This is a genomic window from Dethiothermospora halolimnae (genome assembly GCF_037577855.1).
Lineage (GTDB): Bacteria > Bacillota > Clostridia > Tissierellales > VENL01 > Dethiothermospora > Dethiothermospora halolimnae.
In genome coordinates this window covers 115,343-169,693 of the sequence record NZ_JBAKFX010000002.1, presented here as the reverse complement: position 1 = coordinate 169,693, position 54,351 = coordinate 115,343, and the positions used below count along the sequence as shown (strand labels likewise).

At 29.7% G+C, this 54,351-nt stretch carries 51 protein-coding genes (1 of these 51 running past the window's edge); 43 read left to right on the top strand and 8 right to left on the bottom strand.

What is annotated here, in order from left to right:
* The first annotated feature begins 385 nt into the window (after positions 1-385).
* The 5 genes from V6137_RS01780 to V6137_RS01760 all read left to right on the top strand — a co-directional run bounded on the left by V6137_RS01780 (position 386) and on the right by V6137_RS01760 (position 5,816).
* On the top strand, positions 386-1,144 hold the full coding sequence (locus V6137_RS01780) for a hypothetical protein (protein WP_425446159.1): 759 nt from the start codon (positions 386-388) through the stop codon (positions 1,142-1,144).
* Positions 1,145-1,160: 16 nt separating this feature from the next.
* Positions 1,161-2,804: a MutS-related protein gene (locus V6137_RS01775; RefSeq protein WP_425446158.1), complete on the top strand. Its 1,644-nt coding sequence runs from the start codon at positions 1,161-1,163 to the stop codon at positions 2,802-2,804.
* 500 nt (positions 2,805-3,304) lie between these two features.
* The gene (locus V6137_RS01770; RefSeq protein WP_425446157.1) at positions 3,305-4,672 is read left to right on the top strand and encodes an aldehyde dehydrogenase; all 1,368 of its coding nucleotides are present in this window, start codon (positions 3,305-3,307) and stop codon (positions 4,670-4,672) included.
* A 70-nt stretch (positions 4,673-4,742) separates the two neighbouring features.
* A complete protein-coding gene (locus tag V6137_RS01765) occupies positions 4,743-5,219 on the top strand; it encodes an HD domain-containing protein (RefSeq protein ID WP_425446156.1) in 477 nt (158 codons plus the stop codon).
* A gap of 108 nt (positions 5,220-5,327) precedes the next feature.
* The gene (locus V6137_RS01760) at positions 5,328-5,816 is read left to right on the top strand and encodes a protease complex subunit PrcB family protein (protein WP_425446155.1); all 489 of its coding nucleotides are present in this window, start codon (positions 5,328-5,330) and stop codon (positions 5,814-5,816) included.
* 23 nt (positions 5,817-5,839) lie between these two features.
* Here the strand turns inward: V6137_RS01760 and V6137_RS01755 are convergent, their stop codons facing one another.
* Positions 5,840-6,220 (bottom strand): hypothetical protein, encoded by a 381-nt coding sequence (locus V6137_RS01755; RefSeq protein ID WP_425446154.1) that lies wholly within the window; start codon positions 6,218-6,220, stop codon positions 5,840-5,842.
* A 202-nt stretch (positions 6,221-6,422) separates the two neighbouring features.
* On the opposite strand from V6137_RS01755, the gene V6137_RS01750 reads away from it, so the two are divergent.
* From V6137_RS01750 to V6137_RS01730, 5 genes are all read left to right on the top strand, one after another.
* Positions 6,423-6,998 (top strand): hypothetical protein, encoded by a 576-nt coding sequence (locus V6137_RS01750; protein WP_425446153.1) that lies wholly within the window; start codon positions 6,423-6,425, stop codon positions 6,996-6,998.
* 269 nt (positions 6,999-7,267) lie between these two features.
* Complete coding sequence (locus tag V6137_RS01745; protein WP_425446152.1) at positions 7,268-9,298, top strand: methyl-accepting chemotaxis protein; 2,031 nt, start codon at positions 7,268-7,270, stop codon at positions 9,296-9,298.
* A complete protein-coding gene (locus tag V6137_RS01740) occupies positions 9,276-9,566 on the top strand; it encodes an STAS domain-containing protein (RefSeq protein ID WP_425446151.1) in 291 nt (96 codons plus the stop codon). The genes V6137_RS01745 and V6137_RS01740 overlap by 23 nt, the downstream gene beginning before the upstream one ends.
* A gap of 139 nt (positions 9,567-9,705) precedes the next feature.
* Positions 9,706-10,986, top strand: coding sequence for a hypothetical protein (locus V6137_RS01735; RefSeq protein WP_425446150.1), 1,281 nt, complete (start codon positions 9,706-9,708; stop codon positions 10,984-10,986).
* 106 nt (positions 10,987-11,092) lie between these two features.
* On the top strand, positions 11,093-12,334 hold the full coding sequence (locus V6137_RS01730) for an aminopeptidase P family protein (protein ID WP_425446149.1): 1,242 nt from the start codon (positions 11,093-11,095) through the stop codon (positions 12,332-12,334).
* A gap of 56 nt (positions 12,335-12,390) precedes the next feature.
* On the opposite strand, the gene V6137_RS01725 is transcribed toward V6137_RS01730, so the two are convergent.
* On the bottom strand, positions 12,391-12,864 hold the full coding sequence (locus tag V6137_RS01725; RefSeq protein ID WP_425446148.1) for a phosphatidylglycerophosphatase A family protein: 474 nt from the start codon (positions 12,862-12,864) through the stop codon (positions 12,391-12,393).
* A gap of 126 nt (positions 12,865-12,990) precedes the next feature.
* Here V6137_RS01725 and V6137_RS01720 point away from each other — a divergent pair, with 126 nt between their 5' ends.
* On the top strand, positions 12,991-14,619 hold the full coding sequence (locus V6137_RS01720) for an amidohydrolase (RefSeq protein WP_425446147.1): 1,629 nt from the start codon (positions 12,991-12,993) through the stop codon (positions 14,617-14,619).
* 238 nt (positions 14,620-14,857) lie between these two features.
* Here the strand turns inward: V6137_RS01720 and V6137_RS01715 are convergent, their stop codons facing one another.
* Complete coding sequence (locus V6137_RS01715; protein WP_425446146.1) at positions 14,858-16,060, bottom strand: alanyl-tRNA editing protein; 1,203 nt, start codon at positions 16,058-16,060, stop codon at positions 14,858-14,860.
* A 12-nt stretch (positions 16,061-16,072) separates the two neighbouring features.
* Positions 16,073-16,549, bottom strand: a complete 477-nt coding sequence (locus V6137_RS01710; RefSeq protein WP_425446145.1) for a hypothetical protein — start codon at positions 16,547-16,549, stop codon at positions 16,073-16,075.
* Between the two features lie 343 nt (positions 16,550-16,892).
* Between V6137_RS01710 and eam the strand changes: the two genes are divergently transcribed.
* The 10 genes from eam to argF all read left to right on the top strand — a co-directional run bounded on the left by eam (position 16,893) and on the right by argF (position 27,293).
* Positions 16,893-18,158 (top strand): glutamate 2,3-aminomutase, encoded by a 1,266-nt coding sequence (gene eam, locus V6137_RS01705; protein WP_425446144.1) that lies wholly within the window; start codon positions 16,893-16,895, stop codon positions 18,156-18,158.
* Between the two features lie 65 nt (positions 18,159-18,223).
* Entirely contained in the window at positions 18,224-18,949 is a 726-nt protein-coding gene (locus V6137_RS01700; protein WP_425446143.1) for a Crp/Fnr family transcriptional regulator, read from the top strand.
* A 145-nt stretch (positions 18,950-19,094) separates the two neighbouring features.
* Positions 19,095-19,688 (top strand): hypothetical protein, encoded by a 594-nt coding sequence (locus tag V6137_RS01695; protein ID WP_425446142.1) that lies wholly within the window; start codon positions 19,095-19,097, stop codon positions 19,686-19,688.
* A gap of 152 nt (positions 19,689-19,840) precedes the next feature.
* The gene (locus V6137_RS01690) at positions 19,841-20,023 is read left to right on the top strand and encodes a DUF4177 domain-containing protein (RefSeq protein WP_425446141.1); all 183 of its coding nucleotides are present in this window, start codon (positions 19,841-19,843) and stop codon (positions 20,021-20,023) included.
* A 287-nt stretch (positions 20,024-20,310) separates the two neighbouring features.
* The gene (locus V6137_RS01685; RefSeq protein ID WP_425446140.1) at positions 20,311-21,279 is read left to right on the top strand and encodes an AAA family ATPase; all 969 of its coding nucleotides are present in this window, start codon (positions 20,311-20,313) and stop codon (positions 21,277-21,279) included.
* A gap of 12 nt (positions 21,280-21,291) precedes the next feature.
* Positions 21,292-22,428, top strand: coding sequence for a DUF58 domain-containing protein (locus V6137_RS01680; protein WP_425446139.1), 1,137 nt, complete (start codon positions 21,292-21,294; stop codon positions 22,426-22,428).
* 11 nt (positions 22,429-22,439) lie between these two features.
* Positions 22,440-23,786 carry a hypothetical protein gene (locus V6137_RS01675; protein ID WP_425446138.1) on the top strand — a complete coding sequence of 449 codons (1,347 nt, stop codon included), beginning with the start codon at positions 22,440-22,442 and terminating at the stop codon, positions 23,784-23,786.
* Positions 23,787-23,885: 99 nt separating this feature from the next.
* Positions 23,886-24,614, top strand: a complete 729-nt coding sequence (locus tag V6137_RS01670; RefSeq protein WP_425446137.1) for an MBL fold metallo-hydrolase — start codon at positions 23,886-23,888, stop codon at positions 24,612-24,614.
* Positions 24,615-24,741: 127 nt separating this feature from the next.
* Positions 24,742-25,983 (top strand): arginine deiminase, encoded by a 1,242-nt coding sequence (arcA, locus tag V6137_RS01665; RefSeq protein ID WP_425446136.1) that lies wholly within the window; start codon positions 24,742-24,744, stop codon positions 25,981-25,983.
* Between the two features lie 314 nt (positions 25,984-26,297).
* Entirely contained in the window at positions 26,298-27,293 is a 996-nt protein-coding gene (argF, locus tag V6137_RS01660) for an ornithine carbamoyltransferase (protein ID WP_425446135.1), read from the top strand.
* A 103-nt stretch (positions 27,294-27,396) separates the two neighbouring features.
* On the opposite strand, the gene V6137_RS01655 is transcribed toward argF, so the two are convergent.
* From V6137_RS01655 to V6137_RS01645, 3 genes are all read right to left on the bottom strand, one after another.
* Positions 27,397-27,564, bottom strand: coding sequence for a hypothetical protein (locus V6137_RS01655; RefSeq protein ID WP_425446134.1), 168 nt, complete (start codon positions 27,562-27,564; stop codon positions 27,397-27,399).
* A gap of 145 nt (positions 27,565-27,709) precedes the next feature.
* Complete coding sequence (locus V6137_RS01650) at positions 27,710-28,987, bottom strand: ArsB/NhaD family transporter (protein ID WP_425446133.1); 1,278 nt, start codon at positions 28,985-28,987, stop codon at positions 27,710-27,712.
* 270 nt (positions 28,988-29,257) lie between these two features.
* Positions 29,258-29,737 (bottom strand): hypothetical protein, encoded by a 480-nt coding sequence (locus V6137_RS01645; RefSeq protein ID WP_425446132.1) that lies wholly within the window; start codon positions 29,735-29,737, stop codon positions 29,258-29,260.
* Between the two features lie 178 nt (positions 29,738-29,915).
* On the opposite strand from V6137_RS01645, the gene V6137_RS01640 reads away from it, so the two are divergent.
* Together V6137_RS01640 and holA are read left to right on the top strand one after the other, a co-directional pair.
* Positions 29,916-32,378: a DNA internalization-related competence protein ComEC/Rec2 gene (locus V6137_RS01640; RefSeq protein WP_425446131.1), complete on the top strand. Its 2,463-nt coding sequence runs from the start codon at positions 29,916-29,918 to the stop codon at positions 32,376-32,378.
* Positions 32,379-32,407: 29 nt separating this feature from the next.
* Positions 32,408-33,442, top strand: coding sequence for a DNA polymerase III subunit delta (gene holA / locus V6137_RS01635; protein ID WP_425446130.1), 1,035 nt, complete (start codon positions 32,408-32,410; stop codon positions 33,440-33,442).
* 52 nt (positions 33,443-33,494) lie between these two features.
* Here the strand turns inward: holA and rpsT are convergent, their stop codons facing one another.
* Positions 33,495-33,767, bottom strand: a complete 273-nt coding sequence (gene rpsT, locus V6137_RS01630; RefSeq protein WP_425446162.1) for a 30S ribosomal protein S20 — start codon at positions 33,765-33,767, stop codon at positions 33,495-33,497.
* 189 nt (positions 33,768-33,956) lie between these two features.
* On the opposite strand from rpsT, the gene gpr reads away from it, so the two are divergent.
* The 20 genes from gpr to V6137_RS01530 all read left to right on the top strand — a co-directional run.
* Positions 33,957-34,931: a GPR endopeptidase gene (gpr, locus tag V6137_RS01625; protein ID WP_425446129.1), complete on the top strand. Its 975-nt coding sequence runs from the start codon at positions 33,957-33,959 to the stop codon at positions 34,929-34,931.
* A 303-nt stretch (positions 34,932-35,234) separates the two neighbouring features.
* On the top strand, positions 35,235-36,539 hold the full coding sequence (gene spoIIP, locus V6137_RS01620) for a stage II sporulation protein P (protein ID WP_425446128.1): 1,305 nt from the start codon (positions 35,235-35,237) through the stop codon (positions 36,537-36,539).
* A 68-nt stretch (positions 36,540-36,607) separates the two neighbouring features.
* Positions 36,608-37,138, top strand: coding sequence for a signal peptidase I (lepB, locus tag V6137_RS01615; RefSeq protein WP_425446127.1), 531 nt, complete (start codon positions 36,608-36,610; stop codon positions 37,136-37,138).
* A gap of 42 nt (positions 37,139-37,180) precedes the next feature.
* On the top strand, positions 37,181-37,534 hold the full coding sequence (locus tag V6137_RS01610; RefSeq protein WP_425446126.1) for a hypothetical protein: 354 nt from the start codon (positions 37,181-37,183) through the stop codon (positions 37,532-37,534).
* A gap of 119 nt (positions 37,535-37,653) precedes the next feature.
* Entirely contained in the window at positions 37,654-39,468 is a 1,815-nt protein-coding gene (lepA, locus tag V6137_RS01605; RefSeq protein WP_425446125.1) for a translation elongation factor 4, read from the top strand.
* A gap of 182 nt (positions 39,469-39,650) precedes the next feature.
* Positions 39,651-40,784 (top strand): radical SAM family heme chaperone HemW, encoded by a 1,134-nt coding sequence (gene hemW / locus V6137_RS01600; RefSeq protein ID WP_425446124.1) that lies wholly within the window; start codon positions 39,651-39,653, stop codon positions 40,782-40,784.
* A 168-nt stretch (positions 40,785-40,952) separates the two neighbouring features.
* A complete protein-coding gene (gene hrcA / locus V6137_RS01595) occupies positions 40,953-41,987 on the top strand; it encodes a heat-inducible transcriptional repressor HrcA (RefSeq protein ID WP_425446123.1) in 1,035 nt (344 codons plus the stop codon).
* A 71-nt stretch (positions 41,988-42,058) separates the two neighbouring features.
* Positions 42,059-42,619, top strand: coding sequence for a nucleotide exchange factor GrpE (gene grpE, locus V6137_RS01590; RefSeq protein WP_425446122.1), 561 nt, complete (start codon positions 42,059-42,061; stop codon positions 42,617-42,619).
* A 20-nt stretch (positions 42,620-42,639) separates the two neighbouring features.
* Complete coding sequence (dnaK, locus tag V6137_RS01585; RefSeq protein WP_425446121.1) at positions 42,640-44,484, top strand: molecular chaperone DnaK; 1,845 nt, start codon at positions 42,640-42,642, stop codon at positions 44,482-44,484.
* Positions 44,485-44,589: 105 nt separating this feature from the next.
* Complete coding sequence (gene dnaJ, locus V6137_RS01580) at positions 44,590-45,723, top strand: molecular chaperone DnaJ (protein WP_425446120.1); 1,134 nt, start codon at positions 44,590-44,592, stop codon at positions 45,721-45,723.
* A 319-nt stretch (positions 45,724-46,042) separates the two neighbouring features.
* Positions 46,043-46,996, top strand: a complete 954-nt coding sequence (prmA, locus tag V6137_RS01575) for a 50S ribosomal protein L11 methyltransferase (protein WP_425446119.1) — start codon at positions 46,043-46,045, stop codon at positions 46,994-46,996.
* Positions 46,989-47,735: a 16S rRNA (uracil(1498)-N(3))-methyltransferase gene (locus tag V6137_RS01570; RefSeq protein ID WP_425446118.1), complete on the top strand. Its 747-nt coding sequence runs from the start codon at positions 46,989-46,991 to the stop codon at positions 47,733-47,735. The genes prmA and V6137_RS01570 overlap by 8 nt, the downstream gene beginning before the upstream one ends.
* Positions 47,735-49,042 carry a tRNA (N(6)-L-threonylcarbamoyladenosine(37)-C(2))-methylthiotransferase MtaB gene (mtaB, locus tag V6137_RS01565; protein ID WP_425446117.1) on the top strand — a complete coding sequence of 436 codons (1,308 nt, stop codon included), beginning with the start codon at positions 47,735-47,737 and terminating at the stop codon, positions 49,040-49,042. The genes V6137_RS01570 and mtaB overlap by 1 nt, the downstream gene beginning before the upstream one ends.
* Before the next feature lie 61 nt (positions 49,043-49,103).
* A complete protein-coding gene (locus tag V6137_RS01560) occupies positions 49,104-49,448 on the top strand; it encodes a histidine triad nucleotide-binding protein (RefSeq protein WP_425446116.1) in 345 nt (114 codons plus the stop codon).
* 112 nt (positions 49,449-49,560) lie between these two features.
* A complete protein-coding gene (gene rpsU, locus V6137_RS01555; RefSeq protein ID WP_425446115.1) occupies positions 49,561-49,740 on the top strand; it encodes a 30S ribosomal protein S21 in 180 nt (59 codons plus the stop codon).
* 20 nt (positions 49,741-49,760) lie between these two features.
* A complete protein-coding gene (locus tag V6137_RS01550) occupies positions 49,761-50,204 on the top strand; it encodes a GatB/YqeY domain-containing protein (protein ID WP_425446114.1) in 444 nt (147 codons plus the stop codon).
* 298 nt (positions 50,205-50,502) lie between these two features.
* Entirely contained in the window at positions 50,503-51,603 is a 1,101-nt protein-coding gene (locus tag V6137_RS01545; RefSeq protein WP_425446113.1) for an endonuclease/exonuclease/phosphatase family protein, read from the top strand.
* A gap of 21 nt (positions 51,604-51,624) precedes the next feature.
* Positions 51,625-52,917 (top strand): NfeD family protein, encoded by a 1,293-nt coding sequence (locus V6137_RS01540; protein WP_425446112.1) that lies wholly within the window; start codon positions 51,625-51,627, stop codon positions 52,915-52,917.
* 96 nt (positions 52,918-53,013) lie between these two features.
* Positions 53,014-54,006: a flotillin-like protein FloA gene (floA, locus tag V6137_RS01535; protein ID WP_425446111.1), complete on the top strand. Its 993-nt coding sequence runs from the start codon at positions 53,014-53,016 to the stop codon at positions 54,004-54,006.
* Positions 54,007-54,025: 19 nt separating this feature from the next.
* On the top strand, positions 54,026-54,351 hold the 5' portion of the coding sequence (locus V6137_RS01530) for a hypothetical protein (RefSeq protein ID WP_425446110.1). The gene runs 145 nt beyond the window's last position; the window shows 326 of its 471 coding nt (coding positions 1-326); the start codon lies at positions 54,026-54,028; its stop codon lies beyond the right edge, outside the window.

Here is a 54,351-nt window from a genome sequence, read left to right as displayed (position 1 = left end):
TCATATTATATAACGGAAATGGGAAGGTTATTTTTAACCTTCCTTTTTTTCTTTTTTGCATAAAAAAATAATATAATGGATATCCATTATACTATTTTTTATTAACTGTCTATTTCCCGACAGCCCCTTTCTAATTTAACTTTTAGTAAAAGTATATTTTTATCTTCTCTTATCATTTCTTTTATGGAATCTGGATTCTGATAGTTATAGCCAACTTTTACAGAATCCTTTTTTGTGCAATGGATAATTTTAACTCCTTTTTCTCAGTTTTGCAAATTAAAAAATAACTTCCAGATAGATTTTAATTAAATAAAAGGATTTTGTAGATTAAAGCAGAAGTACATATATATATACTTCTGCTTTAATGTTTGGAGGAGAGGAAGAAATGGAAGCGAGATTCTTGTCAATTATAATGATACCACTGTATTTACTGTTAGGAATGTTTGGTTATAGGACTGATGTAGAAGTTGAACCACATAAACAAAATATAAACGGCAGTAAAATAGATGAGTATTCTGATACAGAAGCTGTAGATAAAAAGAAGTCAGCAGAAATGGATAATAAATCCGAAGAAAATAAGGACATATCTGGATTCATTCCAAAAGGATGGCATTTATTAGATACTTCTGGCGACTCAAAAGTTGAAGGGGATTTGAATGGTGATGAAATAACAGATATAGCTTTTGTTATTGAAGGAGATAAGGAAGAGGAATTGGGGGCACCAAGAACATTAATGATTATAACTGGAAATCCAGATGGTACATATACGTTAGCTGCTAAAGGGGAAAAAGTGATATTAAGGAAATACGGAGGGGGAATTATGGGAGATCCTTTTATGGGGTTAAGTATAAATAGAGGTTCATTGTTAGTTGGTCATTATGGTGGTAGTGCCTGGAGATGGGGAAAGTCATATAGGTTTAGATATGAAGGTGATGGATGGTATTTAATCGGTGCCACTGAGGATTGGTTCCATGCAGTATCAAATAGGGGTAAAAAATATGAGGATATAAATTTGTTAACGGGAGATTATAAAATGATAGAAACAGATGACAATGGTGTAGAAAAACATACAGAAGGGAATAGAGGAAAGAAAAAGCTTGTTAATTTAGTAGATTTTGATACAAATGGAGATCGACAGTTTTAACTAAGGAGGAACATACTTGAAAATAATAACTACAGTCGTAATAATCATTTTAGTATATTTATTAATTCTATTTGAACGAAGAATGAATATTAAAAAGCTACATACCAAAATACGAGAACAATTTGGGAAGAAACCTATAAAAAGAAAGTATAAATGGAAAAACATTGGTTACCACTGGAAAGAATATAAAAACACAATATCGAAGGATGAAAAGATAGATAATATAACATGGAATGACTTGGAGATGGATAAAGTATTCTCTAGAATAAATAACTGTAATTCCTTTGTTGGAGAGCAGATACTGTATTCTATTCTTCATTGTCTTCCTAAAAACAGTAAAAATAGAGACTCATTAGAGAGAAAGGTTTCATTTTTTACAAATAATGATGGAGAAAGAGAAAAAATACAGTTTTTACTGGCTGGTCTTGGAAAGGATAGTAGGGCTTATTATTTGCCTAAGTTTATGAACAACTTAGACTCACATAAAATTTCAGGTATAACTATATACCGAATAATGCAGATACTATTAGTTTTATCAGTTTTGCCAGCAATTATTTTTCAAAATCTAAATTTTCTTTTTATTACCGTAGCCATATTTGCTATAAATATGGCCATATATGCCATAGGTAAATTTAAGTATGAAGTTAACATGGATATGCTTAAAGGTATAATAGGTGTTATAACTATTAGTACTAAAATTGCTAATACAAAGAAATTATCATATGGGGATGAATTTGTTAGTTTAGGAAGAAAAGCTAAAACATTTAAAAAATTATCAAAGAAGATTGGGTTAATACAAATGAAAAAGGAAGCTTCCTATACTGGTGATATTCTAGGCTTGCTATATGATTATCTAATTGGAGCTACTTTATGGGATTTTACAAGTTATCATAGGATTTTAAAGACGTTGAGATTTAGACAAGATGAATTTATGGATTTATATAAAATGATAGGTGAAGTTGATATGGCCATAACCATAGCTTCTTTTAGAAAAAGCTTGCCTTTATATTGTACCCCTAAATTTACTGAAAATAAGGGTCTATATATGAAGAAAATATATCACCCATTGATTGATGAACCTGTCTGTAATACGATAGCCTTAAATAATAGCTGTATTATTACTGGCTCAAATGCATCGGGAAAATCTACCTATATAAAGGCAGTTGCAATAAATGTTATTCTAGCCCAAAACATTAACACCTGTATGGCTGAGGAATTGACATTACCCCATGGGCAAGTTATTACTTCGATGGCTGTTAGGGATGATCTAATGTCAGGGGAAAGTTATTATATCAAAGAAATTAAGTATTTGAAAAGGATTATTGAAAATCTAAGTAAAGATAGACTAGTTATATGTGCAATTGATGAGATATTACGGGGAACCAATACAGAGGAAAGAATTGCAGCATCAGCTGCTATATTAAGGTTTCTACACAAAAAGAACTGTATTGTCATTGTGGCTTCCCATGATATTGAGTTAACACAAATATTAAATAATATATATGATAATTATCACTTTACGGAGCAAATGAAGGAAGAAGATATAACCTTTGATTATAAGATATATCAGGGGGCATCAAATTCAAAAAATGCCATAAAACTTTTAAAGCATATAGGTTTCCCAGAGGAAATAATTACAGAAGCACAAAAACGTGCTTGAGCCCGTTTCTATCTATTGCAAAAGAATTGACAAAGCATATTGAGTATATGAATAGCAGTATCAACACACTGCATAAGTATTTGAAGGATTAATTAAAAAATATATGTTATTAATTGATTTAAATCACAGAAAAATATATGATCTCTTGATATAATCTCTTTTATGAATATTGATAAAAATAAGGAGAGTTATATATGGAAACTTGTAAAAATTGTGGAGTAAAATATAAGCCCTGCTGAGGAGATAATGTTTGCCCAGTTTGTGGTGAAGAGAATTAGTGGGTAATAAAAAGATAGGGATTAAATCTATATCTAGATATAGATTTAATCCCTATCTTTTTATTTATATTTGATATTAGAAAATCAGTTTCACATAGTAGAATCTTATAACTCAAAGCATAGCTAGAGCTTTCTTAATATTGAAAAAAGTAATATAATATAGTTAGAATTGGGTATTTATTAATTATATAAGTCGCAATAATAGAAAAGGGGCGGTATATATTGGTTATTAAAGATATTATTAAAAAACAAAGAGACTATTTTAATAACGGAAGAACTAGGGACGTAGACTTTAGAATAGAGCAACTTAGATTGTTAAAGAAAACTATAAAAGATAATGAGGATAAAATATTAAATGCATTAAATAAGGATTTGAAAAAGTCCTATTTTGAAGGATATGAAACGGAAGTTGGAATTTTACTAGAGGAGATAGACTATACTATAAAAAAAGTTAAGTCTTGGGCTAAAAGTAAACGGGTAAAGACTCCCATAACCCACTTTTTATCTAGAAGTTATATACATCCTGAACCCTATGGAGTAGTTTTAATAATGGCTCCTTGGAATTATCCATTTCAGCTAACTATAGCACCACTTATAGGGGCCATAGCGGCGGGGAACTGTTCCATATTAAAACCTTCAGAATACTCAAATTATACATCGGAGATTATTTATAATATTATAAAGGAAAATTTTGATGAAGGGTTTGTAGCTGTAATAAAAGGGGGGAGAGAAGTCAATGAAAAGCTTCTTAATGAGAATTTTGACTATATATTCTTTACAGGAAGTATCCCCGTGGGGAAAATAGTTATGGAGGCAGCTGCTAAAAACTTAACTCCAGTTACTTTAGAGTTAGGTGGCAAGAGTCCTTGTATAGTGGATAAAGACATTGATACCAAGTTAGCAGCTAGAAGAATAGTGTGGGGTAAGTTCTTAAATGCAGGGCAGACCTGTGTAGCTCCAGACTACTTATTAGTACATGAAGACACTAAAGATAAATTAATTAAAGACATGAAAGAAATTATAAATGAGTTTTATGGGGACAATCCTAAAGAGAGTCCCGATTATCCTAGGATTATAAACAAAAAACATTTAGATAGATTGTCTAATTTATTAAACAGTGGAAACATATTGGTAGGTGGAGAAACTGATAAAGAGAGCTTATATATAGAACCGACTATTATAGATAATGTTTCGTGGGAAGATTCAGTTATGGCAGATGAAATATTTGGTCCCATATTACCTATTATTGAATACAGAAATATTGAAGAAGTTATAGAAATGGTAAATAGTTATTATAAACCTTTAGCTTTGTATTTATTTTCAAATAATAAGTTAAATATTGATAAAATAAAAGGAAATATACCCTTTGGTGGAGGGTGTATAAATGACACTATAGTACATTTAGCTTCTCCTTATATGCCCTTTGGAGGAGTAGGGAGTAGCGGTATGGGGTCATATCATGGTAAGGCTAGCTTTGATACCTTTAGTCATAAAAAGAGCATATTAAAAAAGTCAAATTTATTTGATATTAAACTGAGATATCCGCCATATAAAAATAAGTTAAATATATTAAAAAAGCTTATGAAATAAACTATTATTTTTTAAAATCAATTTTTTGATTATTCAAAATAAACAATTAACAATACAAGGGGGAAATAAAATGGATTCTTTAGAAATAGTACGTCAAGTGGTAGATGAAACATTAAGAAAACAGAAAAATAAAAAGGTAAGACGATGTGGATTCGTTCATCTTTATGGAGTTTCAATGACAAGTAACTTAATAGCTATTAAGAGGGGGTTAGACCCTAAACTAGCATCAACTGCTGCAATGCTACATGATATTTGGAATTATAAAGTAGAAAGTACTGATGACCATGCCATGTTAAGTTCAGTAGAAGCTAAGAATATATTAAAACAATTGGAGATATTTACAAAGGAAGAAATTGATATTATATGTGGAGCTATTTTTAATCATAGTGATAAGGGTAATATACATAAAGAATATGATGAGCTACTAAAGGATGCAGATGTATTACAACATTATTTATATAATGTTTCCTTTGATATTAAAGAACATGAAAAGGATAGGCTAAGGAAAGTGCTGTTGGAATTAGATATAGAGTTAGAAAATCTATAAATATGAAACATATTTACCTTGTTATCGTCTAAATAATATAGGACTTTATAAATAAGATGTTTAAAAAGAAAAATTGTGGTATGTATATAACAAGGAGGTATTTTTCATATGAAGAAACAAATAATAACAGGAGTTTTAGTATTGGGTTTATCGATGTCAATTGTGGGTTGTGACACAGATGGTACAGATGAACCAAATAATAGTGGTAATCAACAAGAAAATATCGAACAAGGAGAGGAACAAGAAGTGAAATATGAGTTTGTAGGAGATATACCTGACAATTTAATTGAGACCATAAATAATATAAAAAACTCAAAGGGGTATAAAGTATTAGAGGAAGATGATGATGGCACCATAGTTTATATAGGTGTGGGGGAGAAGCCTACAGGAGGATATAACATAGAAGTTGAAAAAATAGATAAAAAGAATGATACTATAAATATAGAAGTAAAAGAGATTTCCCCTGGCCAAGAGGATATGGTCACTCAAATTTTAACTTATCCTTCAGTAGTATTAAAGATTAAAGATGAATTTGAGAACATAAAAGTAACAAATAGCAAAGGAGAAAGCTTTGAAAAAATAGAAACTAAAAGTTAAAGACGACCTTAAGGTCGTCTTTACTATTGAAGATATTTCATTTGTTCTTCACGGTGTTTTTGTTTTTCCTTTGTAAATTTAATAGTTGCAGGGTCCATATGACCTTCATGGTGACGAAGGTAATTTTCTGTATAGTGATAGTTTCTTTTAAGGTGCTTTGCTTCATCGCTATTATTATGACCCTGTATAATTAACTCTTTTAAATGTTCAATTTTCTTTTCTCTATCCTTCTGTAAGTCTAGGGTGTGTTTTAATGATTCAAGTTCAGATATATCGGAATGCTGTTCTAGATGTCTATCGGTACGGGTATGCTTTTCCATAAGGTGCAATAGTTCATTTATCCTTCGTTCATTTGTTTCCTTTATATTAGTTTTAGTATCAATATTTTTATCAATATGAGCCATAAAAATCCTCCTTAAATTAAGAAGTAATATTATTATTACCAATAGAGAGTAATAAATACTATATAAAAATTCAATTAATTATAAAATAATCAATCTAGAGTTTATAATTAAATATTAACTAATATATGGATTAATAAGTTTATATTATTAAATTTAAATGTTATAATTACAGTAACAAAATGCTAATAGGGGGATTAAATGAATGACAAAAAATGGACTTATAATTTTAATTGGATTTTTAGGAGCTATATTAATGTATGACGGAATAAAACGCACAAACAGTGAAGGTTTTTATAAAGAATCTAGAAGATTTAAATATTTACGTTGGCTTATACCCTTTGCTATTCCACTGGAAAATGTTTTATCGATAGAATTTTATATTTTTCCCATAATCATTTTTATAATCATAATAGCAGTACTTATATATTCATATTTTAGCAAAAAACAAGTTACTATATATAATGTGTCCCATGAGATGTTGTTGGATTCACTGATAGAAACTTTTGAAGATAATAATATTAAATATAAAAAAATTGATGAGAAATATATAAAAATAGAAAACTCAAAGGCTAATGTGGAAATAGAACCTAAAATATCCCATGATACCTTTGATGTTATATTTAGAAGATTCGAAAAAGCCGATGAGGAACAAATACTTAAAATATTGGATGAAAAAATACTAGAAAAGAGGAAGGAACCTGCTAAAAATAAAGGTTTTATAGAGACTATTTTAGGAGTTGTATTAATAATAACCGAGGTAATAACATTATATTCTTAAAAAATAAAGGTTCAAATTATAAAATGAAAACAATAGAAATATCAATAAAATAGGTATATGGCCTGATGGAAAATAGGACTATATACCTATTTTTTATCGAAAAAAAAGGGAAAATGTAGAACACTGTAGAAAATTAACAAATGTGAGAATTTTAAAAATCTATACACTATAGTGAATAAAGTTGTATAGAAATATAAGTTTATTACACAGGGAGGTGATTTTAAATATATATCTACAAAAAATGATGAAAGAAGGGCGGGAATGTAGTAATGAAAATAAAATTAAAGGGCAAGTTGATGCTTAGTTTTTTTCTATTAATATCTATACCTATTATTGTACTTGGAATAATTTCTTATAATCAAAGTTCTAATTCATTACAAAGTACCATTGAAGAACAGCTTAAAAATGAGACTGGGTTAGTAGCTAAAAATATTGATTTAACTATAGACTCACTAATGAATTATATAGAGATAGCATCATCAAATGAAACTCTGAAAGAGGCTATATTAAATGATGGCTATTTATATAGAGAAAAAGCTCACAATTACTTAAATACAATCCAAAAAGATCATAGTGATATTATTGAAAATATAGCTGTCACTAATGATAATGGAAAGGTTATCACAATAAATAGTGGTGTGACTAGTGATTTAGATCTTTCCGATAGGGACTATATTAAAAATGCATTAGATGGAAATGAAGGAATTAGCAATGTTTTAATATCTAAAGAGACCCAGAATGAGGTTGTGGCTGTATCTCTACCAATGAAAGACAAGGGAAAAATTATTGGAACATTATTTGCCACTATGAAATATGATGTTATTACTAATCATGTTAAAGATATAAAGATAGGAAAAGGTGGATATGGTTTCATGGTAGATAAAGAGGGATTAATAACCTATCACCCAGATAATAATAAGGTGATGAAGGAAAAGCTTACTGATTTAAATAGTCCTTCATTAAATAAGATATTTAAAAAGATGGCATCCGGGGAAACAGGAGATGGATTTTATACATTTGAAGGAATAAAAAAATACTTAAGCTATCATCCAGTGGAGAACTGGATTGTGGCAGTTACTGCCAATTATGATGACTATATGTCCAGTGCTATAAATATAAGGAATACTACAATAATTATAGCAATAATATCAGTGATTATGGCAATGATTATTGCCTATATAACTACAACTAGAAATTTCATTAAACCTATAAAAAATCTACAAGCTTCAATGGAGAAGGCAGGAAAAGGAGACTTGACTGCTAATGTTATAATTAATACGAAAGATGAAATGGAGAGTTTAGGGAACTCCTTTAATGGGATGTTGGAAATGCAGTCTAAAGTTATAGGACAAGTCAAAGAGTTTTCCCAAACATTAACAGCTTCTTCCCAGGAGTTAGCTGCATCATCAGAAGAAATGAGTGCATCATCAGAGGAAATAAGTGCCAGTATAGAGGAAGTATTTAATAACGCAGATAGTCAGAACAACCATACTATAGATATATCTAAAGCTTTAGTTCAATTATCCAGTTTAGTTCAATTAGCTAAAAATAAGGCTATAAGATCAAATGAGAATTCCACTGAAACTTTTAATACTGCTGAAGTGGGAAGGGAGAAGGTTAAAAAAACAGTAGAGTCTATGAACTCTATAAGTTATAGTACCAATGATACGGTGACGACATTAAAAGATTTAGATAGCATTGCAAATGAAACCAATTCTATTGTAGATGTTATTAATTCGATTTCAGAACAAACCAATTTATTAGCTTTAAATGCTTCTATAGAAGCGGCAAGAGCTGGGGAACATGGTAAAGGCTTTGCTGTTGTGGCAGATGAAATACGAAAATTATCAGAGGAAACCAATAATGGAGCCAATAGGATTTCTGAGTTGTTAAAGGAAATGATAACACAGGTTAATAAATCTGTAAGAACAATAAACTCAGTAAAAAAACTTGTTGATGATGGAGTGGTGGTTGCAAATGAAACTGATGAAGCCTTTATAGATATTATAGAGGCTGTTAAAGGAACTGTAGAAGGTATTAAAGAAATAGTTAACATTACAGAAGAAGAAGTAGCTACATCCGATGAAATAGTTAACTTAATTAATGATGTATCAACTATGGCGGAAAGTACTGTAGATACAAGTAAAGAGGTGGCAACTGCATCAGAGGAGCAGGCAGCAGCAACGGAAAACCTAGCAGCAACAGCAGAGGAAAATAGTAGTATAGCTATGAGCTTAGATAGTTTAGCCCAGGACTTTAAAATAAGAGGTGATAACCATGGAGAAAAGGAAAGAGGTTAAAATAGTTTTGCCTGAGGAATTTGTAATTGATGAAATAGAAGACTTTAGACAAAGGACCAACGAATTATTTGAAGATGGCATAAACAAAATAACAGTAGTTTTATCTCAATGTAAATTTATGGATAGTACAGGCTTGGGGGTATTGATGTCGGTACATAAAAAATGTGTATCAAATGGGGGGAGATTAACCCTATCTTCTATTAAAGATCCAAACGTAAGAAAAATATTTAGATTAACAAGATTAGATGAGGTGTTTAATATAGAATAGGTTTTAATGGTTTATTTTATATTTTTACTAATTGGGAGATATATTTCCCAATTAGTATTTTTTTGCAGACTTTTATCCATTTATATCGTATATATATATTAAAGGATATATCATATGGTTAGTTTTAAGGGGGATTTAGATGGAGTCTTTAGCTAAAAATATATTAAAAGAAGATATAAATGAATTTCATTTATCAGATAGATTTATAAATGATATGAAGTTAAGATATGAAAAATTATGGTGGCAAGTAGAAGGTACCTGTTTACCATTTAGTCGTATATATGATAATAGAGAAAAAAAGAAAAATAAAAAAGCTATTAAAAAAGCTATTAATAAATTATCTATGGAAATAAATAGAATTAATCAACAGGAAATGGATAAAGAATTGGTAACTAATAATATAAAAGAAATTATTAAGAATTTTTTTCAAGATATATTAGATTATGATGAGAAAAAAATTGATATAATTTTTAATAGAGGCTATATGGAAACCACAAATGAATTCATAAAAAGAACAAAAGAGTTTGAACCCGATATAAAAATAGAGGACATCTTTCAAGCCATAAGAAATGTTTGGATTGCAAATAGTATTCAAATTTTTCTTGGTGAAGATGTAAGGTTATCAGATTCAATTTTTGGTTATAGTATGTTATATCCATATTCAGATAATTATTTAGATGACCCAGATCTTTCTATAGAGGAAAAAACAAAGTTTAATAAGAAGTTTAGTAAAATGTTAAGGGGTAAAGAAATAGGAATAAATAATAAACATGAAAAAGATGTGTTAAAGTTAGTTAGACTTATGGAAAAGCAATATGATAGATTAATATATAGGGATGTTTATACTAGTATATATGCTATACATGGGGCTCAGAAAAAAAGTGTTTTACAACAATATGGACAAGTAAGCCCATATGAAAGAAATATTATAGACATAACTTTTGAAAAGGGTGGTACATCGGTATTAGCAGATGGATATTTAGTTAGTGGGAGACTTTCAAAGGAAGTTGCAGAGTTCATGTTTGGATATGGAGTTATATTGCAATTGGCTGACGATTTACAAGATGTAAATGAGGATTTTAAAAACAGCCACTGTACAATTTTTTCTCAAGTGGCAAAAAAATGGCCTCTAGATAAGCTAACCAATAAATTGATTAATTATATAAATAAGGTCCTAGATTCAGCTGAATTTATAACCACAAATAATGGTAAAGTAATAAAGGAGATTATAAGGGAAAACTGTTATAACTTGATTTTTATGGCCATATATAAAAATAAGGGGTTGTATACCAGAGAATATATAAAGAGTATAGAAAGATACTCCATGTTATACTTTAGAGACTATAAAAAAATTGAGAAAAGCTTTAAAAAGCTATATAAATCATTTGACAATGAGTCATTATATATAATAAAGGATTAAGGAATTAACGTGATTTTTTACAATCTAGAAATATATAAAGGAAAATTAGTTAGAATATCGAAATAATAATAGTATGAGAGAAAAAACAAAGTAGGATGGTGATTATATGAATAAAGATTTCTTTATAAACAACAGAAAAAAGGTTAAAGATACACTAGAAGATAATTCAATATTAGTTTTATTTTCAGGGGAAGCACCCCAAAGGTCGGCAGATCAACCGTATAAGTATACAATCAATAGACATTTTTACTATCTAACGGGATTGGAAAGACAGAAGTTTATATTAATGATTACTAAAAAGAATGGAAAGCTAGATGAAAACTTATTTATAGAAAAACCAAATCCTCAACTTGAAAAGTGGATTGGTAGAAGAATGAGAAAGGAAGAGGCTAAAGAAATATCAGGTATTGAAAAAATACAGTTCATAGAGAACTTTGAGGCTTTCTTTAATGGCATGTTGTTAAGAACTAGTTATGATAATGTTTATTTAGACCTAGAAAGAAGGGGCTGGAGTGTACCAAATACTGCCGCGATAGATTTTGCAAATAATGTAACTAATAAATATCCATACTTAAAGATAATAAATGCCTACAACATGATTTCTAACTTTAGAATGATAAAGTCAAAAGAAGAAATAGAAAAAATGAAAGAGGCAGTAGCTATAACTACTAAAGGTGTAGAAAGCCTAATGGAAAATTCTAAGCCAGGAATGATGGAATATCAATTGGAAGCATATTTTGACTTTGAGATAAAAACTTTAGGTGCAAAGGAACATGCATTTAAAACAATTGCAGCTGCAGGGAAAAATGCCACTGTGCTTCATTATGAAGAAAATAATTGTGAAATGAAGGATGGAGACTTAATTCTTTTTGATCTAGGAGCTGAATACGAAAATTATTGTGCCGATATCAGTAGAACTTTCCCTGTAAATGGTAAGTTTACTGATAAACAGAAACAATTCTATAATATAGTCCTTAAAGCTATGGATGAAACCATAAAAGCTATAAAGCCAGGGGTTCCATTTAAAGAGTTAAATAATATTACCAAAAAAGTGTTAGCCGATGAATGTAAAAAGATTGGTTTAATAAAAGAAGATTCAGAAATTGCAAAATACTACTATCATGGAGTAAGTCACTTTATAGGATTAGACACCCATGATGTTGGAGATTATGATACTGAGCTGAAGCCTGGTATGGTATTAACTGTAGAACCGGGATTATATGTTGAAGAGGAAGAGATAGGGATAAGAATAGAAGATGACATATTGGTTACTGAAGATGGTTATGAAAACTTATCAAAGGGTATGATAAAGACAATAGAAGAAATAGAAAAGTTTATGAGTAAATAAAATTGAGGGACTTAGGAGTCCCTCAATTTTATTTATATAGGATGGATCTTTCAGTTCTATTTTGATGATTTAGAATGGGCAATTCTTGCACATGCAGCTGCTGCTATGCCACCAACTAAATCATCTAAGAAAGTATGTACTTGATTAGTCATTTTGCCCTTTTTATCTATTTCTCCTACTATACCCATTTTCATTTTATCTATATAGCCATAGTTAGTAAAACCAATTGACCCATAAACATTAGTTATACTTAGGGCCAATATTTCATCTATACCATATAGGGTTTCATCTTTCTTTATTATAGAGAGCAGTGGTTCATTTATTTGCTCCTTTTCTGCTAAAATATCAAGCTCTATACCTGTTAATATGGCATTTTGAACTTCTCTTTTATCTAGAACTTTATTTACGTTATAGATAGCATCATCCATATTCATATTAACATAGTCTTTTTGAAGTTCATAGACTAGCTTTGCAATATCTTCTATTTCCACGTCTCTCTCCTTTAATTTTTTTACCACTATCTCTTTCATAGCATCCTCCTAAACTAAGTGAATATTTTCTATTTAGTCTTTTGAAATTTCTAAAGGTATATATATAGTAATATGTTATAATTAGATTAATAATTCATGAAACTCATTTTAAAGGAGGAGAGTTAATTGGGAAAATTATTTTTTTATAATGGAAATATATTAACTATGAATGAAAAAAAATCCGTCCAGTCAGTAGTAGTAGAAAATAATAATATTACTTTCTGTGGAGATTATGATAAAGGCTTAGAGTATATAGATGACAATACAAGGCATATAGATTTAAAAGGAAAAACTTTGTTGCCAGGATTTAATGATAGCCATATGCACTTACTTAGCTATAGTATGACAAAACATAAGGTGGATTTATCTGATTGTAAGTCCATAAAGGAAGTACAAAGTAAGATAAAGGAATTTGCTAAAAAAGAAAAGGATGGTATATTTGGTGACTGGATTTTAGGTCATGGATGGAATCATGAAAACTTTGAGGAAAAAAGATTATTAACGAAGGAAGATATAGATGAGGTTGTAAATGATAGGCCAGTATTTTTAGCTAGAGCATGTTATCATATATGTGCAGTTAACTCAAAGGCTTTAGCTAGGGTTAAGATAGATAAAAACACTAAAGCACCTGAAGGTGGTAAGATAGATAAATCGAAGGTTACAGGGGAGCCTACAGGAATACTTAGAGAGAATGGTCTATATTTAGCATATACCAATATACCTATTACAGATGATGTGGAAAAAATAAAAGAACTTATTACTTCTGCTATAGAAGATGCAAACAAGGTAGGTATTACATCAATACAAACCGATGACTTTTCCCATATAAAAAATTATAAAAATATTATTAAAGCATATGAAGAGTTAAATAATGAAAATAAATTGAATGCCCGAATGAATCTTCAAATGTTATTTCCTAATTTAGAAGAATTAAAAAGCTTTTTACAAACAGGAGTAACAACAGGGGATGGGGATGAATTTTTAAAGTATGGCCCGTTAAAGGTATTGGGGGATGGTTCCCTAGGTTCTAGAACAGCTGCATTAGAAAAACCTTATAATGATGACGAAACTACCGACGGAGTTTTAATACAGACCGATGATGAGTTAGAAGAAATATTAAAAACAGCTTATAACAGTGGGCTTCAATTGGCTGTTCATGCCATAGGAGATAGATGTATGAATCAAGTTTTGGATACATATATAAAGCTTAATAAAGAAAATCCAAAGGAAGATCCAAGGTTTAGAATAATCCATAGTCAGATATGTTCAGAAGAAATTTATAACAAATATTTAGAAGTGGATGCCATAGCAGATATTCAACCCATATTTATGAAAACTGATATGTATATGGCAGAAGATAGAATAGGTAGTGAAAGGATGAAAACAAGCTATTGCTGGAAGACTATGCTAGATAAGGGGATAAAGCTTAGTGGAAGCTCCGATGCCCCTGTGGAATCATTTAATCCTTTATGGGGCATTTATAGTGCCATTACAAGAAAGGATTTAGAAGGAAATCCAAAGAGCGGATGGTATAAAGAAGAAAGGCTTGATTTATATGAAACCCTAGAGTTATTTACAAAGAATTCAGCCTATAGCACCTATGAAGAAGATATAAAAGGAATGATAAAAGAAGGTATGCTAGCAGATTTAGTGGTTTTATCAGAAGATATAACCCATATAGAGGTTGACAACATAAAAAACATAGATGTGGAAATGACAATAGTAGATGGAGAGATTGTTTATAAGAGAAAATAAGGGGAAGATTATTAATTGGTTTGTATTCTAAGTATATTTAGACAAAGTAAGTAGAAATGGTAGCCATTCCGCAGGATTTGTGAAAATATAGAATAAGGGAGAAAATCGCTTGAATTCCACTGTTTGAGCATAGCGAGTTTGGAATTCTATTTTCGACCGTTTCTATATGTTTTCCAAATCCGAGGACTGGCGGACATTTCTACTTACTTTGTCAATACTCTAAAGAGTAATTTTACCCTTATTTTATTTTTTCTCCTATAAGACTTAAAGCCTTTTTTATACATTGACTTATATTTTCAGGTTTGCTTCCGCCACCTTGGATTATTTTTTCATTGCCTCCTCCATTACCATCGATAATATCAGCAATGGAGTTAAATATTTCTGTCATATCTAAGTCGATATTATCAGACCTTCCCATAATTATTTGACATTTATCATGTTGCTTATTACCAAAAACAACTATAGAACAATCTTGATTTAAGATCTTAGATAATATAATTCTTATATCATTAAAATTTTTATTATCAAAAATATGATAAACTATTTTAATATTATTATGGATAGGAGCATTTGTTAAAAAGTTGTCCACTTTATGATTTTGGATTTTTTCTTTATAATTTTTTATTTGTTTAAGTAGTTGTTTATTTTCATTATATATTCTATTTACAGCATCAAGGCTTTTGTTATCTTTTATAGATAATAAATTGGATATGGCATTAATCTGGTTATTTTTCCAGTAATAGTCGTTTAAAGCCCGATTACCACAAACAAACTCAACTCTAACATTACCCTTGTATTTTTCCCATCTCCTAATTTTAATTAAACCTACTTCACCAGTACCTCTATGATGGGTTCCAGAACAGGGAGAGAAATCAATATCATTTATCTCAACTATTCTAATATTATTATCAACTGAAGGAGGTTTTCTTAAAGGAAATTTATCAATATCAAACTTATTGATTATGTAAGTTTTTATATCAAAATTTGAAAATATAATTTCGTTAGCAAACCGTTCTACCTTCTTAATTTCATTGTTGTTTAAAGTGGGTAATTCAATATCAATATAAACAAAGGAACTTCCTAGATGAAAACCTACAGTGCTAGCTCCATAAAGTTTATTAAAAGCAGAGGATAGTATATGTTGACCGGTATGTTGTTGCATATGGTCAAATCTAGTGTTCCAATCTATAGATAAATTAACTTTTTTGTCTCCAATGTCCTTTGATAGAACATGAACAATATTATCTCCTTCTTCATAAACATCTTTAACCTTAACACCATTTATGGTACCTGTATCCTTTGGTTGACCTCCTGATAAGTGAGGATAGAAGATAGTTCTGTCTAGGATTATATGATAGTTATTATCTATATGTTTTTTGCTGTATACATTGGCTTTTATTTCTTTTAAATATGGATTATCTAAATAAATCTTTTTAGTCATAGCCTCACCTCTTTATAACTCATATTCTAGATTATATTCATCGGCCATTTCAACCATTCTTTTTTTGAACTTTGTGATATGCTTTCTCCCCTCTTTAAATAGTTCATTAGACTTATTAGTCTTTTCTTTGTTTTTTTCTTTGATACCCTCTTTTAATAAAGTAAAGGCCTCTAGCTGCATATTGGCTCCTTTAGTGTACATTTCGTTGAGACTTTCAACTTCTTCAGTTTCAACAGCTATTTTTTCTAAATTCTCTACAAAATCTTTATAATTAGGAATAATAGTTTTAACCAAGGAATTATATAGAGTTTCATATTTATAGTCCTCTTTTGAAATAATACTAGAATATTCCTCAATAGCCTTTTCCTCTAACTCCATAATAGGGGGTAATTGACTATTAAAATAGTTTAATAAATCGTCTTTAACTGGACTAGAACATCCACTTATTAAAAGTATAACACAGAAAATTATAACAATATATTTTTTCATAATGGCCTCCTTATATAAAAGTTCTTAACTTAATTATAGTTTATATTAAGTTTTTTTTCTAGAGTAAATTAGAATAGGAAAGATGAATGAATAGTATATCGATAAAGGAATTTGACATATATTGTATATAATGCTATAATGAAAGATACCGAATTATACTCTAATCTTTTAAAATTCATTTCAAAATTCAACTCTTATTAATCGAGTATATTTTTCAAAAGCTTTTATAAAAATATATTTTTTTCAATGAAATGGGCAATTATATTGCTTTATTTTGTATACACAATACTGTAAACTTAAAATATTTGAATATTCAAAAAAACAATAGTAGGGAGGAATGCTGATGATAGAAAATATGTTAATGGATAAAAGACATGTTTCTTTAGAGCGAGCAAAGGAGTTAAAAAATAAAATTAAAGATTACTTAGATGTGAAGGATCAAATACCAATTGGACTAAAATTAGAAAGGGAATTCCAAAAATCTAAGGAAAAGATATTATCGATTTTGGAAGGAACAGAAGGGGATTGGGAAGATTATAGATGGCAACTATCTAATAGGATAAAGGATATTGAGACTTTAAGTAAAATAATTAATTTAACTGATGATGAAAAACAAAGGATAAAAAGGGTTTCTAAAAAATATAGATGGTCAATATCCCCTTACTATGCCAGTTTGATAGGTGGAAATGATAAATATGATCCCATAAGATTGTTATCAGTTCCAACGGAAGGGGAGATTACAGATAAGTGTACTGATATTGATCCTATGTCTGAAGAATATACTAATCCTGCAGGCAGTATAACAAGAAGATATCCTGATAGGCTTATAATAAATGTTACAAATGAATGTGCAATGTACTGTAGACATTGCCAGCGGAGAAGAAATATAGGAACTAAAGATCAACAAAAGTCAAAAAGTGTTATAAAAGAATCAATTGACTATATAAGAAAAAATAAAGAGATAAGAGATATATTGATAACAGGGGGAGACCCCCTTACATTACCCACTCATAAGTTAGAATGGATATTAAAAGAATTAAAGAAGATAGACCATGTAGACTATATTAGAATAGGTACAAGAACACCAGTAACTATGCCCCAAAGAATTACAAACGAGTTAATAGATATGTTGAAAAAATATCACCCTATTTATATAAACACCCATTTTAACCACCCTAAAGAAATAACTGAAGATTCGAAAAAATCCTGTGAAAAGCTTGCTAATGCAGGGATTCCATTAGGGAATCAAGCTGTTTTATTAAATGGAATAAATAATGATAAATTTGTTATGAGGTATTTAAACCAACAGTTATTAAAAATTAGGGTTAGACCTTATTATATTTTTCATGCTAAGCATGTTGCTGGGACTAGCCATTTTAACACATCAATAGACGATGGCATTGAGATTATGGAATATCTAAGGGGGTATACCTCTGGAATGGCTGTACCAACCTATATAGTTAATGCGCCTAAAGGACAAGGAAAGACTCCTATATTACCCCAGTATTTAATCTCCAGGGGTAAAGATCATATTATGATTAGGACTTGGGAAGGAAAGACTATAAAGTATGAAAATTATCCTACAAGGGATATAAAGGAACTTATATAAAAGAAGAATCCCTAAGGATTCTTCTTTTGTGCAGGAAATCATAAATATGACTTTGCTTTATATATATGATAAAATCTATGTATATACTGATGATAAAAAGGTGGTGGGGAGATATGGTTTTTGATAACTATATTAGAGAGATACCTATATTTAGTGGTATAAGTGATAAGGAGTTAGACAAGATAAAAAAAGTAGCTAAAGAAAGATTATATAAAAAGGGAAATATTCTTTTTAGCGAAGGGGATAGGGGGAACTCTATTTTTATAGTAAAGCATGGAAAGGTTAAAGTATATAAAACATCAAATGATGGTAGAGAGATTATATTAGATATAAAGGACGATGGAGATGTTATAGCAGAAGTGGTATTATTTAGTGATATAGCCTATCCTGCTACTGTTGAAGCAATTGAAGATACCAAGGTTTATGTTCTAAAGAATAAAGATATTGAAGAAATAATCCGTAATAATGCAGAGATAGCCTTAGAAATGATAAAGGTTCTTAATAAAAGATTAAAGGAAGCCCAAAAAAAATTAAAGAATATGGCATTAGATGATACATATGCTAGAATGATAAAGATACTACTTCAATTGTGTGAAAAATATGGGTTGCAAGAAAGTGGGAAATACAAGTTGGATTTAAAATTAACAAGGGAAGAATTGGCTAATTTAATAGGTACTTCAAGGGAGACTGCAAGTAGAATGTTAAATAGATTAGATAATGAAAATCTTATAAAAATAAGAGGTAGAGATATTATTATTTTAAGTAAATCTAAATTAAAAAAATGGGTGTAATGTTTAATACGTAAAGATAAGTTCCTTTCTTAACTGTAAAGATAATATAACATATAATGATAATATAAATATTATATAAAAAACAGGTATAAGATACTAATAATTGGCAATAATTCAAATAGTATTGATTTAGGGAGGAATAAAAATGATCTTTATCAAAAAAATACTTGCAGATTTAATGGAATTTGTAGAATTTTTTAAAATGAAATATAAGTATGATCAAAGGGGAGTATTAAAAAAATATAGATTAAAATATGGATTAAATAAAAAGTTAAGTGAAGATATGTGGTGTGAACTTTTCACTGAAAAATCGGCTTATAATTATTGTGCTAAGTTTTTGCTAATAAAATTTTGGGAAGATAATAATAAAATATCATCTAAAATAAATATAGAAGGGTTAAAAAAATGGAATGAGCTTGTAACTAATATAAACTCTTCTTACAGCAAATTATATGATATATCAGAAAATGATATATTAGAATCAGAAGAAATGAAAGAGGCTTTTAGAAAAAATGACTATGATATCTATACAATAGACGATGAGTTGGCAGTATTTATTATTGATAGACTAAAAAAATATGATTTTAAAGGATACAATTATAGCATATTATATGAAATTTTTAATAAATTATATAAAAAAGAAAAAAGATCGGGTATAAACCTACAATATTTTTATAAACCGGCAAATGCCATAGAATATATATTATCATTAAATAAAAGTGAAGAAAAACTAGGATAAAAAGGATGGTAACACTATCACCTTAGTTTGTACAAGTATATTTGTACAAACTAAGGTGATTAACGTTACTATCTTTTTTTGATATGGGAAAATTAATGCTATATGTTATAATATAAATAAAGATTATGTAGACTTTTAGGAGGTATTGCTTGATGAAAAAATTTGAATACAAAATAGTAAACTTTAGGACAAAGGGTATGGTTAATATGGTATTAAGTAAAGAGCATGAAGAAAAGTTAAATGACCTAGGCGAAGAAGGTTGGGAACTAGTGGCTATAGATCGTGCTAAAAATCCTAGAAATATAATGACAGTTTTAAAGAGAGAGAAGAGATAGTATGTTTCTTTTAAGTGACAAGAATATAGCGGTGACTAATTTAGTAGATAAAATTTCAGGAGTTTTTTTTATTTTTTTGGGAGTAATTATTATTTTAATAACTATAAATAGATTGCTAAAGAAAAAATAGATAAGTTATTAGCTGGGACTGGATATATTCGATTCAGTCCCAATATCAAAATGTATTAACAAATTGTAAGATATATTTAACAGTTGTTTAAATTTTAATATGGAAATATTTGATATAATAATAATAAATATTCTAAAAATTTAGAATATATAAAGGGGTGTTAAATATGGAAATAAAAAACATACAAAATATTTCAGAAGATATTAAAAAAAATATTCAAAGAGTCATAGTGGGAAAGGATAATGTAATTGATTTGATGATTACGTCTATGATTTGTTCTGGACATGTACTTTTAGAAGATGTTCCTGGATTAGGTAAAACAATGTTAGCTAAAGCCTTAGCTAAATCTGTGGATAGTTCATTTAAAAGGATTCAATTTACTCCAGATTTGTTACCGGCGGATTTAACTGGGGTTAATTTTTACAATCAAAAAACAGGAGATTTTCAATTTAGACAGGGTCCTATAATGAGTCAGATAGTATTGGCTGATGAAATAAATAGGGCTACTCCGAGAACTCAATCAAGCTTATTAGAGGCCATGGAAGAACACCAAGTATCAGTGGATGGAAATACATACAAATTGGACGAACCATTTTTTGTAATAGCTACACAAAATCCCGTTGAAACCGGTGGAACATTTCCATTACCAGAGGCCCAATTAGATAGATTTTTTATGCAGTTATCAATGGAATATCCTGACTTTGATGAAGAGTTACTAATATTAAAAAGGTTTAAATCCGATAATCCCATAGGGGAATTAAAATCGGTTGTTAAGGCTAGTGACATCATAGAGGCTAGGGAAAGCTTTACACAGGTATATGTAGATGATGAAATAATTAAATATATACTAAAAATTGTAAGATCTACTAGAAATCATGATGAGATAGAACTAGGTATAAGTCCCAGGGGAAGTATGGCATTGTTTAGAGGAGCTCAAGCCTATGCGGCGATTAATGGTAGGGATTATGTTTTACCAGATGATGTTAAGAAACTTATTAAACCTATATTCATTCATAGAATAGTTTTAGGTGGATATGCATCGGTAAATGGAAGAACAGTGGAAGATATTTTGACTGAGATCGTATCTAAAATCAATACTCCTGTTGAAAATATTAAAGCTATATAAAGGTATGATAATATGGAAAATATTATAGTTATTATACCTATAGTAATCATAATTGGAATATTTAGTTCTAAATGGGACAAGTGGGCTCCTAAAAAACTAGAGTATAAAAGATATTGGGATAAGGATAGGGTATTTGTAGGGGATGAAATTAAGATGACTACGGAGATTACAAATAGAAAGTTCCTTATGTTGCCATGGATAGAAGTAAACACTGTTGTACCAAAGGAATTAAACTTTAAGGATCAAAAGGTTATAGAGTATAATCACAATTCTAATAAAATATATAAAGTAGTAACATCATTATTAAGTTTTCAAAGAGTTAGGGTTCACAACACCATATATTGTGATAAAAGGGGTTATTATGAACTCCACGAGGTTAATACTTCTATTGGAAGTTATTTGGGACAAGTGGCTAAAAAAAGATTTTTATCGCCTATAAAAATTTTAGTATACCCTAAGGTTAAGCCATTAAAGGACATGATAATACCTTACAAAAACTATCAAGGGGATATAAGTGTAAAAAGGTGGATTATTCCAGATCCTACTTTAATAGCTGGGGCTAGGGAATATAATAGTAGTGATAGCTTTAATACAATAGATTGGAAAACCACAGCAAGGATGGATAAACTTTATGTTAAGAAATTTGACTTTACTGGAAATCCTTCAGTTATGGCCTTTTTAAATGTTCAAACATATGAATCGGAGATTTATGGTGTAAAGAAAGAATATATTGAAAAGGGAATAGAAATAGTTGCAGCTATTGCAAATGAGGCAAATAAAGACAAAATACCCATGGGGTATACATCAAATGGTTTGTTTGCTGGTAATAATCAGAATATATTTCTTAAACCTTCATCTTCAAGAAATCAATTTAACTTTATATTAGAGGCACTGGCAAAAACCAATGAATATAAGAGAGTAGGTATTGCAGAGGAGATCAAAAATAAAATAAAATATATCAATGAAGGCAGTGTAATTGTCCTAGTAACTGCCTACTTGTCTGAAAACGTAAAGAAAGAGATTAATTATTTATCTAGAAAGGGATATATAGTAAAATTAATCTTATTAAATGACAATACCAATATAAAAGGAATTCATAAAAATGTAGAAGTATTAGCTAGTAATGATAAATCACTAATGGAAGGATAGGAGGTGGTATATTGTATAGAAAAGTAAATATTATATCAAAAACCTTGATAAAAGGATCCTATGATGTTTTTAAAACCTTTATATTGTTTATAGCAATAGTTGCATTTTTTTTCAGCAATATACCTAGAGATTTTTCACTAAGAATTATTATAACAAATGGTGTTATTAATTATATTTTCAGTTTAGCTTTAATATATGTAGGTTATAAAAAATTAAACATGAAAAAACTTCTTAAAGGAATCTTTCCATTTTTAGCAGTGGTTATTTCATTGTTATTTGCTTTTTATACCAATGATTATAGTATAACATTGAAGTTTTTAACGTTTATATATTATATCTATATGTGGAAAAGGGGAATAGATTTTACAGAGGAAGATAAAACTCCTCAAATGTTTACATCTGAGCTTGTACTTTTGTATATTGAAATATTTTTAATAGGTTTTTTTGTTAATGTTTTCGGTTCAAGGGATTTATATTTAATGTTAATTAAAAAGTATTTATTAGTTTTTATAGTATTATCAATTTTGCAATTAATGAGATTAAATTTAACAACAGTATATGAAGGTGTTAACATAAATACCATTAATAAAAGTAAGAATATTTTAAGGTTTAATATTTTATCTATTGTCATAGTTTCATTAATATTAATATTAGTGTTTACTAACTATTTTGGTTTTGGCAATTTAAACTATGTAATAGACCTATTGAAAAGGATATATCAGATTTTTGGAAAAGTAATAATTACTGTAATGTATCCATTGGCATGGTTGTTGGCGAAAATATCAAAACTTCTAAATCTTTCTTTCCCCGAGAGGGAAGACAACAGCGAAACTGAAGTGGAAGAATCTAAAATGCAAGATATGTATGATCAAGAGGGATCATTGAATATAGAACCAATTTTAATGGTTTTAAAATGGTCAGTTTTTATAATTATAGGATTAGTGATTATCTATATTATGTATAAAAAAATAAGAAATATATATATATCAAATAAAAGTACATCTTCAAAGGATATGGAAAAGGAATTTGTTCTAAGTAAAAAAGATATAAAGAAGGGAATAAAAAAGCGATTTAATCAAATAAACAATATCATTTCAAAATATATGGAGGGAAATAATCTTAAAAACCTACCTGTAATAAGGCGGTTATATGCAGAAAAGGTTATTAAGTTAAATAAACAGGGTTATGAATATAAAAAGCACTATACTCCAAATGAATTTAAAGACTATATTAATAGTAAAAAAGAGGAAAAAAGTTTAGAGTTATTAACTAAGTATTATAATAGTGCAAGATACGGAAATAAAAATATTACTAAAAAAGAAATTGAAGAATATATTAAGCTTAATAGGGATAATTAATATAAAGAATAGATAAGGAACAAAGGTTCCTTATCTATTTTTTATATTGTGTTTATAAACCATATCATTGGGAAAAATAAAATAGAGGAGGTTTTAAATTTGAAATTAACAGTAATAGGTAATAGTGGACCCTATCCTAAAGCTAATGGAGCTTGTTCAGGATATTTAATAGAAGATGGAGATACAAAGGTTTTACTAGATTGTGGCAATGGAGTTTTATCTATATTACAGGACATATGTGATGTAAGAAAACTTGATGCTATTATACTATCCCATTTACATAGTGATCATATAAGTGATATTTTAGTTTTAAAGTATGCATTAGGGATAAATAAAAAAGAAGGATATCTTCCCATATCTTTATATACTCCTCAAGATGATATGGATATGGTAGAGAGATTTAATTATAATGATGCCTTCAATATTATACCCATAGATGATAATAAAAGTATTAAAATTGATAACTTAAATATATCCTTTCAAAAGATGATTCATCCCGTTGATACCTATGCCATAAAGATTGATAATGATATTAGTACTTTTGTATATTCTGGGGATACATCATATAACGAAGAATTAATAGAATTTGCAAAATTGGCTGATATGTTTTTATGTGAATCATCGATTTTAGAAAGGGATATGAAGGAAGATATACCCCATTTATCACCTAAAGAAGCCGGTGAAATTGGTAAAAAAGCATCGGTTAAAAGACTTATTCTAACCCATTTTTGGCCAGAATATAATTTGCAAGACATAATAGATGAGGCAAGATATAACTTTGATGGCATATTAGAAATATCAGAGGTAAGAAAAACTTATGGTATATAAATGGAAAAATTTAATTGACAATATAGTGTATAGTTGAATATAATCAAATCAGAATAAATTGGTTATAATAAAATATAAGGTGGTTATATGAACATTATAATTTAACAATATATGAAGGAGGGTTAAATTGAATCCTAATGATAAGGCATTAGAGGTTACTTCTGAAATAGGAAAATTAAAAACTGTATTACTCCATAAGCCAGGGCAAGAGTTAGAAAACTTGATACCAGATTATATGGAAAGATTACTATTTGATGATATACCCTATTTAAAGATTGCAAGGGAAGAACATGATTCCTTTGCAAATATACTAAGGGATAACGGCGTTGAAGTGTTATATTTAGAGGAGTTGGCGGCTGAATCAATAAAAGATAATAATAAAAGACAAGAAATAATTGAAGAATTTCTAGATGAATCTGGCATAGAAAGTTTATATGCTAGAAGTGCCATTAAAGAGTATTTCAATGATTTAGATAATCAGCAGTTGATTAATAAAATGATGGCGGGTATTAGAAAAACAGAAATAAAAAATATAAAAAGTAGTTCCCTTATTGATATGGTACATTCTAAATATCCTTTTATCACAGACCCTATGCCCAATTTATATTTTACTAGGGATCCCTTTGCCACAATTGGCTCAGGCATTACATTGAACCATATGAGAACAGATACTAGAAATAGAGAAGCTGTATTTGCTAAATATATATTTGAAAATCATCCAAGGTTTAAAGATAAAAAAGTACCAATATGGTTTGATAGGGATGAAACATCCTCCCTTGAAGGTGGAGATGAGCTTGTTTTAAGTGATAAGGTAGTGGCCATAGGTATTTCGGAGAGAACTGATCCAGTATCTATTGAGAAGTTTGCCAAAAAAATCTTTAATAGCGATCAACCCTTTGAAACTGTATTAGCCTTTGATATACCTAAGAAAAGGGCATTTATGCATTTAGATACGGTATTTACAATGGTTGATTATGATAAATTTACAATTCATCCAGAAATAGAAGGACCACTAATAGTATTTTCCATTAGAAAAGGAAAAGAAAAAAATCAGTTAGATATAGTAAAGGAAGAAGCAACTCTTGAAGAGGTCTTGAAAAAATATCTAAAAATTGATAAAGTAACCTTAATAAGGTGTGCCGGTGGAGATTATATAGATGCAGCTAGGGAACAATGGAATGACGGATCAAATACTTTGGCTATTTCGCCGGGAGAAGTTGTTGTTTATGAAAGAAATTATGTAACTAATAAAATCTTAAAGGAACACGGTATAAAGATACATGAAATGCCCAGTGCAGAGTTATCCAGGGGGCGAGGAGGACCAAGGTGTATGAGTATGCCCCTTATAAGGGAGAGTTTAAGGAAATAGGCTATAGTTGATATGAATAGTTGGGGGATTACGAATCCCCCAACAACAGGGTTACGAGACTCAACAACAGGGTTAGGGGACGCAACAACAGGGTTAGGAATCCTCTGATAACAGAATTATTTTTGCTAATGAATTACTAGCCTTTCAATAAAATAATATTATTTCTAATGGATTTAGTAGCAAATCTTATTTAGGTTGGATGATTAATAATTTGTAAACTGAGTTAATAGAATTAAGAAATTAATTAGTATAAAAAACATAATTTATAAATTATGTTTTTAAATAAAAATAATACATATTAGGAGGTAATAAAAATGGGATTCAATATTAAAGGAAGAAGTTTATTAACACTTAAGGACTATTCTGTAAAGGAAATAAACTATTTATTAGATTTAGCTAGAGATTTAAAAAGAGCCAAGTATTCAGGTACAGAGCAAAAAACAATGGAAGGTAAAAACATAGCTTTAATATTTGAAAAGGCATCAACAAGAACGAGATGTGCCTTTGAAGTTGGAGCTTTAGACCAAGGGGCCCATGTTACTTACTTAGGACCAACTGGTTCTCAAATGGGTAAAAAAGAATCAGCAGCCGATACTGCTAGGGTTCTTGGAAGAATGTATGATGGTATAGAGTATAGAGGATTCTCTCAAGAAACAGTTGAAGCCTTAGCTGAATATTCAGGGGTACCAGTATGGAATGGATTAACTGACCAGTTCCATCCAACTCAAATATTAGCAGACTTCTTAACTATTCAAGAACATAAAGGACATTTAAAAGGAATTAAGTTTGCATATGTTGGAGATGGAAGAAATAATATGGGTAATTCTCTAATGATAGGTTCTGCAAAAATGGGCTTAGACTTTAGGATAGTAGCTCCAAAAGAGTTATTCCCAGAGGAAGACTTAGTAAATGAAGCAAGAGAAATAGCTAAGGAAACAGGAGCTAAGATAACACTTACAGAATCAATAGAAGAAGGAATTAAAGGTGTAGATGCAATATATACTGATGTTTGGGTATCAATGGGAGAACCAGACGAAGTATGGGAGAAAAGAATCAATATGTTAAAGCCATATCAAGTTAATATGGATATGATAAATATGGCCGATGATGAAGTAATATTCATGCATTGTCTACCAGCATTCCATGATACAAACACTATAATAGGAAAAGAAATAAAAGAGAAGTTTGGCTTAGATTCAATGGAAGTTACAGATGAAGTATTCGAAAGTAAACATTCAGTAGTATTTGATGAAGCTGAAAACAGAATGCATACTATAAAAGCAGTTATGGTTGCAACTTTGGGAGAATAGTTTAAATAAAGAATAAAGAATAAATAATAAAGAATAAATAATATAGGGACTGGATATATATCCAGTCCCTATCTTATTTATTTTCTGCACTCTCCACTGATTCTTAAAGATTTAATCCCCAGAAATTTTCCTTTTCTATTAATACTTCCTTATGGTAGGATGCTGTATCTTGTGAAGACTTAGGATGTTCTATATATTCAATTGCAACTAAACTTAAAATAAATACTAAAACAATTAATAAATCCGTTATTAAATTAAGATGCTTTTTCACTTTAGTTTGCCTCCTTAAATGTAAAACGTGGTTAAGTAAATTTATTTATATTGTTTAGAGGATTCATAATCCCCCAACTCTTAGATATAAAATACTGTTAAGTAAATTTATTTACGTTGTTGGGGGATTCGTAATCCCTCAACTCTTAGATATAAAATACTGTTAAGTAAATTGTTGATATCATTATTGTTATAATCATTATTGGAAAGCCTACTTTTAAGAAATCTATAAAAGAAATCTTGTATTCAGTTTTTTGTAACATTCCAGCAACTATAACATTAGCTGATGCCCCTACAAGGCTTCCATTGCCCCCTAGACATGCTCCCAATGCTAGGGCCCACCAAAGAGGTGTAATGCTAATAGCAGACATGGCACCGATACTTTTAATCAATGGAATCATTGTAGCAACAAAAGGTATATTATCAATAAATGAGGAAGCTATTGCTGCTACCCAAAGGATTAAAATAGTTGTAAAAAATAAGTTCCCCTTAGTTAAATTGATTACACCCTTTGCCAGAGATTCAATTATACCCACCTCTTCTAAAGCGCCTACTAAAACAAACAGGCCAGCAAAGAAGAATATTGTAGACCATTCTATTTCTAAAAAAATCTCTTCTGGTTCTACTTTACTTATTACCAATAATATAGCTGCTCCAGTTAATGCTACCGTTGCAGACTCTAATCCAATAAATTGGTGTAAAGTGAATCCTAATATTGTTAGAAGTAACACTATTAAGCTTTTCTTTAAAAGAAGCTTATCCTCTATCGATTTATTTTCATCAAAACCCATAATTTTTTCTTTTAATTCCTTTTTCACCTGTAAATCTTTTTTATATATTTTTTTCAATATAAAGATTACTAATGTAAAGATGATTATAACTATAGGAGCTAAATTTAAAACGAAATCCACGAAACCCAAGTTAGTTGCACTACCTATCATTATATTAGGGGGATCACCGATTAAAGTTGCAGTACCACCAATATTCGCAATAAGTATCTCAGGTATTAAAAAAGGTATTGGATTTAATTCTAGAGTTTCTGTAATAACTAAAGTTACCGGTGTTATTAATAAAACAGTGGTAACATTATCTAAAAGGGCCGATGATATGGCAGTAATTATAGAAAAATATAAAATAATCTTCCAAGGATCTCCCTTAGCCGACTTAGCTGCCTTAATAGCTACATATTGAAATACTCCAGTCCTCTTTGTAATAGTTACAATTATCATCATACCAATTAATAGTCCTATTGTATTGAAGTCAATTGACTGAAAGGCAGCTTCTTGATGTATAACCTTTGAAATAAGCATTATGGTTGCACCCAATAGGGCAACGGAGGTTCTATTAATCTTTTCTGAGATTATAAAGACATAGGTTAATATAAATATTATTGCAGCAATATAAACGTGGGTTCCTAGTTCCATAGTAACATCTCCTTAGGGTTATTTTTTAACGCACCTCTCATTTTACTCCTATAGATGAATATATTAAAATGTCATATAGTTCTATAATTTGCTATAAATCTTTAATAGGCTTGACTAGAGTTAATTATATTGAGAAATTGTAAGTATACTAATTATCTTGATAGGGAATACTAAATAATTTTGTATAATATTTATATTTTTTATTAAAATTAGATTAAAATAATAGTTAAAAATATATAAAGGGAACAACAATGATCGTTGTTGTTCCCTTTATATATTTTTTGGGTCTTTTTTAAAGTATATTCTTTTTCCCTTTTTCTTGGCTTCAAAAATAAGGTCTTGAACATCTAAAAGTTTAGACTTTATTGCATCGGCATGCTCATGGGGGATATTATAATATAAATATAAATCCTCAAATTCCCGTACTGTTTTATTTAGTTCCTTATTAATATTAATAAACAAATCGAAAACTTTACACTTCTTTGCATTTTTAAACTGCTCAATATCTGTTTTTATTGTATCTATTACATCTTGCTCTGATTCAAAAGTTCCTGCAGGCTCTGAGTAGGGTTTTATCCTCTCTAGGAAGTATTGATTTTTACGATTAACATTATAAACGTAAGAAATCTCAATACCATCTAGATCAAAGGTTACATAACACATTAATGAGTTTACCACCTCTAGCTTAGCACCCAATTGTTTTAATACCATTCTATGTTTATTAACTTCTGCTGCCAAATATTTTCTCACAGCAAAGACCTCCTTAATAAATTATAGTAGAATTATAACATATAATTAGTAAAAAATATATATAATGCTAATATCTATTGGCAAATATAAAAAACATGTTTAAAGTTTACTAAACTATATAATAATTATATATAAGAATAATATATTCATTAAAACTTTAATTTTTAGGGGTTTTACAATGAAAAGACCATTTTTAGTTTTTTTAATTTCCTATATGTTAGGTATACTATTTTTTTATAATATAAAATTTCAAGTTAAGTACTTGTTAATAATAATTTTTATATTAGCTTTAATAATAATGTATTTGATTATTAAAAACAAACAGTATGTTCTAATATTATTAATTATAACTTTTATTATATCTGGTTTGATAATAAAAGAAAAAAGTGAAAGTAAACTATGTAAATATCAAAATATAGAAATAAAAATGGAAGGTATTTTGTTAGAAACAGAATATCTAAGTAAGGGATATTCAAAGTATATAATGGAAGTCAAGAAAATTTATTATAATAAAATAGGATATATATTAAATGAAAGAGTAGTATTAAGAGTTTTTGGAAATAAAAAAGTTAAAATAGGGGATAAAATACTTGCAACGGGGACAGTTAAGATAGCAGAAAGTAATACAAACCCTAAATTATTTAACTATAGACTATATTTATATACAAAAGATATATTTTACACTGTTGAAGTTAGGAGTGAAAATATAAAAGTTATTTCATCAAATAACCTTAATTATTTACAAAAAAATTCAATTAAATTTAAAGAAAAAACAGGTTATATTTTTGATAAAATTATAAGTAAAAAAAGAAATGCTTCAATTGTTAAGGCTATGGTTCTAGGAGATACTAAATATATTACTGATAATGATAAAAATATTTTTAGAGAAGCGGGGTTGGCCCATATATTAGCTGTATCAGGATTACATATTGGTATAATAGGAGGAGCAGTGGCTTTTCTGTTAAAGGCATTAAAATTAAAGCTTAACTTACAAGTTTTAATTACACTGTTTATTCTCTGGATATACGGTTATTTTATAGGATTCCCTATTTCAACCTTAAGGGCTCTAATTATGATAACACTTCTTTTATTATCAAAGTTAATACATAGAAGCTATGATCCCATAAATATACTTTCATTTGCGGCATTGGTATTACTGATATATAATCCATTTTGGCTTTTTAGTATAGGGTTTCAGCTTTCCTTTGGAGCTACCTATTCCATAATATTATTTACTTCTAAAATTAAAGAGAAAATTCCATTAAGTAATGATATAATACCTGAGATTCTATCACCCATATTAGGAGTTCAAATGGGCTTATTACCCTTTTTAATATATCATTTTAATAAGTTTTCTTTTTTATCAATAGTTTCAAATATAGTAGTTATACCACTGATATCTATTGTTCTAATTCTAGCCTTTACTGCATTAATTATATTTTTTATATCAGCAAGGCTAGCTATATTTTTAGGGTTTATAATTAATACTTTATTATGGGTATGCAATATAATTATTAGCTTAATATATAAACTAGGATTTACTATTGATATAGTGTCTTTTAAAATATATGAAATATTTATATATTATTTAATTGTTTTTATAATGCTGGGTTTTATAAAATTAAAACTCTATAGTTACAAAGTGAAAAAAGTTATATTTATATATTACTTAGTAGCTATACTACTGATATTTACAAATAGCTATTACTGCAAAAATGTATATATAGACTTCATAGATGTGGGACAAGGTGATTGTACATTAATAAGGGGGAGGGGTAGAGATATATTAATAGATACTGGAGGAACTCCATTTGGGAACTATGATATTGGAGCTAACGTTGTAACTCCTTATTTACTTAAAACGGGAATAAAAAATATAGATGGAGTGTTTATCAGTCATTATCACGAAGATCATTGCGAAGGAGTATTATCATTAATAGAAAGAATATCTATTGATAATATTTTTTTAGGTTATAAAAATAATAAAAGTCCTCTATATACAGAAATATTAAAAAAAGCAAAAGAAAATAAAGTAAACATAAATTATTTGAATAAAGGTGACATAATAAAAATCGATAATAATATAAAAATAAAGGTACTACATCCTGAAATTAATAATACAAGAGAGTATATGGAAAATGAAAATAATTTATCTATGGTATTACTAGTTAGTATAAATGAATACAAAGTACTATTCACTGGAGATATAGAATCAGAGGTGGAAAAAGAATTAATTAATAATAAAGTATATGAGAATATAGATATTATGAAGGCTCCCCATCATGGTAGTAATACATCATCTATAGATAAGTTTGTGGAGAAATTCAATCCTAAATATGTAATTATCCAAGTTGGGAAAAACAAATATGGACATCCAAATAAAGAGGTATTATCAAGATATAGTAGTAATGGCATTAAAGTTTTTAGAAATGATAAAAATGGACTGGTTAGAGTAAAGGTAGAAAAAAATAATATAAATATTACTCCCTTTTTAAAAGATAAGGATACAATAAATGATATAATAAATAAATATAAAATACTAATATTGGTAACTTTAGTATTTAACTTAGTATCTATTTACTTTATAAAAAGTTTAAGATACAATGAGAAAAGTGAAATAGTTGATAATTCTAAGACTTGAAACATATAGAAAAAGTGAGGTGTAGTAGTTTGAAGTTTAAAGATATATTAAATGATATAAAAGAGGACAAAATAAAACCGGTATATTTATGTTATGGAAAAGAAAATTTTCTAATGGATTTAGTAGTAGAGAAAATTAAGAAAAAATACATAAGTGAAAATTTTGAGTCATTAAATTATATAACTTTAGAAGGTAAAGAGATTGATGAAGATAAAATAATAAATGCATGTGAGACATTACCTTTTATGAGTGATAAAAAAGTAGTGGTAGTAAAGGATAGTGGAGCTTTTAGCAAAAAACAAAATAATGGTAATATTGATATTAATAAATTGGCTGAGTATATTTTAACACTAGATAAAACCATATGTTTGATATTTTTAGTTTTAGATGAGAAAATTGACAATAGGTTAAAAGTAGTAAAAAATATTAAATCTAAGGGTCTAGTAGCGGAACTAAATAAACTAGATTCATCCGAGTTAAAAAAATGGGTTACAAGTAACTTTAAGAAAAATAAAAAGAAAATTAATAGCACAGATGTTTATTACTTCATACAAAATTCAGGTTATTTAGAATCTAAAAATGATAAAACTTTATATGACTTACAAAACGAAATAAAAAAAATAAGTGATTATTCAGGAACTAAAGGGGAAATAAAAAAAGAAGATATAGACAAAGTATTTGTTAAATCCCTTGAAAATAATGTGTTTAAATTATTGGACGGAATTAGTCAGAGGAAACCTGAAGTGGCCATATTAATACTAAATGAAATGATACTAGATAATCAACCTATACAGCAGATTTCCTATATGATAGTGAAACAATTAAGATTATTATTTATGGCTAAAACCTTTGAGGAAAAAGGATATAATCCCAGTAAAATCGTAAAAAAGTTGGGGGTACATCCCTATCTAGGAAATAAAGTTTTAAAACAGACTCGAAACTTTACATCTAAGGAACTGGAAATTGGGTTAATCCATTGTCTAGAAGTAGAAAGGAAGGCTAAGACAGGCAAGGGTGATTGGAAATTATTAGTGGAGAAGTTGATAATAGATCTTGCTAGCTAACTAATCTTTATAAATATTAAAAAAGCACACCATGTGTGCTTTTAAATAAAGATTAGTTAGCTTTATTTAATGTTTTAGATAATCTGCTAATTTTTCTTGAAACGGCATTCTTCTTTAAAGTACCCTTCGCAGCAGCTCTATCCATTTTCTTTTCGATCAATCTAAGTAATTCCTTAGCAGTGTCAAGATCATTGTTCTCTATAGCGCTATCAAACTTATTAATATAAGTTTTAATTTCTGATTTTCTTTTTCTATTTATAGCGTTCTTCTTTTCAATCACTTTTATTCTTTTCTTAGCTGATTTAATATTTGCCAATAGGTTCACCCCCTTCAAATGCAATTGACAAAGGTTATTTTACCATGAACAATGATAAAATGCAAGAAAAATGTCTTATTTCTTTTATACCCAATTTGAAAAAAATTTATACTTTAGCTGTAATATTAATTATTATGGAAGGGCAGACTAAAATAGTAATATTTAAGATGATTTTAAATATCAAAGAGGTGGTAGAATATGTATGAAGTTCATACAGATTTGGCATTAGAAGCTAGAGAACTTTATAAAGAACAAAACAATGTTGAAGTTCCCGGTGTAGAAGTGGATAAGGATAATGATAAGGATTATACTATAACTAGAGTTAAAATATTAGATGATATAGGGTCCCATAAAATGGGTAAACCTAAAGGTAGTTATATAACTATCGAGGTTCCAGCCCTTAAAAAAGCTGATCAGCAATTAAAGGATAAAATTAGTAAGGCATTAGCTAAAGAGCTAAAGGCTATAGCTAACCATAAAAAGAATACTAAAACACTAATTATAGGATTAGGAAACTGGAATGTAACACCAGATGCCTTAGGGCCTAAAGTCGTAGATAGAGTCTTTGTTACTAGACATTATTTTGAAACATATAATAAGACAGAAGACGAATCCATGGCAAATGTATCTGCCATATCTCCTGGAGTAATGGGACTTACAGGGATAGAAACCAGTGAGATAATAAAGGGAATAGTAGAAAAAACAAATCCAGATTTAGTGGTGGCAGTAGATGCCTTAGCATCTAGAAAAATGAGTAGGGTTAGTACCACAATACAAATATCAGACACTGGTATAAATCCCGGTTCAGGGGTTGGGAATAAGAGAAAGGCTCTTAATAAAGAATACTTAGGTGTACCAGTTATAGCTATAGGGGTTCCAACGGTTGTAGACTCTGCTACCATGGTTAATGATACCATAGATTTAATAACAGAAGAGATGAAAAACCATTCAGAAGTTGGAACAGATTTTTATAATATGCTAGACCAAATGGATAAGAATGATAAGTATGAACTTATTAAAGAAGTACTGACCCCCCAAATGTTAAATGGCATTGTCACTCCTAAAGAAATTGATGATTTAATAAATGACCTTTCTATTATAGTTGCAAATGGATTAAACGTATCATTACATCCGGGAATAGATTTAAAAGACATAAATAAGTATCTAAATTAGGAGCCCTAGGGCTCCTTTTAATAATTGATAATTGACAATTGACAGTGGACAATTAAGGTGCAAATCGGCTTTAGCCGATTTGAATATAATATTTTAGGAACGAAGTGACTAAAATTACCTTTAATTGTCAACTGTCAATTGTAATAGTTTGAGAAAACTTATTTGATTGCATAATAATATATATAAACCCATAGTAAATAAAATTCCCTTAATCATATTTTCTCCTTTTTCTGAATATAATCAGATATAGAACTGTGTTTTTTTACTCATATTATAGATACTTAAGGCTAAAGGAGTGTTGATATGCAAAAGGGGAGAAGACATGATAAAGGGATAGTCTATATTTTTATTGCTGTAATTTGTTTGATTGTTTTTTTTATTGGTTTTAATGTAATTAATAGAAGAGGTATAGAAAATAAAAAGTATACCCAGATAAGATTATCATTGGAGAATAAAGAAGATAATTTAAATCAGTCTGTTACAGCATTTTCTAAGAGCGAAGAAGAAAAAAAAGAATTAGATATTAATAAGGTTAAAATAAAAGATGATGATAAATTTTTTTTTAGAATATTAAGTGATTCTAATATTTATTTAAAATTAGCATATGAGAAAAGGTATGGGGAAGACTCACATAGTATATTAGGAACTAGTATTAAAGAAATCATAAATAAAATAAATCCAAAATCATATTTAAAATCTCAATTTCCTGCTATTATAAACTTGTTAGATAAAGGGGAAGGTGATCAGGAAAGTGTTAAAGTTTTAAGTCAGAATAAAAGTAGTAAAAAAACTAAAGGGGAAGAAAGGAAAGTTGAAGAAGATGATGCTATTATTTTAGAGGATATTATATTTGTTGAAGATCCGGAGGAAGGGGAAAAAGGAGAAATATTAGAGACAGGTGATGATCCTAAAGAAGATGATACAATTAAAGGCATAGTAGTATCTAAACCAACTGATATACAGGCTATATCTTATAATAGAAGTAAACCTTATATATTAATGTACCATACCCACGGAACTGAGGCTTATTTACCCTATAAGGCTAATCAATATCATACTAAAGATAGAAGATATAATGTTACAACGGTTGGAGAGGTATTATCTAAAAATCTTATAAGTAAAGGGCATAATGTAAAGCATGTAGAGACATTTCATGATATACCCTCTTATAATAAATCATATATAAGATCCTTATCCACTGCAAAAGAGGTCCTTAAGCAGGAAAAAAATTTAAAAGTAGTTTTTGATGTTCATAGAGATGGGGTGGCCGATAATGCATCCTATTTAAATAAAGCTAAAAATGAATCAAAAATAAATATAAATGGTAAATCTGTGGCTACTTTTTCCTTAGTTGTAGGACCTGATAGTAAAAATAAACAACAGGTATTAAATTTTAATAAATATATTAAAAGGGTTTCTGATAAATTATATCCTGGTTTATGTAAAGGGATTATAATAAAGCCCAGTGGTAGATATAATCAATTTTTAAGTGATTATTATGCATTAATAGAAGTTGGTAGTAATCTAAATACAGTTGATGAAGCTAAAGAATGTGCTAAGGTATTATCAGAAATAATAGATCAAGTGATAAAAGGGATTAGTATATAATCCCTTTTTTTTTAAAAGGATAAATGATATAATATTGATTAGTTTCACCATTTGAAGGGGCGATAAAAATGAAGAAGAAAGAAATATTTGAGTGGTTAAAAAGTATAGCAATAGCGGTTATAATAGCAGTGATAATTAAAGCTTTTGTATTTAATACCACCTATGTATTAGGGTATTCAATGTATCCCACTCTCCATGATAAGGATAGGTTATTTACTAATAAGATAGGCTATCGTTTTGGAGAACCTGACAGAGGGGATATAGTGGTGCTGAAGGCACCGGACGATCCTGAAAAGGATTATATAAAAAGGGTCATAGGTATAGCTGGAGATAGGGTAGAGATATATGATGGTAAGGTGTATCTAAACGGTAAAATATTAAAAGAAGACTATTTAACAGGAGATACTTATACGAACACCTACGGTAGAAGCCATTGGAAGATACCCGATGGACATGTTTTTGTTCTTGGTGACAATCGTAGCAAAGGTGCTAGTAAAGACAGTAGACACTTAGGTTTTATTCCTGTGTCTTCTATTAAAGGTAAAGCTATATTTAGATATTTTCCCTTTAATGACGATTTTGGCAATCTATATAAATAAAGGATATTTATTAAATTACTATACTTATATAAACATTTAGAATTGGCAATAATAAGTATGGTGATGTTTATGGGTGCGCGATTAAAAAAATATAAAGAAAAGAAATATGAAAAAAGAAGAAAAAGGATAAAACGATTATCGATAGTAGTTTTATTTACTTTTTTCCTTTTAGGATTATATACAGTAGACTGTAACTTCAGGAAGCTTATGTGTGTTGAGGATAAAAAGGTTTTTGATTATAGCAATAATAATGACATCTATACAGTTCATATTATGGGTAGTGATTATGATATAAAAAAAGAAGCTATAGATAATATGGTTAACAACATTAGAGTAAAGGTCAATGATATTATATTAGATATTCAATCGGTAATTGATAATTTATTAAAAGACTAAATCCGGGCTTTGCCCGGTATTTTAATATATATTAGAATACCTATCCATATATCTTTTATCAATTGTATAGTTGTGTTATAATTGTTAAGGACTACTTCCAATTCATGAGGAGGAAAAATATGGCTAAAAATAGACAAGATAGAGTTAGAAATTTTTCGATAATTGCTCATATAGACCATGGAAAATCGACACTAGCAGATAGATTGATTCAAAAAACTGGTTTATTAACTGAAAGAGAGATGAAAGAGCAAGTTTTAGATAATATGGACTTAGAGAGAGAGAGAGGAATAACAATAAAGTTACAAACTATTAGATTAATATATAAATCTGATGATGGGGAAGAATACATATTAAATCTTATCGATACCCCAGGACATGTTGACTTTAATTATGAGGTTTCAAGGAGTTTAGCTGCATGTGAAGGAGCTATATTAGTAGTTGATGCAGCTCAGGGAGTTGAGGCTCAAACCCTTGCTAATGTATATTTAGCTTTAGAACAGGACTTGGAAATAATTCCAGTTATTAATAAAATAGATTTACCTGGAGCTAGGCCTGAGGAAGTGAAAAAAGAGGTAGAGGATGTTATTGGTTTAGATTGCTCCGATGCACCCTTGATATCTGCTAAAAATGGTATAAATATAGAAGAAGTACTAAAGAGCATAGTAGCTAAAGTTCCTGCTCCAGGTGGAGATAAAGAAGAACCATTAAAAGCCCTTATATTTGACTCTTATTACGACACATATAAAGGTGTTATTGCTTATATAAGGGTTATGGAGGGTTCTGTAGAACCTGGTATGAAAATAAAAATGATGTCCACAGGTAAAGAATTTGAAGTAACAGAGGTAGGAATATTAGCACCGAACCAAGTTCCAATAGACAAGTTATCCTCTGGAGACGTTGGTTATGTATCGGCTAGTATGAAGGATGTAAGGGATGCAACTGTTGGGGATACTATAACTGATGCTAAAAACCCCACAAATAAACCTCTTCCAGGATATAAGGAAGTTACTTCCATGGTGTATTGTGGTATATATCCAGCTGAGGGGGAAGAGTATAACAATGTAAGGGATGCCCTTGAAAAGTTACATGTAAATGATGCAGCCTTAACCTTTGAAGCTGAGTCATCGGTTGCTTTAGGTTTCGGTTACAGATGTGGATTTTTAGGTCTTTTGCATATGGAGATTATTCAAGAAAGACTGGAAAGGGAGTTTGGTTTAAATATTGTAACCACAGCACCTAGTGTTGTTTATAAAGTTAAGAAAAATGATGGGGAAATGGTAGAGATACAAAACCCAACAAACTTACCAGAACAGTCGGAGATAGAATATATGGAAGAACCTATAGTTGATGTAAGTATTATGTCACCCACTGATTATGTTGGTCCTATAATGGAACTGTGCCAAGATAAAAGGGGAACTTTTAAGAACATGGAATACCTTGAGGAAACTAGGGTATCTATGCATTATGAAATGCCTTTAAATGAAGTTATATATGACTTTTTTGATGCATTGAAATCAAAAACTAGGGGTTATGCATCCCTTGATTATGAATTAAAAGGATATAAACAATCGGATTTAGTAAAAATGGATATATTAATTAATAAAGAATTGGTAGATGCCTTCTCCCTAATAGTTCATAGAGATAAGGCTTATGAGAGGGCAAGAATGATAGTTGAAAAATTAAAGAAAATTATACCAAGACATATGTTTGCCGTACCAATTCAGGCTAGTATAGGTTCTAAGGTAATAGCAAGGGAAACTGTTAGAGCCCTTAGAAAAGATGTGTTGGCAAAATGTTATGGTGGAGATATTTCAAGAAAGAAAAAATTACTTGAAAAACAAAAAGAGGGTAAAAGAAGAATGAGACAAGTTGGTAACGTGGAGGTTCCCCAAGAGGCCTTCCTTGCAGTACTAAAATTTGACGATGACAAATAAAAGCAGCCTAGCTGCTTTTATTTTTGCATAATGATATTATGCTTGCTCTTTGCACTGAACAAAGAAGCACCGACGGTGCCTTTGTTCTATTAATGAAATTTTACGACCATAGTGAGTAAAATAACCATAACTATTCTCTATTCTTTATTATTTATTATTTAAAATAAATGAGGTGAATTATAATGAAAGAAATAGCTCTATATATACACATTCCCTTCTGTCAAAGCAAATGTTATTATTGTGACTTTAGCTCCTATGCAGACAAAGAATATTTAGTCGACAAATATATAAAATATTTAAAAAAAGAACTAGATATGTATATAGAAAAGTTAAATGATTATTCTATAAAAACCATATTCATAGGTGGTGGAACACCATCGATAATAAATCCTGAATACATTAAAGATGTATTAGATTATATTAATAATAAATTTAATACTAACTTTCTATCAGAAATAACTATAGAGGCTAACCCAAAGACTATAACCGAAGATAAGCTCAAAGTTTATAGAGCCATAGGAATAAATAGAATAAGTCTAGGGCTTCAGTCAATGGATAATAAGTTACTTAAAAAAATAGGTAGAATTCATACAAAGGAAGACTTTATAAAAACATATAGTTTAATCAGAAAATATGGATATAATAATATAAATGTTGATATTATGTTTAACTTGCCAGATCAAACTATAGATGATGTTTTGAAAACCTTAGAGGAAGTAGTTGAATTAGGTGTAGAGCATATTTCCTTTTACAGTATGAAACTAGAAGAAAACACTCCCTTCTATCATCAATATGAGAAGGGAAAGCTAAATCTTCCAAATGAGGAGGATGAAAGGGATATGTATCATAAAGCTATAGATTTTTTAGAAAAAAATGGATATAAACATTATGAAATATCTAATTTTTCCAAGGAAGATTATCAATGTACCCATAATCTCTTTTATTGGCAGCTTAAACCCTATGTGGGTGTGGGCTTATCAGCCCATTCCAATATTTTTGATAAGAGATATGGAAACCACATTGACTTTGAAAAATATTTTAACTCTATAGACAATAATCAATTTCCCATTTGTGAACAAGAGTATATAAGCACTGATGTAAAAAGATCAGAGTATATGATATTGGGATTAAGACTTATAAATGGAGTTAATAAAGAGGAATTTAAAAAAATATTTAATAAAGACTTAGAAGAAATATGGTCAAAAGAGATCGAAAAATTAGAGAACCAGAAATTAATAAAAGTTAATAACAAGAATATTAAACTTACTAGAAAAGGGTTAGATTTAAGTAATAGAGTATTTGTAGAGTTTATGTAAAAGTATAATTATAAAATAAAAGAACTTTTTTGAAAAAGGTATTGACAAAATAGAATATCAGTGATAATTTAAAGACATAAACATTAGCACTCGACATACAAGAGTGCTAATAAAAACAAAGTTAAGTTATTGTAAGTGTTAATTCCTGTAATTATCTGGGGTGATAACATGAAGCTTGATGATAGGAAATTAAAGGTTTTACAAGCAGTCATCCATAGTTATATAACCAGTGCTGAACCTATAGGTTCAAGAACTGTATCAAAAAAATATAACTTGGGGGTAAGTTCCGCTACTATAAGAAATGAAATGTCAGATTTAGAAGATCTAGGATTTCTATTGCAACCTTATACATCGGCAGGAAGAATACCCTCTGACAAAGCATATAGGTTATATGTTGACAACCTAATGAAATCAAGTGAAATAGTATTGAAAAAAAGAAAAGATATTAAGAAAGATTTATTAACAGAAATCAATGAAGTAGATAAGGTTCTTCAAAATGCTGCTAAGATTTTGTCGAAGGTTACTAACTATACGTCCCTTGCTATAGCACCTCAAGTAAAGCAAAGCAAGTTAAAGCGAATAGAGCTAATACCCATTGATGATTTTAGGGTTTTAGTAGTCATAGTTAACGAGTCTGATGTAGTTAAAAATACTATGTTAAGGGTAGAGGAAAATCTATCAGAAAATCAACTTACTAGAATTTCTAAATATCTTAATCAAAAACTAAAGGGCAAACCTATAGAAAGTCTTTATAAAGAGGTAGAGTCTGGACTAATTAAAGAGATGTATAACTATAAAAGAACCATTGAAAGTTTGATTCCATTGGTAAACCAATCATTGGACAATATAAAGAAAGAAACCATATATTCAGAAGGTGTTACTAACATATTTAATTTCCCTGAATATAATAATATATCCAAGGCAAAATCCTTTATTTCTTTTATTGAAAATAAATCATCCTTATTGGATATACTTTTAAATGATGGTTTTGATGATATTCAAATAAAGATAGGTAAAGAAAACTGTTATGATGAAATAAAAGAATGTAGCTTGATAACAGCTACATATAGAGTAAATGGTAAAACCATAGGTAAAATTGGTGTGATAGGTCCAACTCGTATGGAATATTCAAAGGTAATATCCACTGTTAAATCTATAGCAATGGATTTAGGTGATATAATAACAGATAACTTTACCAAATAGGTGTGAGATATAATCTTGCACCTATATAATGTTGGTAATTGCTTCTGAGTTTAAATGAGTGAGGTGATATTATGAAACATGATGATACTGAAAAGGTAGATATAAAGGATGAAGAAAAAGTAGATAGTAATCTTGATGCAGTAAAAGAGGAAATGGAAGAAGAAGTTAAGGATACTGATAAAGATTATAAGGAAATGTATGAGAAAATGCAACAGGAATTAGAACAATTAAATAACAGGTTTTTAAGACTACAAGCAGACTTTAACAACTATAAAAGAAGAACAGAGGAACAGAAAGAAAAAATATATGCCTATGCTAATGAGGAATTGGTTATTAAGCAGCTAGAGGTATTGGATAACTTTGAAAGGGCTCTATCAGCAGAAAAAGAAAGTAAAGAAGGATTGTATCAAGGGGTAGAGATGATATACAACCAATTAATAAATACATTAAAGAGCATAGGTGTAGAAGAAATCAAAGCTTTAAATGAAAAGTTTGATCCTAATCTTCATCATGGAGTGGCTAGAGAGGACTCAGAGGATCATGAAGAAGATATAGTATTAGAAGTATTTCAAAAGGGTTATAAGTTAAAAGATAAAGTAATAAGACCAAGTATGGTTAAAGTATCAAACTAAATACATAAGGAGGTATATATATGAGTAAGATTATTGGTATTGATTTAGGTACAACAAACTCATGTGTGGCAGTTATGGAGGGTGGAGAACCTACGGTAATTGCCAATGCAGAAGGTAATAGAACTACACCATCAATTGTAGCCTTTACTAAGGATGGTGAAAGATTAGTAGGAGAAACGGCGAAAAGACAGGCTGTTACAAACCCCGATAAAACAATTAGTTCAATAAAGAGACATATGGGTACTGAACATAAAGAGGTAATTGATGGTAAGGATTATACTCCTCAAGATATTTCAGCTATGATATTACAAAAACTTAAGTCAGATGCTGAAAATTATTTAGGAGAGAAAGTAACTGATGCTGTTATAACTGTACCGGCATATTTTACAGACAGTCAAAGACAGGCTACAAAGGATGCTGGAAAAATTGCGGGATTAAATGTTAAAAGAATTATAAATGAGCCAACTGCAGCATCTTTAGCATATGGTTTAGATAAAGAAGAAGAACATCAAAAAATAATGGTATTTGACCTAGGTGGAGGAACATTTGATGTTTCCATATTAGACTTAGGAGATGGAGTATTTGAAGTTGTGTCAACTAAGGGAGATAATCATTTAGGTGGAGATGACTTTGACCAAGTTATAATAGATTACCTAGCAGAAGAGTTTAAAAAGGAAAATGGAGTAGATTTAAGAAAAGATAAGATGTCATTACAGAGATTAAAAGAAGCTGCTGAAAAGGCTAAAAAGGAATTATCCACTGTAATGTCAACTAATATAAATCTACCGTTTATTACTGCTACCCAAGAGGGACCAAAGCATTTAAATATGGACTTAAAGCGTTCTAAGTTTGAGGAATTAAGTTCAGACCTAGTTAGGAGAACATTAGAGCCAACAAAAAATGCTCTAAAGGATGCTGAGTTAAGTCCATCAGATATAGATAAAGTTATATTAGTTGGAGGTTCAACTAGAATACCAGCAGTACAAGAAGAGGTTAAAAAATTAATAGGTAAAGATCCCCACAAGGGTGTTAATCCTGATGAATGTGTTGCATTGGGAGCAGCTATCCAAGCAGGAGTGTTAAGTGGAGAAGTTAAGGATGTATTATTACTAGATGTTACGCCACTTTCTTTAGGTATAGAAACATTAGGTGGAGTATTTACTAAGTTGATAGAAAGAAATACTACTATACCTACTAAGAAGAGTCAAGTATTCTCGACTGCTGCCGACAATCAAACGGCTGTTGATATACATGTTCTTCAAGGTGAGAGGGAAATGGCAGGCGATAATGTTACATTAGGTAGATTCCAGTTAACAGGAATTCCACCAGCACCAAGGGGAGTTCCACAAATCGAAGTTACTTTTGATATAGATGCCAATGGTATAGTGAATGTTTCTGCAAAGGATAAAGGAACAGGAAAAGAACAAAAAATTACTATTACAGCATCAACTAATTTATCTGATGATGAAATAGAGAAAAAGGTAAAAGAAGCAGAGAAATTTGCTGAAGAGGATAAAAAGAAAAAAGAATCTATTGAAGTTAAAAATAATGCAGAGTCAATGATTTATCAAACAGAAAAAACATTAAAAGAGTTAGAAGGTAAAGTTAGTGATGATGAAAAAGCTAAAGTTCAATCTAAACTTGATGAACTTAAGAAAGTTTATGAAGGGGATAATATAGAAGAAATCAAGAAGAAAACAGAAGAATTGACAAATGAATTCCATACATTATCACAAAAAATGTATCAGCAATCGGCAGAACAAGGTGAAGCCACTGCTGGTAATGAAGGAAATCCTTCTGGAAATCAAGATGATGATGTGGTAGATGCCGATTATGAAGTAGTAGATGATGATGAAGATAAATAATATTTACCAAAGCTAAATCCTTTGGATTTAGCTTTGATTTTTGGTTATTTTTATGATAGTTTTATACAGGGAAGATATATGAAATGATTGAAAGGTGGTGAAAAGGTGAGTAAAAGAGATTATTATGAAATACTTGGTGTTGACAAAGGTGCCAGTAAAGATGAGATAAGAAAAGCATATAGAAAGCTTGCCAAGAAATACCATCCCGATTTAAACCCTGATAACAAAGAAGCCGAACAAAAATTTAAAGAAGCTAATGAAGCATATGAAGTTCTGAGTGATGAACAAAAAAGAAGTAGATATGATAGATTCGGACACGCAGGAATGGATGGACAACAAGGAGGAGGCTTCGGCGGCCAAGGATTTGGCGGAGGTTTCGGTGATATTTTTGATGATATCTTTGATATGTTTGGGGGAGGATTTTCAGGTAATAAAAGAAGATCAGGTCCTAAAAAAGGTGCTGATTTAAAATATAAAGTAAAAATTAAGTTTGAGGATGCTGCCTTCGGTGTTGACAAGGAAATAAAAATAGAACGTACTGAGGATTGTTCTAAATGTAATGGTTCCGGTGCCAAACCAGGAAGCTCTAAAAAAACCTGTGATAAATGTAGTGGTTCCGGTGAAGTAAAATATGCACAGCAAACACCATTTGGTCAATTTGTAAGGGTTGGAACCTGTGACAAATGTGATGGAATGGGAGAAATAATAGATGAACCATGTACAAAGTGTCATGGTAGCGGTAAAGAGAGACGAACTAAAACTTTAAATATTAAAATTCCTGCAGGGGTAGATAATGGCTCTGTAATACCTTTAAGGGGAGAAGGAGAACCTGGAGAAAAGGGAGGCCCTAGAGGAGATCTGTATGTATATATTGAAGTGGCTCCCCATGAAATATTTGAAAGAGACGGGACTAACGTTATCTGTGAGTATCCAATAAGTTTTGCTCAGGCTGCCCTAGGAGCAGAGGTCCAAGTACCCACACTAGATGGAAAAGTGAAGTATAAGATACCAGAAGGTACCCAGTCAGAAACAGTATTTAGACTTAAAGGTAAAGGGATCCCCCATATTAGAGGTTATGGTAGAGGGGATCAATATGTAAAGGTTAAGGTTCAAGTTCCTACAAAACTTGATGATAAACAGAAGGAAATATTAAAAGAATTTGCTAAGGCTTCTGGAGAAGATGCTGCAGGAAATAAAAAAGGATTCTTTAATAAGATGAAGGATGCCTTTGGTGGATAAAATAATCACTCCAAGATTTATGGAGTGATTATTTTCATAAGAAAGTGGTTTTTTAAAGGTATATAGGGTATAATAAGCTAGGACTGGCATATATAGCCTTTAATTATTTTGTTGAGTTATTTTAAATTTTCTATTAACTATTAGAGGGATTTAAATTCCAAATTGCTTAGGAATTTAGTAATCTCCCGATTGGTTGCTTGGGATTTATAATAATCCCCGATTAGTTGTTTGGGATTTATAATAATCCTCGATTGGTTGTTGGGGGATTCATAATCCCCCAACTAGTTAACAAAAACGTATAAAAGGGTGTGAAATATCTATGAAGTGGATTGAGGTCCAAATTAAGACTACAACAGAGGCGGTAGAGGCTGTTTCAAACATATTATATGAAGTAGGTGTAGGAGGTCTTGTTATAGAAGATCCTAATGATTTAATTATCGAGGGAAAATCTGAAGAGGATTGGGATTATATTGATCCCAGTTTATTAGAGCAAAACTATGAAGGGGTTATAGTAAAGGGTTATTTCCCAGAAAGTGAAGATTTAATTGATAAAATTGAATTAATAAGACAAAATGTGGAAAAAATACCCCAATATAATCTTGATAAAGGTTTAGGAGAGGTTACTACTTCAGAGGTTTATGAAGAAGACTGGGCCCACAGCTGGAAAAAATACTATAAACCTAAAAAAATTGGTGAAAAGGTTGTAGTTAAGCCTACTTGGGAAGAATATAATAAAAAGGAAGATGAGTTAATAATAGAATTAGACCCGGGTATGGCCTTTGGAACAGGAACCCATGAAACTACTATTTTGTGCATACAACAATTAGAAAAACATATAAAAAATAAAGATAAAGTCTTTGATGTTGGATGTGGTACAGGAATCCTATCTATAGCTGGGGCTAAACTAGGCGCTCATAATGTTATAGGTATTGACCTAGATGAGGTTTCGATAAATGTATCAAATGAAAACATTAAGTTAAATAATGTGGATGATATAGTTGAAATTAGACATGGAAATTTGCTAGATGTGGTTAATGAAAAAGCTGATATAATCGTTGCAAATATTATAGCAGAGATAATCGTTGAACTTGTTAAAGACATTCCAAGGTTTTTAGAAGATGATGGATTATTTATAGCTTCTGGAATAATATTAGAAAAGATAGATTTAGTAAAAGAGGCTTTAGCAAAGGAAAATATGGATATTTTACAAGTGGAAACCAAGGGAGAATGGGCTTCTATAGTTTCAAAAAAGAAGGTAATATGTAATGCATAGATTTTTTGTGGATGAAGAATATATAAAAGAAGATACCATTACTATAATTGAAGATAACTTAAAACATATTAAAAATGTCTTAAGACTTAATATAGATGATGAAATATTAGTATGTGATGGCAATAAAACTGAATATATTTGTAAAATATATTCTATAGATAATAAAGAAGTCAAAGTCAATATAATTGGAAAAAGAAATTCAAAATCTGAACCTAATATAGATATAACTCTATATCAAGGGTTACCTAAAGCAAGTAAAATGGATTTAATAGTACAAAAGTTAACAGAAATAGGGGTAACTAGGATAGTACCCATAAAAACCAATAGGTGTGTTGTTAAAATCAATAATAACAAAAAGGAAGAAAAGAAACTAGAGCGATGGCAAAAAATAATAGAAGGTGCTGCAAAACAAAGCGGCAGGGGAATCATACCTAAAATTGATAATATTATCGATTTAGATACCATGGTTAATAGTTTTGATGAAGATAGCCTTACGATAGTACCCTATGAAAATGAAGATAAAAAAGGGCTAAAAGAAGTTTTACAAAACTTTAAAGGGAATAAAATTAATATTATCATAGGGCCAGAGGGTGGATTTGAAGAAGAAGAAATAAGATTACTTAAAGGGGCTTGTGGTGAAATTGTAAGTTTAGGGCCAAGAATTTTAAGAACAGAAACTGCAGGGATGATAACAGCAGGCATGGTATTATATGACCTTGGAGATTTAGGAGTGATATAATGAAAACTGTAGCATTTAATACTCTAGGTTGTAAAGTTAACCAATATGAGACTGAAGCTATGATGGAAATTTTTGAAAAAAGAAGATATAAGATAGTAAATACATCTGATAAGGCAGATGTATATGTGATAAATACGTGTACTGTAACTAATTTAGGAGATAGAAAATCAAGGCAATTTATAAGAAGGTCTAAAAAGAAAAATCCCGAGGCAATAATAGCAGTGGTTGGGTGTTATGCCCAAATATCTTCAGATGAAGTTTTAGATATACCTGAAGTTGATGTGATAGTTGGTACCAATAATAGAAATAAGATTGTAGACTTATGTGAAGAAGCTAAGGAGAAGAATAAGAGAATAAATGTGGTTAAAAGTATAATGGATGTAAAAGAATTTGAAGACTTATCCATAGCGGAGATTAAAGGGAAAACAAGGGCAAGCTTAAAGATACAGGAGGGATGTAATAGATATTGTTCCTATTGTATAATTCCATATGCTAGGGGACCTATTAGGAGTAGAGATTTGGATAAAATTTTAGATGAAGTTAGAAGAATAGCAGATAATGGATTTAAAGAAATAGTATTAACGGGTATACATGTGGCTTCTTATGGAAAAGATTTAGGTGATATAAGATTAATTGATGTAATTGAAGAAGTTCATAAAATAGAAGGAATTGAGAGAATTAGATTAAGTTCAATAGAACCTACAATAATTACTGATGAATTTATGGAAAGATTAGTAAAATTACCAAAGGTTTGTGATCATTTTCATTTATCTCTTCAAAGTGGTAGCGATACCGTATTAGAGAGAATGAATAGGAAGTATACTACTTCCCAGTATAAAAGTATAGTAGAAAAAATTAGAAAATATATGGATAATGTTGCCATAACAACCGATATAATAGTTGGTTTTCCAGGAGAGACAGATAAAGAGTTTAATGAAACCTATGAGTTTGTTAAAGATATAGGCTTTTCCAAAATACATGTGTTTAAATACTCTAAAAGACAAGGAACTCCTGCTGCCAAATTTAAAAATCAAGTTAATGGTAATGTTAAAAATGATAGAAGTAAAAAACTTATAGATTTAGGAGATAATCTTACTAAAAACTTTAACTCAAAATTTATTGGTAAAAAAGTAGGGGTCTTATTTGAAAATAGATATAATAAAGAATCTAATTATATAATAGGTCACACCACCAATTATATTACTGTTTTAGCAGAATCTGAAAATGACTTTGAAGGAGAAATAATACAAGTTGAAATAAAGGATATAAAAGAAGATGGATTGTTAGGAGAAATAATAATTAAATAGAGGAATTATATTTTTTATATTGAATATATATAATAAGTAAAGTAGTTAGGAGGTGAAATGGGTGTCTGACTGTATTTTCTGTAAAATAGTAGATGGGGAAATACCATCTGAAAAAGTATATGAAGATGATAAGGTCGTTGCTTTTAACGATGTGAACCCACAATCACCTGTTCATATATTAGTTATTCCTAAAAGACATATATCTTCTGTAAAGGAGATAGATGATGATAATAGCCATTTGGTATCTCATATTCATCTTGTAATAAATAAGATAGCTAAGGACAAAGGCTTATATGAGAAAGGTTTTAGGATAGTTAATAATTGTGGTGAAGATGGAGGGCAAACAGTAAACCATTTACATTACCATTTACTAGGTGGAAGACAATTAAAATGGCCACCGGGCTAAAATAACATTTGCATTTAGTTTTTATTTAATGTATAATAGTCTAGTGCTATATTCCACTTATTTCATTTTATATTGTATTGTCCTTTTAGTGAAAGAGGGGAGGGATACACAGATGGCTGAAATAAAAGTTAAAGATAATGAATCTTTAGAGCAAGCACTAAGAAGGTTCAAGAGACAATGCTCAAGAGCAGGTATATTATCTGAAGCAAGAAAAAGAGAGCATTATGAAAAACCTAGTGTTAAACGCAAGAAAAAGTCTGAGGCGGCTAGAAGGAAAAATAAAAGAAGATAATAAGATAAGAGGTGAACTTTATGTCCCTTAAGAAAAGGCTAATGGATGATTTGAAAACCTCAATGAAAAAAAAGGACAAAGTAAGAAAAAATGTTATAACTATGGTAAGGTCAGCTATAAAACAGAAAGAAGTGGATGAAAGAATAGAGCTTACTGATGAAGAAGTTATTGAGGTTGTTTCAAAGCAAGTTAAAGAAAAGAAAAATGCATTAGAAGATTTTAAAAAAGGACAAAGAGATGATTTAATAGAACTTACTGAAACAGAAATTGAAATATTACTTGAATATTTACCTAAACAATTATCAGAAGAAGAAATCGATGAGATAGTTAAAGCTGCTATTGATGAAGTCGGTGCGAATACTGTTAGCGATATGGGAAGAGTTATGGGAAAGGTTATGCCACAGGTAAAGGGTAAAGCCGATGGTAACTTAGTTAGTAAAATAGTAGCGCAGTATTTAAAATAGATTAAAACCTGGATACCTATGTATCTAGGTTTTTTGCTTTTTTGTCCCCAATCTCTGTAATCTGCACAGAACAAAGAAGCGACAAAGTCCCTTTTGTTCTAATAGTTAAGAAATTATTACTAATTGAATCATAATAAGTTACATGATAACATTATATTATGAAATTTAAGAAAATTTAATATATTTCATATTGATATTTGATACATATATAGTGACAATTGAGTCAATGAAATGTATAGTACATAACAAATCTATTTTATATTAGCTATAATCGTTTATAATTAAGGGGGAAGAGTTAATGAAAAAGAAGATGATATTATCTCTTATGGTAGTTTTTGTTCTTTCTATTTTTTTCGGATATCTAACAATAACTTTTTCTCAGGGGAATATAAAACTTAAAGCCATAAAAAATGGAGATAAAGGGATTTTAAAGATATTAGCTCCTAAAAACGTAACGAAAATCACATGCGAAATTTATTCAAAAACTGGCAATATAAAGGCGTCTATTTACAGAGATTATTATGGAATCGTTAGTTTTAAAGGATTTCAATATAATGAATTCATTATATCAACTGATAATGTAAAATTTAATTTTAATGATAAGTTAAGGGTTTTGGCAAATGGAGTTAATAATGGGTTCATAGATATATCAACAATACCTTATACTAAAAAGATTAATACTAGTGATGAAAAGTATGAGGATATAAAAGTAGTGAAGGTTATGACATACAATATTCATCATGGCAAGGATAGATATGGGAGATATACATTAGATAATATTATTGAATTTATTAAAAAGGAAGATCCTGATATATTAGGACTTCAGGAAGTTGATAAAAATATGCTTAGGTCAGGATTTAAAGATCAGGCTAAAAAGATTGCAAATAGTTTATCTATGTATTACGCCTTTGGTAGTAATGAAAAGTTTCTATATGGGAAGTATGGTAATGCAGTATTAAGTAAATATCCAATAATAAAATGGGATAATATAAAAATGGACGGAAAAGAGAACCGAGGATTACTTATAGCGGAGATACTACTAGATAAGACTAAGTTAAATTTTTTAGTTACTCATTTAGGAACAAATAGTTGGGAGAGGGATAGTCAGTTTAAAGTATTGAATTCCTATTTGAAACTATATGAAAATAATACTATTTTAATAGGAGATTTAAATGAAGTTGATTATAATAACAATATATTAGATTTAGAAAAAAGTATTAACGACGTGGCTAATACGGTTGACAATAGATATAGTCATACCATAACTATGGAGAAGCATAAAAAAAGGATAGATTATATATTTGCAGATAAAAATTATGAAATCTTAGATTATAAAGTAAAAGAGGTAGATTATTCAGATCATTATCCTGTAATATCATATATAAAGATTAGAGAGTAATATGAAGGGGAGAGGGGTTATTTGAGAGGAAAGATAATATCAATATTATTTATAGTATGTATTTTTTTATCTATTTTTAGCAACAACATTGCTGCAGAAACTGAAAAAGATGTATATATTATACCCATTGAAGGGGAGATAAATACATCCACTTATCAATTTATAAAAAAAGAGGTTAATAAAATTGACAAATATCAAGCTAAAGCTATAATATTTGACATAGATACCTATGGTGGAGAAATAGAAGAAGCAGAAAAAATAAAAAATCTCATTATGGACTTGGAAGTACCTACAATATCCTTTGTAAATAATAAAGCCGAGTCGGCAGGAGTATTATTAACAATATCAAGTGAAAAAGTAGTTATGTCCCATGAAGCTACCATTGGGTCAGCTGAAACAATACCAAATACAGAAAAGATATTATCCTTTTGGGTAAGTTTATTAAAAAATACAGCTAAAAATAGGGGAAGAGACCCTAGAATCATCGCGGCAATGGCAGATAAGGATGTTGAAATAAAAGGCATTGTCAAAAAAGGAAAGTTATTAAATTTAGGAGCTAGGGATGCTAAAAAATATGGCATAGCAGATTTAATAGCTAATGATTATAAGGATATATTACAAGAATTTGACATACAATATAGAGGCATAAAAACTATTGATATTAGTTTAAAAGTAAAATTAGCTGGAATAATTACTAGTCCTTACATAAGTACATTATTAATATATTTAGGACTAATAGGCTTAATTATTGAATTAATAGCCCCTGGATTTGGAGCGGGGGGTACTGTTAGCCTTGTATCTTTTGCTTTATTCTTTGGAGGCAATATATTGGCGGGGAATTCAGGCTTAGGAGTATTAATAATATTTTTGGCTGGCTTGGTATTAATCGTTATCGAAGCTTTGATACCAGGATTTGGAATACCAGGGATAGGTGGAATAATATTTATATTAGCCAGCTTGGTTTTGGCAATGGATTCTTTAGCTTTAGCCGGAGGGTCTATTCTAATAGCTTTAATACTTACAGTTATATCTACATATTTACTAATAAAGTATGGACAAAGGAGTCCCTATTTAGATAAAATAGTATTAGGCACTAAACAAACCAAAAACGATGGCTATACAAGTTTGTCAGATAAGGATAAGTATTTAAATCAAAGAGGTGTAGTTGTTTCATATCTTAGACCTTCGGGAACTATAGAAATAGAAGGTAAAAGGGTTGATGCGGTATCCCAGGGGGACTTTATTAAAAAGGGAGAAGTAGTTAAAGTCATAAAGGTAGAAGGACCTAAAGTTATTGTGAAAAAGATTGATTAGACTCAGATGCTTAAAAAGATAGATAAGTGTTAAAATTATAACTATCCTATTTTGCATCTGCTAATATATAAATAAAAATATGAGGGGGTATTATTTATGAGTGGTCTTGTACCAGTTATTATTATTGCAGTCGTAGTTATTTTATTCCTTACAATATTATTAAGCTTTATACCTATAGGATTATGGATAACTGCATATTTTTCAGGAGTTAAAGTGGGTTTCTTTACACTAATAGGAATGAGATTAAGAAGGGTAGTACCAAGAAAGATTGTAACACCAATGATTAAAGCAACTAAAGCGGGTCTAGAGTTAGGGATAGATAAACTAGAGGCCCATTACTTAGCAGGAGGAAATGTAAACACTGTTGTAGATGCATTAATAGCAGCACAAAGAGCAAATATAGATATAGAGTTTGAAAGGGCTGCTGCTATAGATTTAGCAGGAAGAAACGTACTAGAAGCAGTACAAGTAAGTGTAAATCCTAAGGTGATAGAAACTCCTAAGGTTGCAGCAGTTGCAAAGGATGGAATTGAGGTTATGGTAAAAGCTAGGGTGACTGTAAGAGCAAATATTGAGAGATTAGTTGGTGGTGCTGGTGAAGAAACAATTATTGCCAGAGTAGGAGAAGGGATAGTAACTACAGTAGGTAGCGCCAGTTCCCATAAAGGTGTTTTAGAAAATCCAGATTTAATATCTAAAACAGTATTAGATAAGGGATTAGACTCAGGAACTGCCTTTGAAATCTTATCGATTGATGTGGCAGATATAGATGTTGGAAGGAATATAGGAGCCCAACTTCAAACTGATCAAGCAGAGGCTGATAAAAGAGTGTCTCAAGCCAAAGCAGAGGAAAGAAGAGCTATGGCTGTTGCTAAGGAACAAGAAATGAAGGCCGAGGTTCAGTCTATGAGAGCCAAAGTTGTGGAAGCAGAGGCAGAAGTACCATTAGCCTTAGCTAAAGCATTAAAAGATGGTAATATTGGAGCTATGGATTATTATAATATGAAAAATATCTTAGCTGATACTGATATGAGGGATTCAATATCTAAAGTTAATAAACAGCCAGATGATAAAAATATGAATAAATAGCATCTAAGGATGTGTTAATATGAAAATTAGTGTCATTCCAATTATAGTCATTTTGTCTGTAGTTTTTATAATTATAAAAAATATTTTTGGCAAAAAGGATAAATTTACCTATGATAAACAATGGGAAAAGGAAGAAAACACATTTGTAAATAAACAAAACAACCTAGAATTAGAAGAGAAAGTCCAAATTAATGAAGCTGAAGACAAAGAGTATAAAGACCAGGACTTAGCTTATGAAAATGAGGAAATCGATGAAAATATGGTAAATTATCAAGGGGCTATAGATGATGAAGAAAAGGAGATTCAAGAGTATTTAGATAAAAGTCGTAAAGAATATTATGAAGA

Bases quoted from the DNA above. Each gene is read 5' to 3' on its own strand.
- V6137_RS01740 (WP_425446151.1), top strand. From the start codon at position 9,276: ATGGAGAAAAGGAAAGAGGTTAAAATAGTTTTGCCTGAGGAATTTGTA.
- V6137_RS01700 (WP_425446143.1), top strand. From the start codon at position 18,224: ATGATAAAATCTATGTATATACTGATGATAAAAAGGTGGTGGGGAGAT.
- V6137_RS01710 (WP_425446145.1), bottom strand. From the start codon at position 16,549: ATGAAAAAATATATTGTTATAATTTTCTGTGTTATACTTTTAATAAGT.
- V6137_RS01695 (WP_425446142.1), top strand. From the start codon at position 19,095: ATGATCTTTATCAAAAAAATACTTGCAGATTTAATGGAATTTGTAGAA.
- eam (WP_425446144.1), top strand. From the start codon at position 16,893: ATGATAGAAAATATGTTAATGGATAAAAGACATGTTTCTTTAGAGCGA.
- V6137_RS01730 (WP_425446149.1), top strand. From the start codon at position 11,093: ATGAATAAAGATTTCTTTATAAACAACAGAAAAAAGGTTAAAGATACA.
- hemW (WP_425446124.1), top strand. From the start codon at position 39,651: ATGAAAGAAATAGCTCTATATATACACATTCCCTTCTGTCAAAGCAAA.
- V6137_RS01755 (WP_425446154.1), bottom strand. From the start codon at position 6,220: ATGGCTCATATTGATAAAAATATTGATACTAAAACTAATATAAAGGAA.
- V6137_RS01545 (WP_425446113.1), top strand. From the start codon at position 50,503: ATGAAAAAGAAGATGATATTATCTCTTATGGTAGTTTTTGTTCTTTCT.
- V6137_RS01765 (WP_425446156.1), top strand. From the start codon at position 4,743: ATGGATTCTTTAGAAATAGTACGTCAAGTGGTAGATGAAACATTAAGA.
- prmA (WP_425446119.1), top strand. From the start codon at position 46,043: ATGAAGTGGATTGAGGTCCAAATTAAGACTACAACAGAGGCGGTAGAG.
- V6137_RS01680 (WP_425446139.1), top strand. From the start codon at position 21,292: ATGGAAAATATTATAGTTATTATACCTATAGTAATCATAATTGGAATA.
- floA (WP_425446111.1), top strand. From the start codon at position 53,014: ATGAGTGGTCTTGTACCAGTTATTATTATTGCAGTCGTAGTTATTTTA.
- V6137_RS01750 (WP_425446153.1), top strand. From the start codon at position 6,423: ATGACAAAAAATGGACTTATAATTTTAATTGGATTTTTAGGAGCTATA.
- dnaK (WP_425446121.1), top strand. From the start codon at position 42,640: ATGAGTAAGATTATTGGTATTGATTTAGGTACAACAAACTCATGTGTG.
- V6137_RS01745 (WP_425446152.1), top strand. From the start codon at position 7,268: ATGAAAATAAAATTAAAGGGCAAGTTGATGCTTAGTTTTTTTCTATTA.
- V6137_RS01725 (WP_425446148.1), bottom strand. From the start codon at position 12,864: ATGAAAGAGATAGTGGTAAAAAAATTAAAGGAGAGAGACGTGGAAATA.
- V6137_RS01640 (WP_425446131.1), top strand. From the start codon at position 29,916: ATGAAAAGACCATTTTTAGTTTTTTTAATTTCCTATATGTTAGGTATA.
- mtaB (WP_425446117.1), top strand. From the start codon at position 47,735: ATGAAAACTGTAGCATTTAATACTCTAGGTTGTAAAGTTAACCAATAT.
- V6137_RS01570 (WP_425446118.1), top strand. From the start codon at position 46,989: ATGCATAGATTTTTTGTGGATGAAGAATATATAAAAGAAGATACCATT.
- lepB (WP_425446127.1), top strand. From the start codon at position 36,608: ATGAAGAAGAAAGAAATATTTGAGTGGTTAAAAAGTATAGCAATAGCG.
- lepA (WP_425446125.1), top strand. From the start codon at position 37,654: ATGGCTAAAAATAGACAAGATAGAGTTAGAAATTTTTCGATAATTGCT.
- V6137_RS01715 (WP_425446146.1), bottom strand. From the start codon at position 16,060: ATGACTAAAAAGATTTATTTAGATAATCCATATTTAAAAGAAATAAAA.
- V6137_RS01550 (WP_425446114.1), top strand. From the start codon at position 49,761: ATGTCCCTTAAGAAAAGGCTAATGGATGATTTGAAAACCTCAATGAAA.
- argF (WP_425446135.1), top strand. From the start codon at position 26,298: ATGGGATTCAATATTAAAGGAAGAAGTTTATTAACACTTAAGGACTAT.
- hrcA (WP_425446123.1), top strand. From the start codon at position 40,953: ATGAAGCTTGATGATAGGAAATTAAAGGTTTTACAAGCAGTCATCCAT.
- V6137_RS01650 (WP_425446133.1), bottom strand. From the start codon at position 28,987: ATGGAACTAGGAACCCACGTTTATATTGCTGCAATAATATTTATATTA.
- V6137_RS01735 (WP_425446150.1), top strand. From the start codon at position 9,706: ATGGAGTCTTTAGCTAAAAATATATTAAAAGAAGATATAAATGAATTT.
- spoIIP (WP_425446128.1), top strand. From the start codon at position 35,235: ATGCAAAAGGGGAGAAGACATGATAAAGGGATAGTCTATATTTTTATT.
- rpsU (WP_425446115.1), top strand. From the start codon at position 49,561: ATGGCTGAAATAAAAGTTAAAGATAATGAATCTTTAGAGCAAGCACTA.
- grpE (WP_425446122.1), top strand. From the start codon at position 42,059: ATGAAACATGATGATACTGAAAAGGTAGATATAAAGGATGAAGAAAAA.
- V6137_RS01760 (WP_425446155.1), top strand. From the start codon at position 5,328: ATGAAGAAACAAATAATAACAGGAGTTTTAGTATTGGGTTTATCGATG.
- gpr (WP_425446129.1), top strand. From the start codon at position 33,957: ATGTATGAAGTTCATACAGATTTGGCATTAGAAGCTAGAGAACTTTAT.
- V6137_RS01690 (WP_425446141.1), top strand. From the start codon at position 19,841: ATGAAAAAATTTGAATACAAAATAGTAAACTTTAGGACAAAGGGTATG.
- V6137_RS01780 (WP_425446159.1), top strand. From the start codon at position 386: ATGGAAGCGAGATTCTTGTCAATTATAATGATACCACTGTATTTACTG.